We start from the raw sequence: 47,657 nt of genomic DNA on the forward strand, positions 1-47,657 counted from the left end.
ATCACCAGCCACTTCGCGCTGCCGCTGCTGGTGCGGCGACCGGGCGGGCTCGTGGTCGAGATGACCGACGGGACGTCGGAGTACAACGGAGCGCACTACCGCAACTCGTACTTCTACGACCTGGTCAAGAACAGCGTGCTGCGCATGGCGTTCGCGCTCGCCCACGAGCTCGGGCCGCACGGCGGGACGGCGGTGGCGCTCACCCCGGGCTGGATGCGTTCGGAGATGATGCTGGACACGTTCGGCGTCACCGAGGACAACTGGCGCGACGCGCTGGCCACGGTGCCGCACTTCTGCATCTCGGAGACCCCGTCGTACGTCGGGCGCGCGGTCGCGGCGCTGGCCGGCGACACCGACGTCGCGCGCTGGAACGGGCAGTCGCTGTCCAGCGGACAGCTCGCGCGGGAGTACGGCTTCACCGATCTGGACGGCTCGCGCCCGGACTGCTGGCGTTACCTGGTCGAGGTCCAGGACGCCGGCAGGCCGGCGGACGCGACCGGGTACCGGTGACGGACGCCCCGTCGGGCCCGAGCGCCGGTTCTCCCCACGGCCGCTCGGGCACGGCGTGGGCGAGGACGAGTTTGAGCAGCAGCACGGCGGGCATCCAGGCGAACCCGGCGGGAGCCGGCAGCGACGGGGCGACCAGCACACCGGCCAGGACCACGAGCAGCCCGACCGGGCGGGTCAGGTACGGCCGTGTCCGGCGGACCAGCAGGACACCGGCGAGGGCCCAGCCGTACCACAGCGGCCCCCACCACCACGGGCCGCCGAACACCAGCCCGATCACCATGGGCTGGACGTGCACCGCGGCGAACCCGACCCCGTGGTGCAGGAACCGGTTCACCGCCGTCGGGGGCAGGGGCAGCGGTCCGTGGTGGAAGCGCTTGGCGGCGTCCAGGCCGTTGGCGACGACGCCACCGGCGAGGTCGAACACCAGGACGGCCGCGAGAAGCCGCATCCACCACGGCCACGGGAGGTCCCGCGAGGCGACGGCCACCGCCGCGACACCCAGCAGCCCGGCCAGACAGGCCAGGGCCCGCTCCGAGCGGGTGGCGCCGGTGCCGAAGAACCAGCTCGGCCGGGCCGTCATTGGGCGCCTCCCGCCGGGTGCGTCCCCTCGGCGTAGACGGCCAGCGCCTGGGGAACCCAGCGCCCCAGCCCTTCGGCGGACAGCGGGTCCACGCCCAGCACATCGGTCAGATGGGTGCGCAGCAGCAGCACGGCCAGATCGTTGACCAGCAGGAAGGCGGCACGCACGGCCGGGTCGGCGCCGGGGTCGGCGGCCTCCGTCGCGGCCGCCCGGTCCAGGTGCGCCCGAGCGACGTCGTACAGGGCGCGGAACAGCCGCCGCCCGGTCTCGTCGTCGGTCAGCAGCAACCGACGCAGGTACGCCGGGATCGGCGAGCCGGCTGGCAATCGCCGCACGATGCCCTCCACCAGCAGGCCGGTGGGCCCCGGACCGGAGGCGAGCTCGCCGATCACTTCCCCGATCACCCGCGACACATGGCCGTCGACAGCCGCGCGCAGGCCCTCCTTGGAGCCGAAGTGGTGCACGACCAGCCCCGGGGAGACGCCAGCCGCGGCGGCGATCTGCCGCACCGTCACCGCGTCCGGGCCGTGCGCCGCGAACAAGCGCAGCGCCTCGTCCCGGATCACCGCGGGGGTGGACCGCCCATCGATGTTTGAACGCATGTTCAGCATACTAAACGGATGTTCAATCCGGTGCCGAGGCCGCGCCGCGGGCGGCGCCGAGGCCGGGGTGATCGCGCCCGAACCGAGAGTTCACCGCGCGGATCTCTTCCGTACGTCGTCGCCCGCTAGCGTCCCCGCGACCCCGCAGAACCCAGGAGGCCGTGGTGCGGAGCCGATCCCTGTCCGTCGTGTCCCGTCGCTCGCTGCTCGGCGGCGCCGTCGGGCTGTCCGGCGCGCTCGCCCTGTCCGGGGCGGCGGCGGCCCGGCCCGTGGGGCGCTTCGGCGACCCGTTCACCCTGGGCGTGGCCTCCGGCGATCCGCTGCCCGACAGCGTCGTGCTGTGGACCCGGCTGGCCCCCGACCCGCTGGACCCCGGCTCGATGCCGTCCCGGCCGGTGCCCGTGCAGTGGCAGATGGCGCACGACGAGGCGTTCCGCCGGATCGCGGCCTCGGGCACCACGTGGGCGCGGCCCGAACTCGGGCACAGCGTGCACGTGGAGCCGCGAGGGCTGGCCCCCGACCGGTGGTACCACTTCCGGTTCCGCGCCCGCGGGCACGTCAGCCCCGCGGGCCGCACCAGGACCGCTCCGCCGCCCTCGGCGCGGCGCCCGCTCCGGTTCGCCGCCACGAGCTGCCAGTCCTACACGGACGGCCACTACACCGCGTACCGGCACCTGGCCGAGGAGGACATCGACCTGGTGGCCTTCCTCGGCGACTGGATCTACGAGGACCCCGACTCGTGGTTCACCGCCGGGGTGGTGCGGCCGCACGGCGACTTCGAGCCCATGACCCTGGACCAGTACCGGCACCGCCACGCCGTCTACCGGCTCGACGCCGACCTGCAACTGGCGTCGGCGCAGTTCCCGTTCCTGCCCACCTGGGACGACCACGAGGTGGTGAACAACTGGGCGGACATGACCGAACCCGTGGGCCGCCCCACCCCGACCCCGGACTTCGCCGCCCGCCGCGCCGCCGCTTTCCAGGCGTACTACGAGCACCTGCCGGTCCGCCGCGCGCAGATGCCGAAGGGCCCGCACGCGCTGATGTACCGGGGGCTGCGCTGGGGCCGCACCGCCGACCTGCTGCTGCTCGACACCCGGCAGTACCGCGACGACCAGGCGTGCGGCGACTTCAACAAGCCGGTGTGCGACGAGTGGGACGACCCCGGCCGCACCATGCTCGGGCCCGAGCAGGAACGCTGGCTGCTCGGCCGGCTCGCGGCCTCCACCGCCACCTGGAAGGCGATTCCCCAGCAGGTCCCCATGGGCCAGTGGGAGCTGGACAACGACCCCGCCGTCCGCCGCCGCTCCATGGACACCTGGGACGGCTACCCCGAGGCCCGCCGGCGCATCCTCCGGTTCGTGGCCGAACGTGGGATCGCCAACGTGGCCGTGCTCTCCGGCGACGTCCACTGGCACATGGCCCACGACCTCACCCTGGACATGGAGGACCCGGACGCCGCCCCGGTGGCCGCCGACTTCGTCTGCACGTCCATCAGCTCCGGCCGCGACGGCGGCGACGGCCCGTCCGGCACCCTGCCGTCCAACCCGCACCTGCGCTACGCCCTCAACCGCCGCGGCTACCTGCGCTGCGACGTCGACCAGGCGGCCTGGACCACCAGTTACCGGGTCGTCCCGTATGTGACCAGGCCGGGTGCGCCCCTGGAGACCCGGGCCCGATTCGTGGTGGAGGCGGGACGGGCGGGGTTGCAGCGGGCGTGAGGGCCGGGGCGGGGGTCAGTAGTACTGGGAGAGGCAGAATTCGTGGTCCTCGGGGTCGGCCATCACGACGACCACACCCTCGTCGTACTCGTGCCGCTCGCCGGTGAACCGGCCGCCCAGGGCGATGACCTGGGCGATGCCCTCGTCGATGTCGTCGACCGCGACGTCGAGGTGCAGGCGCACCTTGCCCTGCTTCGGCTCGGTCACGGGCTGGAAGACGAGGCGGGGCTGCGGGTCGTGCAGGTCGCCGAGGTAGATCCAGCCGGGCTGCGACGGCCCTTGGCGGCGGTTCAGCAGCGCGCTCCAGAAGCCCGCCACCCGTTCCACGTCCACGCAGTCGACGGTCACTCCGACCCAGCGGTTCGCCATGGTGTCAGCACTCCTGTGTTGTCGCGGTCGCCTGTGCTGCCGGTGCCCGGGGGGCCGGCGGCCGCGCGGTGACGTCGGCCGGGGGTGACTGTGCCACGCGGACCCGCCGCTCGGCGAGCCGCCGAGCCGCCGGCGCGGGCGTGGTGCGGTGGGTGCGGGCCTCGTGGAAGACCTGCCGGAGGGTGGCCGCGATGCCGTGGATGCGCTCGGTGAGCCGTTCCTCGGTCTCGCGGCGGAGTTCGACGCCGGTGGCGTGGATGACTCCTCCGGAGCCGACGACCACGTCCGGCGCCCAGAGGATGCCCCGTTCCGCGAGGAGGCGGGCGGTGGCCGGTTCGTCGAGTTGGTTGTTGGCCGGGCCGGCGACGGCGGCGCACCGCAGCAGCGGCACCGTGCGGGCGGTCAGCAGGCCGCCGAGCGCGGCGGGCACGAGGACGTCGGCCTCGGTGGTGAGGGCGTCGTCCGGGTCCACCCAGGTCGCGCCCAGTTCCTCGGCCGGGCCGCGTGCGCCCGGGTCGACGTCGGTCACGACGAGCCGCGCGCCGACCCGGTCCAGGAGCCGGGCCACATGGGCGCCGACCGCTCCGAGGCCGATCACGCAGAAGGTGCGGCCGGCGAGCTCCGGTGAGCCGAACAGCTCCTCGGCCACCGCGCCCAGTGCCGCGAGGGTGCCGCGCGCGGTGTGGAGGGAGGAGTCGCCGCTGCCTCCGTCCTCGACGGGGCGGCAGCAGACGTGCCGGGTGCGTTCGCCGATCACGGACATGTCGGCCGGGCCGCTGCCCACGTCGGGGCCCGCGATGCAGCGGCCGCCGAGCGACTCGATCACGTCGCCGACGTCGTGCAGCAGCGCGGTGCGCTCGGCGCCGGCCGGCCGGGCCGGGGCCGGGAGGGCGACGACCGTCTTCGCGCCGCCGTGCTCCAGGCCGGCCAGGGCGTTCTTCTCGGTCATCGCCGCCGCCAGCCGCAGCGCGTCGGCGATCGCGTCGGCCGGGTCGGCGTAGTGGGCGATCCGGCACCCGCCGGCCGCCGGGCCGAGGGCGGTCGAGTGGATCGCGACACAGATCGGCAGGCCGCTGCGGCGACCGCGCACGACTTGGACCAGTTCGTGCGAGGGTTCCGGGACGGCGGGCGACAGGGCTTGCGGAAGTACGGCTGTCATGGGGTGAAGCTAGTGCCGTGACCGGGAAGGTTTGCCGGGTTACTGGTCGCGTCGTTGGCGCCAGTGCCAGTCGGATGTGAGCAACAGGCCTGGCGGAACCGCATAACCGTGGTGGCGCGTCGCAGTCATTGTTTCGGGCCGATGATCTGAGTACGGAGGAGGTCGCGCATGGCGAGGGTTCGGTGCGCGCTGGTTGTGCCACATGACGCGAAAGTAGACGCGGAATTGCTCCAGGCCGTGGCTGATGCGTCAGGTAAGGAGTTCTCGGAGTACGCCAGCGGCATGTTCGGCATCGAGGTGTTGGCCACGCTCTACTCCGATGAGACCGGTGACCTGTTGATTGAGGCGCAGGCTGTGGAGGTGCCGGTCAAGGCCGTGTTGGTGCGTACCGCAGTTCCCGAGGACGCCGTCGCGATCCGCCAGGTGGTAGGTGACCGGCTGCACGGGTGGAGCGAGCAGATGATCCGCGCCCAGATCGACGCGGAACCGGACGGCGACTCCCAGCTCATGGTGGCCCTCGCCATGGCGGTTGGTGGCGGCCCGATCGAGCAGGAGAGCCTGGACCTGCTGCAACGCGCCACCATGGTCGATGATGAGAAGGTGCGTGGCCTGGCCGAGTATGCATTGCAGGTCGCGGCCGATCTGGCGGGCCCGCCGATCGTGCGGAAGGTGGAGGAGAGGGAGCTTGCCGACGTGCTCCAGCCCCAGGCACGGGTGGACGACGGCGACGATTGGGTTACGGCACGGCCAGGAGTCAGCGGGCGGCAGATCCCGCGCCCGGTCACCTGGTTGCGCGGGTCGGACGCCTCGAAGGCGATCGCTGCATGTAGTTGGGACGATGATTGGTTCATCGAGGTCGCAGGTGATACCCGTTCCGACTGGTACGAGGACATCTGGATTACCGAGGACGGGCGTACTGCCATCCACAAGATCGAGCACCCGGCCCTGGATGGTGTGCACATCGCTGTCCACGGCATGGATATGACCGCAGTCGTAGCTGCCCTCGGCGAGGCGGGCGACCTCGAAGTCCTCGATGCTCCTCCGGACTGCCTCCCCCGGACGGCTCCTTGACTTGAGCAAATGGGGTGGGCGAAGTGCTTGTGCGGTGACCGGGAAGTTTTGCTGGTTGGTCAGGCTGCGGGTGCGAGGGGTCGGCCACCCCAGCGGATGCCCTTCTCGCTGCGGATGCGGGCGCGTTCCTTGCGCTGGGCGGCGAGTACGTCGGGGTGGCGGGCGTTGGCGTTGCGCCAGCGCAGGTAGGCGTGCAGCTCGCGGGTCTGGATGGTGTGGTTGGGGTGGTGGGAGTTGGCGAGGGTGAACTGCCGCAGCGGTCCGAAGTGCGCCTCGATGGGGTTGGCCCAGGAGGCGTTGGTCGGGGTGAAGCACAGCTCGACCTTGTTCTTCTCCGCCCAGCGGCGGATCTTCGCGCCTTTGTGCGCGGAGGGGTTGTCCAGGATCACGTAGATCGGGGCGCCGTCCGGGCGGCCGGCCCGGATCGACTTCAGCGCCTTGAGAGTGTTGGCCGTGCCCTTGCGGCGGTGGTTGATGCCCCAGAGGGTGTCGTCACCGACGGAGTAGCAGCCGTGGAAATAGGTGACACCGTGCGTGCGTCGGTAGGTCGCCGGGATGCGGTCGGGGCGGCCTCGTTCGGCCCAGCAGGATCCGGCCGTGGGGCGAATGCCCAGCGGGCCGAACTCATCGAAGGCGAACGTGCGGTCGGGGAAGCGCTCGATGACGTGCTCGATGCGGTCCAGCTTGGCGTCGTGGTCAGGGTCGGTGGACTCCTTCCACGTCTTGGTGTGCTGGAAGGTGATCCCGCGGCGGGCGAGCAGTAAGCGCAGGGCCTCGCGGCCGATGCGGATCACCCTGCCGTGGACTGTGCGCAGATAGGCGGCGAGTTTGCGGATGGACCAGCGGGTGAAGGGCTGGCCGAGTTTGCGGGGGCGGGTGGTGGCCGTCTGGATGGCGAAGTTCTCGTCGTCAGGGCTGAGCAGGCGGGGACGACCTCCCGCCCACTGAGGGTCCAAGCAGGCCAGGCCGATCTCGTTGAACTGGTGGATCACATCCCGGACCGTGTCCTCGTCGGCCTGGACCAGCCGGGCAATCACCGGAACGCGGTTCCCGCCGGCTGAGGCCAGCAGCATCATCGCCCGGCGATAGCGCACCGAGCTGGTACTGCCCCGGCGCACGATCTGCTGAAGCCTCTGCCCTTCCTGATCGGTCAGTCTGCGCACCCGCACAGGCTCAGCCACCACACCTCCCAGCGGTCGGAACGGACGTCACCGCCCATCCAACCGCTCCAACCGCCAACCCGGCGAACCTTCCCGGTCAGAGCACTAGCCGTTGCGACGGGTCCCGCGGCCTCCCGCCGAACGAAAATCGGCGTGGGGGGCATACTCGCCGCATGGACGAACTTGATTCGGCGATCGTCCGGCTTTTGCAGCGCGATGCGCGGCAGACCAACCGCGACATCGCCCGCGCCCTCGGCATCGCCCCTTCGACCTGTCTCGAACGCGTCCGCGCGCTGCGTGCCCGAGGGGTGATCACCGGCTACCACGCGGCGATCGACCCGGCCGCCCTGAACCGCCACGTCCAGGCGCTCGTCCACTTCCAGATCCGCCCGCTCAGCCGGGCGGTCATCGAGGGGTTCAAGACCTATGCCGCCGGTCTGCCGGAGGTCAGCACGGTGTATGTCGTCACCGGCGGCGACGACATGATCGTGCACGTCTCCGTGCCCAGCGTGGACTACCTCCACGGCTTCCTCATGGACAAGTTCACCGAGCGCCGTGAAGTCGTCGGGTTCCGCACCTCCGTCATCTACCAGCACACCCACAACCGGGTGCTCCCGCCCCTCACCCCCTGACGGCCCGCCGGGAACGACCGGGGCGCGATCGCCGGTTCGACGTCCCGGACGTCGCGAGCATCTCCGGCACGCGAGCCGTTCGAGGGCGGCTCGGCGGCAGGTGGCTGCGGTACCCCCCATGGGGTGCAGGGCGGCCACCGAAGGACGACGTCGAACGAGGCGGGCTCGAAGGGGTGGGTGCCGCTCCCCACCTTCGTGTGATCATCCAGCCGGAGATGGGGCCCCGGGCACGGCCCTCCGAGCAGGGAAGACGCCCGCGCCCGCACCCCGGGGGCCGGGTGTGCGGACGCGGGGGTCAGCCGTTGGCGGTGTCCTGGGCGCGGCTGTGGGCGACGAGGGCGTTGGCGTGGCCGTGGCCCAGGCCGTGTTCGGTCTTGAGCCAGGCGACCAGTTCGGAGTGGCGGGTCAGCGGGGACGAGCGGATCAGGTCCTGCCAGTGGGCGATGGGGTGGCCGTACTTCTTCTCGATGGAGGGGAAGTAGCCGGCCGGGCCCTTGGGGCGGGCGGGCGACGCGGTCACGGCGGTCTCCTTGCCGGGTGCGGGCGGGCGGTGGGCGGCGGGTTCAGCGGGTGCGGCGCAGCAGGTGCCGGCCCAGTTCGGCGGTGGTGTGGCGGCGGGCGTGGGCGACCCAGCCGAGGATCACGGCGAAGACGAGCGGGGTGTACCAGTAGGTGGTGTCGAGGTAGGCCCACATGAAGATCTCGGCGCCCACCATGAGCCCGGTCAGGGCCAGGGCGGCGAGTCCGGCCAGGCGTGGCAGCACCAGGCCGACGGCGCCGGCCACCTCCAGCCCGCCGACCAGGTACATGAACCAGTCGCCGTAGCCGATGCGGTCGAAGGACTCGGCGGCGGCCGCCACCCCGGCCAGCTTCGGAACGCCGCTGGCGACGGCGAAGAACAGGGCGAGGACGATCTGGGTGGTCCACAGCACGGCCTGGGTCCGGCGGGAGAGCGCCGGGGACGGGGCGGCGCTGGCGGTGGTGGCGGCGGCGGTGGCCATGGGGTTCCTCCGGGGTCGGCGAGCGGTGCGGCGAGCGCGGTCACCTGTATGACGACGGCCGCGGGCGAGATTCATCGCTCCCGGCCGGATTCCCCGCCGCGAGCCGTCACGCGGGTCCCGGACGGGCGGGGCGGGGGTTGGTCGGCGGGTGCGGCGGCGGATTGTTCACGCTGGTGAGGCGGGTTACTGAACAACCGGGCGGCTGCTGGAATCGAAGCCGTGGGTCCCCTGCCGGCCGGCTCGTCCCGAGCGTTCCAGGGGTCTTGGCCCCGGCCGCTCACGGCGGAGGGACTCCCAGCCGACGCTTCCCGACCGAAGGGGAATGACATGAACCGTTTCCGTCGATTCGCCGCCGCCGTCCTCGTGACCACGGCACTCGCGGCCGGCACCACCGCCGCGGCCACCGCCCCGACCGCGGCCAGCACCGGGGCGATCCCCGGCACGGTCTACTGCCGCTACGACGACCGGGAGACCCCGCCCACCATCTCCTACGGCGCGAGGGGCGACACGGTCAAGGAAGCCCAGTGCCTGCTCCAGTTCAAGGGCTTCAACATCGGCTCCTCCGGAGTGGACGGGGTCTTCGGCGCCTCCACCCGCAGCGCGGTCCGCACCGCTCAGGCCGAGTACGGACTCGCCGTCGACGGGATCGTGGGTCCCAGGACCTGGTACTGGCTGCGCTTCTGAGCACCACGCGGGGGGGATGGCCCGACCGCCCGGCCCCGGACGGTCGGGCCGGCCGGCGCTCGCGGCCGCCGGGCGGGCGGCGCCCCGCCGGGGCCGATCGTGCCGCTACCGGGCGGCGGCGAGGGCGAGAGAGCCGATGGCCAGCGCCAGGTAGCCCCCGGGGAAGGCCATGTTGTGGAAGACGCGGCAGCGCACGTGGACCGCGACGGCGCCGAGGAAGAACAGCACGAGCCCGGCGGCGGCGGCCACGCCGACGAGCCGCGCGCCCAGCAGCCCCAGCAGCAGCCCGGCGGCGCCCGCGGCCTTCAGCGCGGCCAGCCATGGGATCCAAGTCGGCGACAGGCCCACTTCGGCGGAGTTGGCGAGGACGAACCTCGCCCGCGAGAAGTCCGCGGCGGCGATACCGGCGTTGGCCGCGATGGTGGCGACGGTGACCACCACATAGGCGAGGAACATGCCCCGGACCCCCTCACCCGAGCAGGCGGTAGTCGCCGACGACGGTGAGCCGCCGGGGTGTCGGGGCAGGGCCCACCGCCCACTTGGCCACGGTCGCCTGGAGCCGCCGCGCCGCGGCGATGCCGGGCAGCGGGTTCTCGACGCCCTCGTCGAGCCCCAGCAGGGCGACGAACTCGTTGCCGCCGGCCCGGCGCAGACAGGCGTACCGGATGCCGTCCGGCCGCTGGGCCGCCACCTCGGCGAAGGCCGCCTCGATCGCCTCGGTGACTTCGGGGACGCCTTCCTCGGCCACGTCGTAGGAGATCATCAGGACAGTCATGGGGGTCCTCCCGTGGATCGGGTGAGGGGGGCGGGCCGTTGCCCGCCCACTGCCCGGAAGCCTCCTGCGAGGGGCGATTGGGCGTCCAATACGTGCTTCCATAACCTGGCGGCATGGATGTGGACACCCGGTTGCTGCGCTACTTCGTGGCCGTGGCGGAGGAGGGCAGCCTGACTCGCGCCGCGGAACGGCTGTTCGTGTCGCAGCCGGCGCTCACCAAGCAGATCAAGCAGCTCGAGACGCTGCTCAACGTGCGGCTGTTCACCCGGTCGCGGGCCGGTATGGCGCTCACCGAGCCCGGCCGGGTCCTGGCGGGCCTCGCGCCCGCCCTCCTGGCCGACTGGGACAGGACCGCGCGGGAGACCAGGAGCGCGGCCGGCCGGGCGGAGCGCGTACTCCGCGTCGGCTACCTGGGCAGCGCCGCCAACGAGGCCACCCAGGCCATCATCGCGGACTTCACCCGCCGCCGGCCCGACTGGCGCGTGGACATGCGGCAGGCCGCATGGTCCGACCCCACCGCCGGGCTCGCCGCGGGAGACGTGGACGCCGCCCTGCTCCGGCTCCCCTTCCCCGGCCAGGACGCCCTGCGGGTGGAGCCCCTGTTCGCCGAGCCCCGCTGGGTCGCGCTCCCCACCGCGCACCCGCTGGCCGAGCGCGAGGTGATCCCCTTCCCTGACCTGTGGGACGAACCGTTCGTCGCGGCCCCCGCCGACACCGGCACCTGGCGGGACCACTGGCTGGCCGCCGACGAACGGGACGGCCGCCCCGTCCGCATCGGCGCCGTCGCCGAACAGCCCGACGACTGGCTGAGCGCGATCGCCAACGGCTACGGCATCGCCCTGGCCCCCGAGTCCGCCGCCCGCTACTACGCCCGCCCCGGCATCACCTACCGCCCCGTCAGCGGGGTCAGCCCCACCGGGACGGGCGTCGCCTGGTCACCGGCCGACGACGCCAACCCCGTCGTCCGGGACTTCGTCCGCTGCTGCGTGCGCACCCGGCGGCGCGACGGCCGGTGACGCGCCGGAGGCCGTCGGGCCCGGTCGCGACGCGGATCGGCGCTCGCCGACTACGGCCTCGCCGGTCCTCGGTCAGCCATGGGCGTCCGGGCCGCCGCGATCGAGTGCCGCGCGGATCCGCCCGAGCCACTCCGCGGCCAGTCGGCGCCCGTCGGGGAGCTGGTCGTCCCGGTCCCAGCGCCACGCTGTGATCATCGCCAGCACGAGGATCCGGCACTCGCGCAGCAGGTCGTGATCGACGCCCGGGCAGTGCGCGGCGACCTCTTCGGGCGCGTGGGCGAGGTCGAACTCGACGGGGCCGCGGCAGCACGTCTCGAGGTCGATGAACAGCGGCCCGCTCGCCGTGGTGAGCAGGTTGCCGGGGTGCGGCTCGCCGTGCAGCAGTTGCTCGGCCGCGCCGCGCTCGCCGATCGCGCGTCCCAGGTTCCGCAGTGTGTCGCCGAGCAGTTCCCGGTCCGCCTCGGCGAGCGCCGGGGTGCGGTCGCGGTCCGCCACGAGTCGTCGGGCCTGCTCGACCCGATCCGTGAAGTGCGGCGTCGGGACGTCGAGCGTGCGCATGCCGGCGTGCAGTTGCGTGAGCGCGTCGGCGTAGTCGGCCGGTGAGACCCCTGCGGGCGCCACGGGTTCGTGGTAGGTCCACAGCGTGACCACGAAGCCGTCACGCTCATGGGCGCGCGGCTCCACCCGGGGGTCGAGAGCGGCCACAGGGCACCCGGCTGCGACGAGCCGCTGAGCGAGCTCCACCTCGAACAGCGCGACCTGCTGCGCCGCGGGTGCCACCCGGGCCAGGACGTCGCAGGGCAGCAGACGAAGGGTGAGCTTGTTGGAGTCGTTCAGAACGATCGCGTCGTCCGCGGCCAGGCCGAGTGACGAGGCGATCGACATGGCCGCGGCCACCGCCCGCGGGACCTCCGCCGTCTGCATCGTCGCCCGGCCCCTCTCCCTCGAATCTCCCTCGAGCGCCGCCCCGGCTCCCCGAGCGGCGCGACCCGCGCACCCTACCAAGTCGTCGATGAGGGGCCCGCGGGACAGGGCGGCCTCCTGTGACGAGCCGAGGGTCGCGGGGACGGGCGGGGCCCGGTTGCCGCGGCCTGCGCGGACGCACCGTTCGCGGGCGTCACCGCCGTGGGACGGGCGGCGGGAAGTGGGTGCGGAAGTGGTCGATCATGTGGTCGCGGAAGTGCCGGGCGGCGGCCGAGAGGTAGGTGTCGGGGCGCCAAGCCACGCTGAGGACGCGGCGGCAGTCCGGTTCGTCGACGTCCAGCCAGGCCACGCTGGCGCGGGTGTCGGCCTGGCGGGCGAAGGCCGGTACGAGCCCGACGCCGAGGCCGGCGCCGATGAGGTCTCCGGTCGCGCCCGGTTCGTCGCCCTCGCAGACCACGCGGAGCTCCAGGCCGGCGTTGGCGAACAGGCGCTCGGCGAGGGTGCGCTGCCAGTAGCCGGGCCGGGTGGTGACGAAGGGCTCGCCGGCCAGCTCGGCGATGCCGACGTGGCGGCGTTCGGCGAGCCGGTGTCCGGCGGGCACGCACAGCAGCACGGGCTCGTCCAGCAGGACGCGGCTGCGGATGTCCGGGCCGGGCAGGGGCTGCGAGGCGACGCACAGGTCGATGTGGCCGTCACGGAGCTGCTCCACCATCCCCGCCGACGACGACTGGAACAGCCGCACGTCCACCAGCGGGTGGTCGGCGACGAAGGACCGGAGCACGTCGGTGAGGGTCAGCAGTGTCTCGCTGGCGACGGCGACGGTGCCGCGGCCCAGGCCGGCGGCGTCGGCGAGTTCCTGCCGGGCGTCGTCGAGTTCGGCCAGCACCCGGTCGACGCGGCGCAGGAACGCGGCGCCGAACCGGTTGAGCCGGATCCGGCGCCCATGCCGGTCGAACAGCGGCACGCCGAGGTCGTTCTCCAGCCGGGCCAGCGTCCGGCTCAGTGACGGCTGGGCGACACGCAACTGGTCCGCGGCCCGGCCGACGTGCTCCAGCCGGGCCACCGTCTGGAAGTACCGGAGCGCCAGGAGATCCACCGCTGATGCCTCACCTGTTATGAACAAATAACGGATCTTGTCTTGGACAGCATAAGACGGCGAAACCTACGGTCGGTCGCGTGAGTGGAACCGTGATTACGCGCAACCGGCGGGTGGACCGGGCGCTGCTGGTGAACCGGGTGCTCGTGAGCGTCCACGCCGTCGCGATCACCGGTCAGCCGGTGTTCGCCGGCGGCTATCTGAGCGGGGACTACGACATGATCTGGCCGCACCGGTGGGGTGCCGACGTGGTGGCGTCCCTGGGGTACGCGCAGGTCCTGGCGGCCCTGGTCCTGTGGCTGGTCCGCGGACCGAGCTGGCTGCTGGGCGTCAGTGTGCTCATCGCCGCCGGAGAGACCGCGCAGTACTTCGCCGGGCTCGCCGGCGCCCTCGACCTGCACATACCGCTCGGGGTCGCGCTCGTCACCGCGATGGCGCTGACCACCGTCGCCGTGTGGCGTCCGCAGACGCGGCGGGTGGGCCGATGAGCGGGCGGAGCCTGCCCAGGCGGACGTTCCTGGGGCTGACCGGAGGCGCCGGCGTCCTCCTCACCGCCGGGCTCGCCGGCCCGCGGCTGGTCCGCGGGGGCGGGCAGGGCACGGGCGAGCTGCTGCGCAGCAAGGTCCCGCTGCCGGAGCCGTTCCGGGTGCCGCTGCCGATCCCGCCGGTGCTCCGCCCGCGCGGGACCGGCGGGGCCGATCACTACACGATCACCCAGCGGGAGGCCACGGCCGAGATCCTCCCCGGCGTCAGGACGCCGATCTGGGGGTACGACGGGATCTTCCCCGGTCCGACCATCGAGTCGCGGCGGGACCGGACGGCGGTGGTCCGCCACCGCAACGAGCTCCCCGTCCCGACCGTGGTGCACCTGCACGGCGGGCGGACGCCCGCGGACTCCGACGGCTACCCGACCGACCTCGTCATGCCGGTGTCGGGGTGGGACGCGGGGCACGCGGGGCACGGGATGCACGATGCCCGGGCCCGGGTCGCGCACGGCTCCCGCGACTACGTCTTCCCGCTGCGGCAGCGCGCGGCGACGCTGTGGTACCACGACCACCGGATGGACTTCACCGGTCCGGCCGTGTACCGGGGCCTGGCCGGTTTCCACCTGGTCCGTGACGACGAGGAGGCGGCGCTGGACCTCCCGGCGGGGGACCGCGAGCTGCCGCTGATGATCGCCGACCGGGCCTTCGACGAGCACGGCGCGTTCGCCTACCCCTCCCTCGACCCGACCCTGCGCACCACGCCGGGCGTGGCGGCGGAGTACGTGGAGGGCGTGTTCGGCGACGTGATCCTCGTCAACGGCGCGCCGTGGCCGGTCCACGAGGTGGCGGCGGCCCGGTACCGGCTCCGCGTCCTCAACGCCTCGAACGCCCGCCGCTACGACCTGGCGCTGGACCCGCCGCCGCCCGGCGGACGCGGGTTCGTCCAGATCGGCAGCGACCAGGGGCTCCTCCGGGCGCCGCGCCGCCACGACCACATCCCGCTCGCCCCGGCGGAGCGGTACGACGTCGTCGTCGACTTCGGCCGCTATCCGGTCGGCACCCGGGTCACGCTCGTGAACCGCCTCGGCACCGGGTCGACCGCGCGCGTCATGCGGTTCGTCGTCGCCCGCCGCGCGCCCGACGCGAGCCGGATCCCACGCAGGCTAGGCGAGATCGAGCCGCTCACCCGCTCCCAGGCCGCCACGACCCGCGAGTTCTCCTTCCACGGCGGCCACGTCCACGGGCACCCGGGTTGGGTGATCGACGGCGAACCGTTCTCACCGGACCGGATGGCGGCCAGGCCGCGACTGGGCGACGTGGAGATCTGGCGGTTCGTCGCCGACCTGCACCACCCGGTCCACCTGCACCTGGTGGGCTTCCACATCCTCTCCCGCCGCGGTCGCCCCCCGGGGCCGTTCGACGGCGGCCTGAAGGACACCGTCGACCTGACCCCGGGCCAGTCGGTGGAGGTCATCGCGCGGTTCGACGGCTACCGCGGGCGCTACGTGTTCCACTGCCACAACGCCGAGCACGAGGACATGGCGATGATGGCCAACTTCGAGGTGGTGTGACCCATGCGGACACCACTGAGGAGCACCGGGACCGGGGCGTCGGCCGGCGTGGTCGTCGTCGGCGCCGGGCCGGCCGGGGTCGGGACGGCCGTCGCGCTGCGCGAGCGCGGGTACCCCTGGCGGATCGTCCTGGCTGGCGAGGAGCGGACGGCGCCGTACGAGCGGTCCGCGCTGTCGAAGGGGTACCTCACCGGCGAGGTGGACGAGGACATGCTGCGGCTGCACTCGTCCGAGTACTACGCGCGGCGGTCGATCCACGTGCTCACCGAGCCCGTCACGGCGATCGACCGGGCGGCCCGCACCGTGCGGCTAGCCGGGGGCGCCGTCCTCGGCTACGACCACCTGGTGCTCGCCACCGGGGCGCGCGCCAGGACCCTCCCGGTGCCCGGGAGCGGCCTGCGCGGCGTGCACACGCTGCGCACCCTGGCGGACGCCCGGGCACTGCGCGCCGGACTGCGGCGGGCCGCCGCCGTGGTCGTGGTCGGCGCGGGCCGCACCGGTCTGGAGGTCGCCGCCGCGGCGCGCGGGCTCGGGTGCGCGGTGACCGTGGTCGAGGCCCTGGACCGTCCCCTGGCGCAGGTCGTCGGGGCGCGCACGGCCGAGCACTTCACCCGGCTGCACCGCGGACGGGGCAACGAGCTGCTGTTCGGCCGGACGGTCTCCGGCTTCCTCGACGGCGGGACGGGAACCGTCGCCGCGGTGGAGCTGTCCGACGGACGCCTGCTCCCGGCGGACCTGGTGCTGGTCGGCGCGGGATCCGAGCCGCGGACGGAGCTGGCCGGGGCCGCCGGGCTGGACGTGGAGGGCGGCGTCGTCGTCGACGACCGGCTCGGGACCCGCGACCCGGCCGTCTCGGCGGTCGGCGACTGCGCGGCGCTCCCCCACCCCGCCGCGGGGCGGCGGGTACGGCCTGCGTCGGCGTACGACGCCGCCGGCCACGCCCGGGTGGTCGCCGAGCGGCTCACCGGCGCCGACCGGCCGCACGCCGACCCGCCCCGCCGCGGCAGCGACCAGTTCACCTCCACCCTGCGGGTCGCCGGTCTCGCCGGTGACGGGGACACGGAGGTCGTCCTCGGGCCGTGGCCGGACGCGTTCTCCGTGCTGCGCTTCCGCGGGGACCGGCTGGTCGCGGTCGAGTCGGTGAACCGGGCGGGCGACCACGCGGCCGCCCTCGCCCTGCTCGCCGAGGGAACGCCGCTGGACCCCGGCACCGCGTCGGGCCGCGGCTTCTCGCTCGAGGAGTACGCCGGGCGACGACGGGGATTCGACGACAGGCCCTAGCCCGCGACGCGGTTCAGCACCAGGGCGGGCGCCGGGCGGCAGGGCCAGCCCAGGGCGGCGCACCGCTGCTCGAAGTCCGGCGGCAGCCACCCGCGGCCCAGCAGCCTCGGGTGGGCGGGGAACGCCGCGAGCGCCGCCATGACGAACAGCAGCGACGCCCAGGGGGTGCGCACCAGGACGGTCAGCTCGCCGCCGCCGTTGGTGTTGTGGAAGCTGGTCTGGAAGATGTCGGGCGCGGCGAGATCGATGGTGCTCAGACCGCTGTAGACGAGGTCGAGCCAGTGCACCGGATGGGCGAGGTAGATCTTCCGCGTGGTGACCGTGACCTCGCCCGCTCCCTCCACCACCCACCGCGGCGCGGCGGCGGACTCGGCGGCCTTGCGGCGGGCCACGTTCCCGAGGGCGTTGCCGACCACGCTGCCGACCACGAACCCCGGGCTGCCGACGGCGACGACGCTGGTGTGCGTGTACCTGCCGTTGCCGATGCCCCGCCAGGTCAGCCGCTCGCCCGGTCCCACGGCGAGCACGCGGTCGCCGGGGTCGATCCGGGCGGAGGTGGGGGTGAGCGGGCGCCGGTCCAGCCGCCCCTCGATCACGTCGGCGACGATGTCGCACGTGTGCCACAGGTGCTCGTCGAGCTGGGACCAGGCCGGTCCCGGCGCTCCGGCGGCAGAAGGCGTACCAGGCTGTTCCACTGCTCCCCCGACATCCCCGCGGCACCACATCGCCGGCCGCCTCGGCCTGGGGCCCACTTTACCGAGGCGGGACCCGCGGGTCACCGGATGACCGGATCCGGGAGGGTGGTCGCGGAGGGTCGAGGGGCCGGCGCGGCGCGGGCCGGCCGGGGCGGTGGCCGTGGTCGGGCCGGATGCTGGCGGCCGTCCGGCCGTCCCACCGCCGCCCGGCGGACGCCGGGAACCCCCCTCGTCTACCCGGCCGCGACCCGGGGCGCGCGGAAGCGCTCCGCGTGCTCGGCCACCCACTGCGTGAACGTGCGCGCCGGGCGGCCGGTCACCTGCTCGACGGTGTCGACGACGGTCGTGGAGTCGTCGGTGGGAGCGGCGTACCAGCCGATGACGTACTCGGCGTCCGCCCGGGACACGCCGGTCGCCATCAGCCTGTCGATGGCCTGTTCGTGCGTGATGGGGAGGAAGGCGATGTCCCGGCCGATCGCCCGGGACAGGATCGCGATCCGCTCGCGCGGGGTCAGCGACTGCGGCCCGGTGAGGTTGTAGGCGCGTCCCGCGTGGCCGTCGTCGAGCAGTGCGACCGCCGCCACCGCGCCGATGTCGGCCTCGTGGACGAGCGCGCTGGGGAAGTCGTACGGCTCGCGCACGACGCCCTCGGCCCTGATCGACTCGGCCCAGGTGAGCGTGTTGCACATGAATTCCTGCGGCTCCAGGCGCGTCCACTCCACGCCCGAGTCCGCCACGGCCTGCTCGACCGGCCCCACCCAGCCGCCCCACACCACGGTGATGCGCCGCACGCCCGCGCCGACCGCCCGGCGCACCAGTTCGGGCCCGACCTCGGCGAGGCCCGCCGTCACGGTGATGTGCAGGCGGCCGACGCCGGCGAGGGCGGCGTCCAGCGTCTCGGGGGCCGTGTGGGTGCCGGCCACCAGCTCCACCCCGGCCGGGAGCCTCCCCTCGGCGGCGGCCGGATCCCGCGTCAGCGCCCGGACCCGCTCGCCCCGGCGGACCAGCTCCGCCACCACGTGCCGGCCGGTGTTCCCGGTGGCACCCGTAACCAGTGTCGTCACAGTCGTCTCCCTCTCGTCGCCGACGACGCTAGGAACTCAACCGGACTTGAGGTCAAGCCGCCCGCGCTCAGGCCGCGACGGCGGGCACCAGGACGTCCCGGCACCACTGGCGGAAGCCGGTGGGCGCCGACCCGGGGGTGCTGGGCTGGGCGGCGCCGTAGAAGTCCTGGACGGCCAGGGCGTCCATCATGTCGGCGTGGGCCCGGGCCCAGGACTCGCTCGCCCCGGCGCGCAGCAGCACCGCCCGGTGGTCCTCGACGCCGGACCGCCGGACGCGCACCGGACGGTGCAGCACCTCGGAGAGGACCTGCGCCATGCCCTCGGGCGACAGGTCGTCGGGGCCGACCAGCGGCACGTCGTTCCGGCCGGTCCACGACGCGTCGAGCAGCAGCCGGGCCGCCGTGGCGGCGATGTCGCGGGTGGCGCAGGTGCGCAGCACCCGCTCCGGGGGCAGCGCCAGGTGGAACACGCCCGCGTCGCGGATCGACTCGGCCTGGCCCAGCAGGTTCTCCATCAGGAAGGGCGGGCACAGGGCCCGGTAGTGCACACCGGTGGCCGCGATCTCCTCGTCCATGGCGAGTGACGCCGATATCAGCCCGGCGTCCTTCGCGATGCCGCGGCCCAGGGTGGACACGCCGACGACCCGCTCGACGCCCCCGCGTCCGATCACCTCGCACAACGACTCGGTGAAGGCGCGGAAGTGACCCTCGGCGCTGTCGGCCCGGGGCGCCGGGGGGACGAGCCAGAACACGCGGTCGGCGTCCGCGCACGCCTTCCCCAGCACGTCGGGGTCGGCGTGCGATCCCCGGACGACCTCGACGCGTGAGCGCACCGGCGGCGAGAGGCGGGAGGGGTCACGGGCGATCACCCGGATCCCCGTGGGGGTGTCGGGGGCGCCGGGGGCGTCCAGGAGGCGGTCGAGGACCTGCCGGCCGATCCGGCCGGTCGGGGTGGTGACAACGATCATGGCAACTCCTCAGGAGACGCTGCGGGGAACGCCGTCGAGCCTGCCGCCCGGCGGGGCCGAACTGAAGGACCGATCCGCTCCCGCTCGTTACCCTCAGGGCAATACCGATCGGAGGGGGAGATCGTGGAGTCCCGCCCGCTGCGCTACTTCGTCGCCGTCGCGGAGGAGCGCAACTTCGCCCGCGCCGCCGAGCGGCTGGGCATCTCCCCGCCGCCCCTGTCCCGCGCGATCCGCCGATTGGAGGCGGAGCTGGGCGTCACCCTCTTCGAGCGGACCACCCGCAGCGTGGCGCTTACCCCCGCCGGGACGGTGCTCCTGGCGGAGGCGAGGATCGCCCTGGACGCCCTGCACGCCGCCGGGCGGCGGGCGCAGCGCGCGGCGGCCCCGGACCGGAAGCTGGTCCTGGCCGTCAAGGCCGACGGGGACGCGGGGCTGCTGGAGGCGATCCTGTCGCGCCACGCGTCCGAGCCGGCGGCGGTACCGGTCGCCGTCCGCCTGTGCGGGTGGCAGGAGCAGCCGCGGCTGCTGCGCCTGGGTGAGGCCGACGCGGCCCTGGTCCACGAGCCGTTCGACGGCACCGGCCTGGACACCGAGACGCTGGCCACCGAACCCCGTGTCGCCGCCCTCGCCGCCGCCCACCCGCTCGCCGCCCGGGACCGGGTGGCCCTCGCCGACCTCAACCTGCGCCCCGGCGACCTGCACGGGTACCTCGAGGAGACCCACCGCAGGGCCCGCGACCTGGCGCAGTTGCTCACCCTCGTCGCGCTGGGCGAGCTGGTCCCGCTGCTGCCCGCCTCCGTCGCCGCCCGCTATCCGCGCCCGGGGGTGGTCTACCGGCCGGTCCCGGACGCACCCGCGGCGGTTCTCGTCATCGCCTGGCCGCAGTACTCCCGCTCGATGGCCACGGCGGCGCTCGTCCGCGCCGCCACGGCCGCGGCCGACGCCGCGCGCGGACGGCGGGCGGGCTGACGGCCCGCGCGGCGGCGGGGTCCGCCCGCGCCGCGGCCGGCGCTCCCACCAGCGGCGGTCACCGATTCCGCCCCGGTGTGCCCGGCGCCGCCGGCATGCCGGTGAACTCGACATGACCGCCTCAAAATTCACCGGAATGAATTACTCCATTCTACTTTCAAGTACATACTGGCGAAATCGTTGGCCACAGGCTATGGTTCGAGGAAGATGGATCGCGGATTCTCCCGATTCAAAAAGCGGTAGTCGACACATGGGGGATTTATGTCCGGAGCCGCTGAAGTAGAAGCTGTGTATTCAGCCGTCGAGGAATCGACTCGACTGCTGGACATCGCCTGCTCGCGCGACGAGGTCCAGCCGGTTGTGAACGTGTACCGGGACGCACTCCCGGAGGCCGTTATCGTGTTCAGCGTGGCGACCGACGAGCGCCACGCCGGAGAGCTCGACTACACCATCACGGTGCCCGCGGGGGGCGACGACCCGTACGCCCTCGCCCTGTCGAACGGCCTCGTCGCGGAGACGGACCATCCCGTCGGCGCCCTGCTCTCGGACGTCCAGGAACGATGCGCCATCGGCGGTTACGCCGTGGACTGCGGAGTCGTCGGCGGATTCAAGAAGATATACACGTTCTTTCCCCACGACGACCTCCAGGTGCTGTCGAAGCTCGCCGACATCCCGTCCATGCCGCGCAGCGTGGCCGAGAACGTGGGTCTGTTCGCGCGCCACGGTCTCGACGACAGAGTCACGATGCTCGGCATCGACTACCAGCAGAGAACCGTCAACGTGTACTTCGGCAAGCTCCCCGCCGAATGCCTGGAGCCCAAGGCCATCCTGTCGATGCTCGACGAGATCGGGCTGCCGGAGCCGAATGAGCAGATGCTGGCATTCGCGCGGAAATCGTTCGCGATCTACGCCACCCTCAACTGGGATTCCGCGAAGGTCGAGCGGATCTGCTTCGCCGTGCCGCCCGGCCGCGACCTGATAACGCTGGACCCGTCGGCGCTTCCCGCCCCGATCGAGCCGAGGGTCGAGAAATTCGCGAGAAACGCTCCGTACGCGTACTCCGGCGAGCGCATGCTCGTCTACGGCGTCACGTGGTCGCCCGACGGGGAGTACTACAAGATCGGCTCCTACTACCAGCTTCCGCCGCAGACGCGGAAACTGCTGGTGGCTTTCGACGACGTCGAAGAGCTATGACGTCGGCCACCGCCGTTCGGCGTGTTCCCTGACGGTCAGTTGCCCCAGCGCCCGGCGTCGGCGTTGGTCTCCAGCCACGTCGTGTGGGGCGGCGTGGACCTCTCCCGCAGCAGCTCGGCGGCGATGGAGAAGCGGGGCGCCTTCTCCGGGCGGCGGCGCGCCTGGGCGACGATCTCGTCGGTGAGGGTGGTCGCCATGGACAGCCGCGGATAGGCGGCGTGGATCGCGGCGCCGGTCGCGTCGTCGACGAAGTCCGTGCCGATCCCGAAGTCCATGGCGGTTCCCGTCTGCACCAGCGTGCACAGTGTGCCGCGGCGCTCGGCGATGCCCGGCGAGGTGTGCAGGGCGATGGCCTCCCACACGGCGTCCACGTCGGCCGTGGGCAGGCCCTGCCCGGTGAGGAACTCGGCGGCCAGGTCCGCGCCGTCCACCTCGAAGCGCTGGCGGCGGTCGCCCGCCTCGCTCAGACCGATGTCGTGCAGGACGCCGGCCAGGAACAGCAGTTCGGGGTCGTAGTCCCGGCCGGGGACGGCGCCCCGGTGATCGGCGCACAGGCGGGCGAAAAGGGCGGCGCGGACGCTGTGGTTCGCGGTCGCCACGGACTCCGTCTCACGCACCAGCGCGAGGGCGCGGCGGGCGACGGGGGTGTCGGGGATCGGCGGGACGCCGGTGGTCATCGCGTCGTTCATGATCTCCATGCTCGGCGGCGGCGTCCACGCGTGACAGTGGCAGAATTGCCGGGATGCGAGAGGAAACTGCCCCCGCCGCCGGTGGTGACGCCGGCGGCGCGCCGCACCGGGTGGCGGTGCTGGCGCTGGACGGTGTGCTGCCCCTGGACCTGGGCATTCCCGCCCAGGTCTTCACCGCGCTGCCGGGCTGGCCGTACGAGATGACGCTGTGCGGGCGGTCGGCGGGACCGGTGCCGACGGCGGCGGGGTTCGCGGTGACGGTGGCGGCGGGGCTCGAGGCGGTGCGGAGCGCGGACACCGTGGTGGTCCCGGGCTACACGCCGCATCTGCGGGAGGTGCCCGCGGCCGTGCTCGACGCCCTGGCCGACGCCCACGCCCGGGGCCGGCGGCTGGTGTCCGTCTGCACCGGCGCGTTCGCGCTGGCCGCCGCCGGCGTCCTGGACGGGTGCACGGCCACCACCCACTGGCTGTACGCCGACGACCTGGCGGCGCGGCATCCGCGGGTGACGGTGGATCCGCGGGTGCTGTACGTGGACGAGGGGCGGGTGCTGACCTCGGCCGGTGTCGCGGCGGGCATCGACCTGTGCCTGCACCTGGTGCGGCGCGACCTGGGGGCGAGGACGGCCAATCAGGTGGCGCGCGCCCTGGTCGCCGCGCCCCACCGCGACGGCGGGCAGGCGCAGTACATCAGGCGCCCGCTGGCCGCCGCCACCGACGGCGCCTCACTCGCCGCCACCCGCGCGTGGGCGCTGGCGCGCCTGCACGAGCCGCTGACGGTCCGCCGGCTCGCCGTGCACGCGCACATGGCGCCGCGGACCTTCGCCCGGCGCTTCCTCGCCGAGACCGGCACCACGCCGCTGCAATGGCTGCTCGCGGCCCGCCTCGACCGGGCCCGGGAACTCCTGGAGGGCACCGGGCTCACCGTCGACCAGGTGGCCGAGCGGTGCGGCCTGGGCAGCCCCTCCAATCTGCGGCTGCACTTCCGCCGGGCCCTGGGGACCTCCCCCACCGCCTACCGTTCGGCCTTCGCCGCCCCGGAGGTCCGGGGCGGCGGAGCGGCTCAGGACCGCGCGGCCGCCTTCGCCTCCCCGTCGAGCCGGTCGCCGTAGCCGGCCGCCGTCCACACGTGGTGGCGGTACTGCTCCGGCGTCACCACTCCGGGCCACGGGTGCCCCGAGGGGTGGAACACGCCCCGGCAGGTGCAGCAGTAGCGCGCCTGCGCGGTGAGGGCGGCCGCCTGGGCGGCTCCGGCGCGGACCCGCCGCGCGTCCCGGGCCTCACCGCGGACGATGGCGACCGTGGCCACCGCGATGAGCACGCCGACGAAGACGCCGACGGCCGTGAGCCACGGCAGGTCCCGGTCGTCGGCGAGGTACTTCCCCCCGGCTCCGGCCATGACGGCGAAGACCATGCCCTCGCAGAAGTGCATGAGGCCCAAGCCGGTGTCCTCCGGAGCCGACGCCAGCCTGGTCTCCAGCTTGTCGCGCCGTCCCCGCTTGTCCCGACGCGCCTCGGCGACCGGCACGTTCTCCCACGTCCGGCAGCCGGGGCACGCCACCGGGCCGTTCGCATCCCCGTTCGTCATCCCCCCATGATCACACCGTACGGAGAGCGGCCGTCAGCGGGGTTCGAAGTTGCTGCCCGCCGCGGTGAAGGCGAGGGTGGCGGTGCGGTCGTAGGCCAGACCGATGGCGCGGCCCAGGGCGAAGGTGCCGAACCCCCGGGGAATCTCCAGCCGCCATGACCGGGTGGCGTGCCGGTAGTTCTCCAGCAGCACGACCCTGTCGCCGAGAACCGGAAGGACGGCCACCCCGGGGGCCTCGGTGGCGTTCAGGAGTCGCACATAGGCGCCCACGCGCCCGTCGGGGAACCGCACCGGGTCGCGGACCACGCGGATCCAGGCGTCGCTGTAGACCACACCCAGGGGTTCCGAAGGGTCGGCGGCGCCTGGCGGCTCGAGGATGTCGATCCCGCCGCTCTCCTCGTCGTTGCGGAACAGCTCGGGGCGCTCGCGCCGCAGCAACTCGTACGCGGCCAGGGCGGAGTCACGCGGCGAGGCGGTCATGGGGACGATTATGGCCGGGGGCGCCCTTCCGTGAACCGTGTTCCGCGCGGTGGCTCCCGCCCAGGCCGGCAGGGCGCCGCCGGGGCGGGATGCCAGAATGGCGGGCGTTTCCCGCTGCTCAGGCCGCGTTGGCGGGGTGCGCTCGTGCGGTGGGCGCCTCGGGTCGCCGCCGTCGGCCGCCATCCCGGAGGTGTGTCGCGCATGCCCGCAACGCCCAGCACCGTCACCAATCCCGTGCTGCCCGGATTCCACCCCGATCCGAGTGTCTGCCGGGTGGGGTCGGACTACTACCTCGCGTGCTCCAGCTTCGAGTACTTCCCCGGCGTGCCCGTCTTCCACAGCCGGGACCTGGTGCACTGGACGCAGATCGGCAACGCCCTGGAACGGCCGAGCCAGTTGCGCCTGCCGCCCGGGACGCCGTCGTCCGGCGGGGTCTACGCGCCCACGCTGCGCCACCACGACGGCCGGTTCTGGCTGATCACCACGAACGTGCACGACGGCGGCCACCTGCTGAGCACCGCCACCGACCCGGCCGGCCCCTGGTCCGACCCGGTCCGGCTGTCCGGGGTCCCCGGCGTCGATCCGGATCTCGCCTGGGACGACGAGGGGAACTGCTGGTGCACCTACTCCGGGATCGAGCAGATCCGGATCGATCCCCTGACCGGGCGGTCCTTCGGTCCGCCGCGCCGCCTCTGGTCCGGTTCGCCCGGCGCCAAGGCCCCGGAGGCGCCGCACCTGTACCGGATCGGCGACCACTGGTACCTGCTCATCGCCGAGGGCGGCACCGAGCGGGGCCACGGCATATCCGTCGCCCGGGCCCGCACGCCCGACGGCCCGTTCGAGCCGTGCCCGCACAACCCGATCCTGACGCACCGCGGCACCGACCACCCCGTGCAGAACACCGGCCACGCGGACCTGGTGCAGGCGCCCGACGACTCGTGGTGGATGGTGCTGCTCGGGGTGCGCCCGCTCGGGGGCACCCCCGGCTGGCATGTGCTCGGCCGCGAGACCTTCCTGACGCCGGTGCGCTGGGTGGACGGCTGGCCGGTCGTCGACGGGCTGTCGCTGGAGATGCCGGCGCCGCCGTGGCCGCTGCGGCCGGGCGCCGCCGCCCCGGTCCGGGACGACTTCGACCGCGGTGGGCTCGCCGCGCACTGGATCTCGCCGCGCCTGCGCTCCGCGGAGACCTGCACCACCGGGGACCGGCCCGGCTGGCTGACGCTGCACGCCCGCGGGGGATCGCTCGACGATCCGGACGTGACGTTCGTCGGCCGGCGCCAGCAGCACCTGTCCTGCCGGGTGCGGGCCCTGCTCGACCCGGCGGAGGGGAGCGGCGGCCTCGCCGTCCGTCTGGACGAGCGGCACCACTACGACGTCGAGGTGGCGGCCGGCGAGGTGCGCGTGCTCGCCCGCGTCGGCCCGCTGCGCACCGTGGTGGCGTCCCGGGCGGTGCCCGCCGGGCCCGTGGTGCTCAGGATCGAGGTGGCCGCCACCGGGGAGGTGGGCGACCCCCGTACCGGCCCCGACACCCTCTCCCTCGGCTTCGAGGAGCCGGACGGCGGGTTCGCCGAACTCGCCGCGCTCGACGGCCGGTACCTGTCCACCGAGGTGGCCGGCGGCTTCACCGGCCGGGTGGTCGGGATGTACGCCGCGGCCGGCACCGTCCACGTCGACTGGTTCGACTACGAGCCGCTCGGCCACTGAGCGGCGGGCCCGGCGCCGCGCCGCGGCCCCCGCACCCGCGCGCCTGCCGCGCGGGTGCGGGGGCCGTCGGTCAGCCGGCCGAGAAGGTGTGGAGCGTGGTGGAGCGGTAGGTCTGGCCGGGGCGCAGGACGGTGCTGGGGAAGGAGGGCTGGTTCGGCGAGTCGGGGAAGTGCTGGGTCTCCAGGCACAGGGCGTCGCCCTGGCGGTAGGTGCTGCCCGAGGTGCCCGTCAGGGTGCCGTCGAGGAAGTTGCCGCTGTAGAACTGGAGGCCCGGCTCGGTGGTGGCGATCTCCATGACGCGGCCCGAGGCGGGGTCGCGCAGGACGGCCGCGCGCCGCGGGGTGGCGGTCTTGCCCTTGTCGAGGGCGAAGTTGTGGTCGTAGCCCTGGCCGTAAATGAGCTGGGGGTGGCTCTTGCGCAGGCCGGCGCCGATCCGCTGGGACCGCCGGAAGTCGAACGGGGTGCCGCCGACCCGGGCGAGCTCCCCGGTGGGGATGAGCGTGCTGTCGACGGGGGTGTAGCGGGAGGCGGCGACGGCCAGCTCGTGGTCCTCGATGGTGCCGCTGCCCTCGCCCGCAAGGTTGAAGTAGATGTGGCTGGTGAGGTTGACGACCGTGGGGGCGTCGGTGGTGGCGTGGTAGTCGATGCGGAAGTCGCCGGCCTCGGTGAGGGTGTAGGTGACGGTGACGGCCAGCGTGCCGGGGTAGCCCATCTCGCCCGCGGGGCTGGTGTACCGCAGGGTCAGGGTGGCCGGGCCGGACGGGGTGACGTCCCACACGCGCTTGTCGAAGCCGGTGTCGCCGCCGTGCAGGCTGTTGGGGCCGTCGTTGACCGGCAGTTGGTGGGTGGTGCCGTCGAGGGTGAAGCGGCCCTTGGCGATGCGGTTGCCGTACCGGCCGATCAGGGCGCCGAAGTAGGGCGAGTCCGTCAGGTAGGGATCGAGGGTGCCGAAGCCGAGGGAGACGTTCGCGTACCGGCCGTGGCGGTCGGGCAGCTCCAGGCACTGGACGATGCCGCCGTAGCTGAGGACCTTCATCCGGGTGCCGCCGCGCGCCAGCGTCCAGCGGTCCACCCGGGTTCCGTCGGGCAGTTGCCCGAACGGCTCGCGCCGCGGGGTGCGGGTGTCGCCGGAGTGCCCGCCGTGTGCGGCGGAGCCGGCCGGCTCCGCGTGGGCGGTGGCGGCGGTGGTGGCGGCGATGCCCGCCACGGCGGAGGCGATGACGGTTCGTCTGCGCATGCTCATCGGTTGCGGCTCCTTCGGAAGAGAGTGCTGGGGAAGGTCTGCGCGGTCGCTGCCGTCGGCGTCCCGGGCGGTGGTCCGGACGCCGGGAGAGGGGCACGGCCGCGGGGCGCCCGACCTGTCGTCGCGGCTGCCCGTCCATGGCGCGGGCGATCGGACAGGTGGTCAGGGCCGGCCGGACACCGCCGTGCGGGGCGGCGGTGCGGGGCTGGGGGGCGGCGCCCGGTCTTGTGGAGGGCGCGGTGCCGCGTCAGCCGGTGGGGCGGAGGGGGGTGCGGGGGGCACGGGCTGTTGGCGGAACGGTTCCCTCCTGGTGAGGATCGTCATGAGGCGCACGGCGGCGTGGAGTCGGAGGTCTGCGGCGTTCGAAATGTCGGACGATGTCTGGGATGTTGCGGCGAACTTAGGGTGCGGTATCCGCCCTGTCAATCCCTCGGCAGCCCTCGCCGGATCTTCGGGAGCGGACGGGGTTCGAGCCGTCCCACGACTGCGGTGCGGCGTTCCCGCGCGGGTCCGGCGGGCGGGGGACGGGCGGACGCGAGCAGGACCCGGGCCGCGGCCCGGGCCCGCGGACGATCACCGGGTGCGCTCCTCTAGGCGGGAGGGGGCGGCCCGTCCTAGGATCCCGAGTGAGCTGGTCGAACGGCGTTCGGTATATCGGGCACGGCGGGGGGTGGGAGTGCTGCGGGCGGGGGCCGGGGGCGTCCGGCGCGAGGGCCGGTGGGGGTCAGCCGGGGCGGCGGACGCGCAGGACGTCCTGCTCGTGGGTCATGGTGAAGCCCCCGGCGTCGTCGGCGAAGTGCCGCCGGATGTAGTCGCGCAGGGCCTCCCGGGTGGGGGGCGAGGCGTCGTGGAACGGCACGCTGACGTGGAAGCCGGCCACGGCGGTGAACTCCTCCAGGTCGTCGGTGCGGTAGCGCGCGGGAACGGTGTCCAGGCTCAGGTCGCCCACGAGGTGGGCCGGGCCCGCGGCGAGTTCGTCGGCCAGCCCGCCCAGGTCGAAGCTGACGCCGGTGAAGTGCCGCACCATGCGCATGCAGGCGTTGCCGGGGTTCTGGAGCAGGATCAGCAGCAGGCCGCCGGGCGCCGTCCACTCCAGGATGCGCAGCGCCGCCGCCCTCCACTGCGGGCGGGGGACGTGGTACAGCACGTGGGAGCACAGGGCGAGGTCGGCGGTCACGCCGGGCCGGGCCCGCAGCACGGGGTCGGCCAGGATCAGCGCGTCGGGGCAGGCGACGGCCAGGGCCCGCCGCATGGGCTCGCTGGGCTCGATGCACACCGTGCGCTCGAAGTGCGGGCCGAGGTGGCGTGTGGTGGTGCCGTCGGCGGGGCCGACGTCGAGGAGCACCCGGCGGGCGGGGAGCTCGGACACCACCCGGTCGAGGTAGGCGTGGGTGACGGCCTTCTCGTCGGTGCCGGCGAGGAATCGGCGCAGGGCGTCCCGGTACGCCGTCTCCTCCGTCCGCGGGGCCCCGGTGGAAGCGGTTCGTCGTGACGACACGCGTGCGTGTCCCCTCTCTGCCGGTACGGCCCTGCCGGTACGGCGGGCGGCGGTGCGCGCCGCGAGCAGCGGTGAGCGCGGACAGGACCACGCTGGCACAGCGCGGCGCCGGTCGGCGGCAGGCGGCGCCCGGCCGGTGTCCGCGGCGGGAGGCACACGGGAGCGCGGGGAGAGCGAACCCCGCACCGAGTGCGCCGGGCCGGGGGCGCCCGCCGGCCGCGGGGTCGCCTCCGCCGTGCGGCCCCGCGGCGGGGCACGGGTGTCCCCGCGTCAGCAGAACCAGCCGTCCTGCACCCAGCCGTGCCGGTTGACGTCACCGTAGGCGAAGCCGTACGCCCAGCCGCCCGAGACGCGTTCCACCAGGAAGGTCTGCGGGTGGTGGAGCGTGCCCATCCAGGCGCCCCCGGGCTCGGTGCGCACGTACAGGCTGTCCGCGCAGACCGTCTCCCGGACCCCGGGGGTGCCGCCGTCGGCCCGGGCCGGCGCGACCGTCCACAGGGACCAGGCCGCCGCGGCGGCCAGCACGGCGGTCAGGGCACGGGCCGGGCGCCGCGTCACCACGAGCCCCACCCGCCCAGGCACTCGTAGCGGACGTAACCCCAGTCGTTCGGGCCGAAGTCGAACGTCGCGGCCCAGCCGTTGTACACGGGGTGGGCGCCTCGGGTGTGCCCCACCTTGTCGCCGTAACCGAGCACCCGCTTGAGGCCGACCGGCCCGGAGGCGCTGTCGTAGTTGGCGTAGAAGCTCGCGCTCTGGCAGACGATGATCGCGTGATCCGGGACCACGGGGTCGGCGTGGGCGGGTCCGGCGAGGGCCAGGACGGGCAGCGCCGCGGCGGTGGCGGCGGCGAGACGGACACGAGCGGCCATGGTGTCCTTTCCGGTGCGGGGCGTGGCGGTCGGTGCATCCTCGTCCGGTCTCCATCCTGCTCCGGCGCGGGCCGGGCGGCGACGGTGCCGGCGGGAGATTTTGCCGAACGGTCGACCACCGGCGCGCCGCCGTGCCGTAGCGTCGCCGCATCCCTTGATCACGACGCGGGCGTTCTCCGACGGTTCGTCACGACCCCCGGTGCGACGGCCCGCCAGGAGGTGTGCCATGAGCCTTGTCGACCTGCGCGGTACGGCCGCGGAGCTGCCCGACGCCTGGAGTTCACGCCCGCTGGGGCGGCTCGGGGGCGTCGAGGTGAAGGTGCTGCGGATGGACGGGCGTCCCCTGGCGGCGGAGACCCATGGGGCGGCGGAGGCGCTGCTGGTGCTGGACGGCACGCTGCGGTTGCTGGTCGGCGACGCCGAGGTGGAGGTGGGCCCGGGGCAGATGTACGTCGTCGGGGCGGGGGTGCGGCACGCCGTCCGCCCCGGCAGCCACGGCACGCTGGTCATCGTCGAGCACGCGGCGAGCGGGGGCTGAGTGCCGCGGTCGCTCGGGGCGGTGGAGCCGCCGCCCGTGTCCCCGCACGCTCCCCCACCGCGGCCCCCGTCCCGGGCGGTACGGTTCCCGGGCGGTACGGTTCCCGGGCGGCGGCGGACCGGGGTCCGCCGGGTCAGGCGAGGCGCGGCGGCTCGGGCCGCGGGGCCTTCCGGCCGTCCCCGGCCGCCGGGACGCCGCGCACGACCCCGCCGCGACGCAGGACAGGAGCGCCCCACCGTGCCGACCCCACCCGCCCCGGCCGCCGGCTCCGGGACCGGCCCGCCGTCCGGGCGGTCCGTCCTGCGCGACCCCGCGTTCCTGCGGCTGTGGTCGGGCACCACGGCGTCGGGTCTCGCCACCTGGGCGCTGCCGTTCGTGCTCGGTCTGGCGGTGCTCGACCGCACGCTCACCGCGGCCGACCTCGGCCTGCTGCTCGCCGCCCGCACCGTGGCGTTCCTCGCCGCGGTGCCGGTCGGCGGGGTGCTGGCCGACCGGCACTCCCGCCGGGCCGTCGTGCTGTGGGCCGGGCTGGCCGCCGCGGCGGCGGCGCCGCTGCTCGCCGCGGGGCTCGGGAACTCCCTGCCGCTCACCGCCGCTGCCGCCGCCCTCGCGGGAGCCGGGCAGGGCGGCTGCCGGCCGGCGTTCCAGGCGCTGACCGCCGAGGTGGTGGACGCCGGCCGCAGGCAGCAGGCCAACGCGGCCATGACGCTCGCGGTGCGGGTCACCACCCTGGCGGGTCCCGCGCTGACGGCCCTGCTCGCCGCGTTCCTCGACACCCGGGCGCTGCTGCTGGGCATCGGGCTGCTCTGGCTCGCCGCCGCCCTGGTCCCGGGGCGCGGTCCCGGCGGCGCGCCCGCCACCGGGACCGCCGGGCGCGCCGGGCGGCCCGGGTTCCTCGCCGAGTTCGCCGACGGTGTGCGCGAGGCGCGGCGGCACCCCTGGTTCATGGCCGGGCTCGCCGCCCTGACCACCGTCATAGCCACCGGCTACTCCGCGACCGGAGTGGCCCTCCCGCTGATCAGCCGGGACCGGTACGGCACCGAGGTGGTGCTCGCCGGGGCGATGACCGCCTACACCGCCGGCGCCCTGGCCGGGGCCCTGCTCATCTCCCGCCGGCGCCCGCGCTCCCAGGGCTGGGCCGCGCTGGCCGGGCTCGCCGCCTACGGCCTGGCGCCGCTGAGCCTGGTGTTTCCCGTGCACCCCGCCGTGGTCGTCGCCGCCTACGCCGTCGCGGGGCTCGGCATAGAGCTGTTCAACGTCCCGTGGTTCACCGCCACCCAGCGCGAGGTCGCCCCCGACAAGCTGGCCCGCGTCTCCTCCCTGGACTTCCTGCTGTCCTACGGCCTCGCGCCCGCCGGCCTGGTCCTCATCGCCCCGGCCATCGACGCGTTCGGCGTCCGCCCCGTCCTCGCCGCCTGCGCCCTGGCCTGCTTCGCCGCCCCGGCGGCGGCCGCCCTGGTGCCGAGCGCCCGCCACTTCTCCCGCGGCCGGGCGAGCGCCGCGGCCGGCGACGCGTGAGGGCCGTTCGGGTTCCGCGGGCCGGCCGTCCTCGCGGGCACGAGGCGACGCCCCGGCCCACCTCACGCTCAGTCACGGGAGTGGGCGCCCGACAGGTGGGGCCTCCCAGGCGCGGAGCCCAGCGGGGTCCGGGCCGAATTGCCGGTCGATCAGCCGCGTTTCCCTGGGCGTTCACGATGCCTTGGCCACGGCTACACCCTCCGGTCGGCTGAGGGCCCCTCAGCCGGAACGGAACAGCGCCATCCGGAAATACTACCGCCCGTCATGTGACGAAGGCCACTGAGCGCCAGTCTCCGGCGAGTTGACCCCTGCCGTCCCGTAAGCCGCCTTCACCCTCTTGCGTCCCTGGCTACTTTGCGAGTCGATCACCGCTCCTTCACAGACGTCCACGGACGCTCTGCACACACACGGGGGTACCACTGTGAGACCTGCCCAAGCCCCACCCTCTCCGGAGGAGAGAGGGCGAACCTGGCGCATGGAGAGCAGATCACTGCGCTGGACGGCGGGCGCGCTCGCCGTGCTGATGTCCGTCACCCTGCTGGAGGGCACGGCCGCGGCCGCCCCGGACGACGGCGCCGGACAAGCGGCGCCGAAGGCCGCGGCCGCGGTGACGACCGCGGCCGACATACCCTCGGCGAAGGCGGCCGCGCGCCTTGCCGGGCGCCGCGTCGAGGCCCTCTCGGAGCGCACCGAGACCTCCACCACCTGGGTGAACAAGGACGGCAGCCTGACCACCGAGCTCACCTCGGGACCCGTCCGCTTCCGGCGCGGCGACGCCTGGGTGGACGTGGACGTGGACCTGCGCGCCACCGACGGCGGCGTCGCGCCGGTCGCCCACCCCAAGGGGCTCCGCCTGGCGGGCCGGACCGGCACGCCCGCGCGGTCCCTCGCCGACGCGCGGCACCGGCAGGCCGTCGACCTGGTGACCCTCGGCGAGGGCGAGCAGCAGATCACCTTGCAGTGGCGCGGCGGCCTGCCGCAGCCGAGGCTCGACGGCACCCGGGCGGAGTACCCCGACGCCGTGCCCGGCGCCGATGTCGTGGTCGAGGCCACGCGCACCGGCTTCGAGCAGTTCGTCGAGATCAACGAGCGGCCCGCGGACGGCGCCTACACCTACACGCTGCCGCTGAAGGCCAAGGGCCTGAAGGTCGAGCAGCTCAAGGACGGCGGCCTGCTGTTCACCGACAGGAAGGACAACGGAAAACGGGCTGTCATGCCCGCGCCAATAATGTGGGACTCCACCACCGACCGGCGCTCCGGTGAGCACACCCGCACCGCCCCGGTCGGGATGAAGGTGGTGCGCAAGGGCTCGGCGGTGGACCTCGTCATCACCCCAGACCCGGAGTTCCTGGCGGACCCGGCCACCAGGTACCCGGTGACCGTCGACCCCTCGACCTCGTCGCTGAGCAGCGTCTTCGACACCTACGTCCAGCAGGGCGAGAGCACCGACAAGTCCACCGAGACGGAACTGGACCTCGGCCACCCCGGGACCACCAACCCCGACGGGACCCGGCGCACCGCCCGCTCGTTCATCTCCTGGAACACCACCCCGATCCGCGACGCGCTGGTGCTGAACGCCAGGCTCAGCCTGTGGAACTTCCACTCCGGGAACTCCGCGGACTGCAAGGCGTACCCGTGGGAGGTGTGGTCCACCGGCGCCGCGTCCACGTCCTCGCGCTGGCCGGACGCCCAGCAGCCGTCCTGGATCGCGAAGAAGGCCACGTCCACCGAGACCAGGGGCAACTCCGCCTGCACCGCCGACGGGTGGATCAACGCCGACGTCACCACGCTCGCCCAGGAGTGGGCCGGCGCCAAGGTCACTCGCGGGCACATGGGGCTGCGCGCCTCCAGCGAGACCACGGTGGCGCAGTGGAAGCGGGTGAACTCCGCCGACGCCGCGGCCAACCCGCCGAAGCTGACCGTCACCTACAACTTCCGCCCGAAGACGGGCACCCGCCAGGAGGCCGGCCCGCCGTTCTTCTCCTACAGCGGCGCCTACCTGGTCAACACCACCACCCCGACGCTGCGCGACACCTTCGTCGACGCCGACGGCGACAAGGTCAACGGCACCTTCCAGATCTACGACTCGGCGTCCAACACGCAGGTCGGCGACGTGCTGGTGTCGAAGTACGTACCCAGCGGGCAGGCCGCGTCGGTGACCGTGCCGTCCGGGCTGCTGGCCAACGGCAGGACGTACAGGTTCCGCACCTCGCCGTACGACGGCACCCACTACAACCAGGGCTGGTCGGCGTGGAAGACCTTCACGGTCGACACCTCCGCCCCGTCCGCCCCGGCGAGGATCGCCTCGACGGACTACCCGACGGACAAGTGGGTCAAGGGCGAGGGCCAGCCCGGCACGTTCAGCGTCACCCCGCCGGCCGCCGACCACAACTGGCTCGAATGGTCGCTCGACGGCGTGACCTGGCAGAAGGTGGCCACCGGCGGCTCCACCGCCGCCAAGGCCATCACCGTCACCCCGCCGCGCAACGGCACCCACACCCTCCAGGTGCGCGCCGTGGACAAGGCCGACAACAAGTCGGAGGCGCTGGAGTACGTCTTCCACGCGGGCTCCGGCGGCTTCGTCCAGCCCGCCGAGGGCGAGCGCACCGCGCGGCGGCTGCCGCTGGTGGCGGAGGCCGAGGCGGGCACGTACAACGCCGTGGCGTTCTCCTGGCGCCGCTCCGAGGCGGACGCCTGGACGCGCATCCCGGCCGGTGACGTCACCTCGGGCGGGAACCCGCTCACGGCCTGGCCGGTGCCGCTGGCGGACGGCAGGAACGCGCCGCTGGTGTGGAACACCACCAGCACCGTGGACCCCGACGGCAGCGTGCAGGTGAAGGCCGACTTCACCGGCCCCGGCGGCGCCGCGAGCAGCACCGCCCCGCTGACGGTGGTGGTGGACAGGACCGCCGACGGCGCCGCGTCCACCGAGGTCGGGCCGGGCTCGCTGAACCTGCTCACCGGCGACTACACCCTCTCCAGCATCGACGCCTCCTTCTTCGGCATGACGGTCACCCGCACCGCCTCCTCCCGCACCCCCGACCAGGGCGCCAGGCAGGAGGGCCAGGCCGCGATCTTCGGCCGGGAGTGGGTGGCCGGAACCGTCGCGGAGGACACCGAGTCCGAGTACAGCCACATCCGCCAGGTCTCCGCCACCGCCGTGGACGTGGTGCTGGAGGAGGGCGACGCCGTCCACTTCACCGCCGACGCGGGCAGGACCGGCTGGATCCCCGAGCCCGGCTCCGAGGACCTCACCCTGAAGGGCTCCGTCACCGGCTCGTTCACCCTGTCCGACACCGAGGGCACGGTGACCACGTTCGCCAGGCCCGACCCCGCCGCCACCACCTGGCAGGTGACCAGCACCCTCTACGACGGCCTGGCGAACACCACCACCAAGGTGATCTCCGAGGCCGTGACCGTGGACGGGAAGAAGCTGGCCCGCCCCAAGCGGATCATCGCCCCCACCTCGGCCGCGACCGCCGCCGCCTGCGAGACCTCCCCGGCGACGAAGGGCTGCCGGGTGCTGGAGTTCGTCTACGCGACGGCCACCACGGCCACCGGCGTCACCACCGACGCCGAGTTCGGCGACTTCGCCGGGCAGGTGAAGGAGATCCGGCTGTGGGCCACCGCGCCGGGCGCCACCACCGCGACCGCGACGGCCGTGGCCGGGTACCGGTACGACAACCGGGGCCGGCTGCGCCAGTCCTGGGACCCGCGCGTCGGCCGCCAGGCCCAGACCCAGTACTCCTACGACGGCAGCCGGCTGTTCCGGCTGTACCCGGCGGGCGAGCTGCCGTACACGTTCACCTACGGCAACGCGGGCAGCGGCGGCGCCCCGGGCGACGGCATGCTGCTGAAGGTGTCCCGCCCCGCGCTGAAGCAGGGCACCGTGGACACCGTCGAGGGCGAGGCCGTCACCAGCGTCGTCTACGGCGTGCCGCTGACCGGGGCGAGGGCGCCGCACGCGATGGGCGCCTCCGACGTGGCCGCCTGGGGCCAGCTCGACGTCCCGACCGACGCCACCGCCGTCCTCCCCGCGGACTCCGTCCCGGTGTCCGGCTCCGGCGCCGACCTGACCGCGGCCGACTACCGCCGCGCCACCGTGCACTACCTGAACGCCTCCGGGCGCGAGGTGAACACCGCGGAGCCCGGCGGCCACATCAGCACCACCGAGTACGACCGGTTCGGCAACACCGTCCGCGAGCTCACCCCCGCCAACCGGGCGCTCGCCCTCGGCGCCACCGACGAGCGGCGGGCCGTGCTGACGGACCTGGGCATCGTCTCCCGCCCGTCCGCGGAGCGCGCCCACCTGCTGTCCACCACCTCCCTGTACGACGCCACCGGCACCCGGGAGCTGGAGGAGTTCGGGCCGATCCGCCGCGTGGACCTCACCGAGGACCTCAAGGACGGCACCACCACCCTGGTCGCGGCCGGGACGTCCGTGCCGGCGCGGGCGTGGACCGTCAAGGAGTACGACGAGGGCCGCCCGACCGACGGCACCGCGGCCGTCAAGGACCAGGTCACCCTGGAGATCACCGGCGCCCGGGTGCGGGACTGGTACGCGGTGATGGGCGAGAAGCGGGTCAGCGAGACCCAGTACGACTGGGCCAAGGGCCTGGCCACGCTCACCATCGAGGACTCCGGCGGGCTGAACCTGACCACGTCCACCGGCTACGACGCCCAGGGGCGCATCGTCTCCCAGTCGCTGCCCGGCAGCACCGGCGACGACGCCGCCACACGGATCACCGAGTACTGGTCGGCGGACGGCACCGGCTGGTGCAAGGGCCGCCCCGAGTGGGCCGACCAGGTGTGCTGGACCGGCCCGGCGGGCGACATCACCGGCGGCGGGTCCAACCCGGCCCAGCTTCCGGACAGCACCACCGAGTACGGCCTGTACGGCCAGGCCACCGTGATCACCGACACCGCGGGCGGGCACACCCGCACCACCACCACGTCCCACGACGACGCGGGGCGGCCCGTGACCACCACCGTCACCGGGGGCCTGGGCAAGGCGGTGCCGCAGACCACCACCGAGTACGACCCGGTGACCGGCCAGGTCACGAGGACCACCTCACCGACCGCGGGCACGATCACCAAGGCGTACGACAAGCTCGGCCGACTGGTGTCGTACACCGACGCCGACGGTGGGCGGACCACCACCGAGTACGACCTGCTCGACCGGCCGGTGAAGGCGAGCGACACCGCTCCGTCCACGGTGACGTTCACCTACGACCACGCCGCGGAGCCGCGCGGCCTGGCCACGCGGACCACCGACTCCGTCGCCGGGGCGTTCTCGGCCACCTATGACGCCGACGGCTCCGTCGCCACCGAGCGGCTCCCCGGCGGCTACACCCTCACCGTCACCGAGGACACCACCGGCGCCACGCTCTCCCGGGTCTACACCCGCGACAGCGACGGCACCACCGTCTACGCCGACACCGTCAGCGAGTCCGTGCACGGCCAGGTCACCAGCCACCAGGGCTGGTCGGCCCAGCGCCACCACTACGACCGGGCCGGCCGCCTGAGCGCCGTGGAGGACACCGTCGGCGAGGTCTGCACCCGGCGCGCCTACGGCTTCGACAAGCGCACCAACCGCACCACCCTCACCACGGCCACCGGCGAACCCGGCGGCGCCTGCCCCGCCACCGGAGGCACCACGACCACGCACACCTACGACAGCGCCGACCGGCTCGTGGACTCCGGCTACGGCTACGACGCCTTCGGCCGCACCACGGCCCTGCCGGGCAGCACCCTCGCCTACTACGCCAACGACCTGGTGCACCAGCAGACCGCGGGCGGCAAGCGGCAGACCTGGCAGCTCGACGCCGCCATGCGGCAGCGCTCGTGGACCGTGGAGAGCGGCGGCGGGAGCACCTGGACCGTCACCGCGTCCAAGCTCAACCACTACGACGGCGACGGCGACAACCCGCGCTGGATCGTGGAGGACACCGCCACCGGGGCGCTGACCCGCAACGTGGACTCCGCCTCCGGCGATCTGGCCGCCGTCACCGGGAAGACGGGCGACACCGTCCTCCAGCTCACCACCGTCCACGGAGACGTCGCCCTCCAGCTCCCGCTGGACGCGGGCCGCGCCCCCACCGCCCTGGACAGCGACGAGTACGGCAACCCGCGCCCCGGGCAGGCGGCGGTCCGCTACAACTGGCTCGGCGGCAAGCAGCGGTCGAGCGAGACCCTGACCGGCCTGATGCTCATGGGCGTGCGCCTGTACAACCCCGGCACCGGCCGGTTCCTGTCCATGGACCCGGTCTACGGCGGCAACCTCAACGCCTACGAGTACGCCCACGCCGACCCGCTCAACCGGTACGACCTCAACGGCAAGTGGAGCTTCCGCAAGTGGGCCAAGCGCAAGTGGCGGTCCGTCAAGCGCAGCCGCTTCGTGCGGTGGCGCGGCTGGCGGACGACCTGGCGGTTCGCGTCCTACGGCGTGGGCTTCGCCGCCGCGGTCGGCTGCGGCGTGTCCATCGTGTGCGCGGTGGGCGCGGGCGCGGCGGTCGGCGCCATGACGTACTGGGCCGGCGGCGGCCGCATGAGCTGGCGCGGAACGGCCAGGGCCGCGGGCTGGGGGGCGCTGGGCGGCTACCTCACGCGGACCCTGCCGAACGCCTACAAGGTCGGCAGGGCCGGCAAGTGGTCCAACAAGAGGTACCGGAGGGTGCGGGTGTACAGCGGCTGGCGCTTCTGGCGGAACCAGCGGCTGTGGCGGCGCATGACGTGACCGCGCACCCCGCGGCCCGCACCGCGAAGCACGACGCCCCGCCGACCCTCTCTGTGGGGACCGGAAATGAGAGGACCGGAATGAGAGGACCGGAATGAGCAGACCCCTCGTCGCCGGCGAGGCGCTCGCGGGCCTCGGCCTGCTCGCCTCCACCGCCGCGGGCACCCTGGGCACCGTGGCGGCCACCATGGCGGTGCTCGCCGGCACCGGCCTCCTGGCGGACGCGTTCCGGCGGGTCCGCGGCCGGGGCTGAGCTGCCCTCCCCCGCCCCCGTGGGACACCGGTCCCGCGGGGGCGGGGCGCCTGCCGGGTGTGTCCGGCTCAGCCGACGCCCGCCGTGCCGTTCGGCACGTACCCGAGGTCCACCGGGGCCGCCGGCGGGCCGTCCCGGCGCACCCCGGCGAGCAGTTCCGGCAGTTGCGGCGGCCACAGCGGCTCGGTGCCGGCGGACAGCTCGTCCGGCGGCCACCAGCGCCAGCGGAGGATGCCGTCCGCCGCATGGGCGGCGGTGAGGTCACCGGCGGGGTCCCGGCGGGGGCCGTGCGCGAGGAAGATGTGCTCGTGCTGCCGCACGGGGACGCCGGCCCTGGTGAAGTCGTGCTCCCACAGGCACAGCACGGCGCCGTCGAGCTCGATGTCGGTCCACCCGGTCTCCTCGCGCAACTCGCGCTCGGCCGCCTGCCGCGGCGTCTCGCCCGGGTCCATGCCACCGCCCGGCATGGCCCAGTGGACGCCGACCTCCTCGTTGTCGTACCGGAGCAGGAAGACCGACCCGGCCGGGTCCAGCACGGCGACTCTGGCCGCCTGTCTCGGGATGCGCATCGGCTCACCCTGGCAGAGCGGGAACACCGTTGTCGATCAAGAAACGGCGCGGGCGTCCGGGCACCGGGGGTGTCGGCCGTCGGGGCATCCGTCCGGCGAGGGTCGCGCCGCGGGGCCCGCGGCCCGGGCGCGGGCCCCGCGCGTATGCTGCCGGGCATGGTGACGCTGGAGCGGCTCGGGGCCGGGCACGCGGAGGCCTTGCTGGCGTTCGAGCGGGAGAACCGGGAGTACTTCGCGCGGTCCGTACCGGATCGCGGGGACGGGTACTTCGCCGGGTTCGCCGCCCGCCACCGCGCGCTCCTCGCCGAGCAGGACGCCGGCCTGTGCCACTTCCATGTCGTCGTGGACGACCGGGGGAACCTGATCGGCCGGGTCAACCTCGTGGACGTCGAGGGCGGGACCGCCGAGCTCGGCTACCGGATCGGCGAGCGCGCCGCGGGCCGGGGCGTCGCCACGGCCGCGGTCCGGGAGGTGTGCCGTCTGGCCGCCGCGGTGTACCGGCTGTCCGCGCTGACCGCGGTCACCACCCTCGACAACGCGGCGTCCATGACGGTGCTCGCCCGCAACGGATTCACCGCCGTGGAGGACATCGTCGTCGACCGACGCCCCGGTGTGCGGTACGAGCGGGGACTCGCCGCCGGGCGGTGAGCCCCCGCGCGGGGCGCGGGCGCCTACCGGGCGGTGAGGATCGCGGCGATCTCGGCCACCTGCTCGGGGCGCAGCGGGCCGTGGGCCATCGCCCCGGCGTTCTCCTCGGCCTGGGCGACGGTGCGGAAGCCGGGGATCGGGACGGTGTGCGGGCTGCGCGCCCACAGCCAGGCGAGGGCACCCTGGGCCAGGGTGCGGCCGCCGCTGGTGAGCACCTCGCGCACGGACTCGATGCGGGCGACCCAGTCGCGGTCGGCCCCCTCCTCGGTGAAGTAGGGCATCCACTCCGGGGGCGTGGCGCGGATGTCGCCCTGGCCGGGGCGGACCGAGTTCTGGTACTTCCCCGTCAGCAGGCCCATGGCCAGCGGGCCGCGGTTGATGCCGGCCAGGTCCAGCTCGTCGCACAGCGCGAGGAGCTCCGGGGCGTCCTCCATGACGTTGCACTGGAACTGCACCGCCGCGCAGTGCGGGCCCTTCGCGAACAGCCGGGCGCGGTCGGGGTCGTCCGTGGACCAGGCGTAGGCGCGGATGAGCCCCTCGCGGACGAGGTCCTCGCAGACCTCGCGCAGTTGCTCGGCGGCCTCGGGGGCGGCGTCGTTGATGTGCAACTGGTACAGGTCGACGTGGTCGGTGCCGAGGCGGCCGAGCGAGGCGGTGAGGGCGGTGCGCACGTACTCCGGGGAGGTGTCGGCCCCGGTGAGGGTGCCGCTCGCCTCGTCGTAGGTGTTGCCCCACTTCGTGGCGATGACGACCTCGTCGCGGCGCCCCGCGACGGCCCGGCCCAGCACCCGCTCGCTGTGCCCGGTGCCGTACACGTCGGCGGTGTCGAAGAAGGTCACGCCGAGCTCCATGGCCCGCCGGATCGCCCGCACCGACTCCTCGTCGTCGACCTTCCCCCAGCCCAGCGGGTTGCCCTGGGCGTCCTGCCACTCGCCGCCGATCGCCCAGCACCCGAACCCGAGGGCGCTCACCTCGATGCCGCTGCGGCCCAACACGCGCTTCATCATCGTTCGCTCCAGCTTCCGTAGATCTCGCCGCGACCTTAGGAATTGGAGTGCGCTCCAAGTCAACCCCGGGCCTGTCGTCGGATTCCCGTCGTCGCCCGGAGGGCGGCCCCACGGCGACAGGCCCCGGGGCCCGCGGGAGGTCGCCGCGGGCCGGGCGGCCGGGGGCGGCGGGCCGCCCGGGGCGGTCACTGCCTGTTCGCCTCCACCTCCAGGGTGATGGTGATGGCGTCGCCGATCACCGCGCCGGCCGGTCCGGCGGTGACGCCGAAGTCGGAGCGGCTGACGGTGGTGGTGGCGCTGGCGCCCAGGGCGGGCTTGCCGTCGAAGCCGGTGCCGATGCCGTTGACCTCCAGAGCGAGGGTGACGGGGCGGGTGACGCCGCGGATGGTCAGGTCGCCGTCGACGAGGAAGCCGTCCTGGGCCGGCCGCACTGCGGCGGAGGTGAAGGTCATCTCGGGGAACGCCTCGGTGTGCAGGAAGTCCTCGGCCCGGATGTGGGCGTCGCGCTGGCCGTTGCCGGTGGAGACGGAGGCGGTGCGGATGGTGGCGGTGACCGTGGAGCGCAGGGGGTCCTCGGCGGTGGTGATGCGTCCTTCGAAGTCGTCGAACCGGCCGCGGACCTTGGCGATGCCCAGGTGCTTGACGGTGAAGGCGACCTCGGAGTGGGTGGCGTCGATGATCCAGGTACCGGCGGTGTACCCGGGCGGGACGGGGGTGGTGGAGGCGGGGAGGGTGGTGGCCATGGCGACGGTCCCTTTCAAGAATGTTATTGAGAGCTCATTTCCTGAGCGCTCAATAAAGTTACCACGTCACTGTTGAGCTCTCAAGCACCTGTACGCTGACCCCCATGACCTCCCGCCCCGACCACCCGGACGACCGCGCCGGGACCCGCTGGCTGACCGACCGCGAACAGCGCCTCTGGCGCACCTTCATGTCCGCCACGCTGGAGTTGCAGAACCGCCTCGACCAGCAGCTCAGGGCCGCCACGGGCATGCCCGTGGCGTACTACGAGATCCTGGTGATCCTCTCCGAGAGCCCCGGCCGCGAGCTGCGGATGAGCCGGCTGGCGGAGTACACCAACTCCTCCGCCAGCCGCCTGTCCCACGCCATGAACGCGATGGAGAAGGCCGGGTGGGTCACCCGCTGCTCGGTCGAGGGCGACCGGCGCGGCACGCTCGCGCGGCTCACCGACGCGGGGTGGGCCGCGCTGGAGGAGGCCGCCCCCGGCCATGTCGCCGAGGTGCGCGCGGTCCTCTTCGACGCGCTCACGCCCCGGCAGCTCGACGCCCTGGAGGAGATCAGCCGGGCGCTGAAGGACAGCCTGGAGCGCCGCGTCTCCCGCTGAGGAGCGCGCGGCAGCAGCTCAGCCGGCCGGGGCCGCGGCGATCGCGGCGGCGATCCGGTCGACGTCGCCGCGTTCCGCGGCGGGCAGGGGCGCGCCGAGCCGTTCGCGGGTGGCGGCTGCCGCGGCGAGCAGCCGGGCCGCGCCCCGGCGCCGCCCGGCCAGGGCCCGCGCGCCCGCCAGCCCCTCCAGGGCCAGGGCCAGGGCGCGGGGGTCGCCGGTGCGGCGGGCGGCGGCCAGGCCCTGGCGGTGCAGGGCGAGCGCGGTGGGCGCGTCACCGCGCAGTTCGGCGATGAAGCCCAGTTCGGCCAGGATCAGCGCGGTCCCGTGCTCGCTGTCCAGGCGGCGGTTCCACTCCAGCCAGCCGGTCAGGTGCGCCTCGGCCTCGTCGAGCCGGCCCTGCCTCCTGGCCAGCAGGCCGAGCCCGACCTCGGCGATCTCCCGGCCCGGACGGTCGCCGTGGCGCACCGCGAGGGCGCGGGCCCGCTCGTGGCGCAGTCGCGCCTGCTCGTGGTCGCCCGCCAGCAGGGCGATCCTGCCCAGTTCGACCAGGCGGCGGACGGCCTCCGCCCACAGCCCGAGCTCCTCGCTCAGCCGCAGCCCCGCGCGGTGGTGCCGGGTGGCCCGCGGGTAGTCCCCGGCGATCTCCGCGAGGGTGCCGAGCACGGCCGACGCCTGCACCTGGCCCCACCCGTCGCCCAGCTCCCGGAAGACGCGCAGCGCCTCCTCGCTGTCGGCCCGGGCCGCGGCCAGGTCGCCGCGCACATGGCGGAGCACGCCCCGGGTGCCGAGCGCCGCGGCGGTGACCCAGCGGTCGGTGAGCTCCCGCGCCCCCGTCAGCGCGCGGCCGATGAGCCGGTCGGCGTCGGCGGGATCGCCGATGCGGCAGGCGGCGAAGCCGAGGAACCACAGGGCCCGCACCCGCTCCCCCGGGTCGTCGATCGCGTCCGCGACCGCGTCGAACCGCGCGCCGGACTCCCGCTCCCCGGCCAGCATGGTGAAGGCGGCGAGCCACGCCTCGGCGGCGGCGCGCGCGGCCGGCCGCGCGGCGGGCGCCGCCGGGAGGGCGAGGGCGGCGGTCAGGGAGCGGACGGCCTCACCGGTCCGGCCGCGCAGGAACCAGTACCAGGACAGCGCGTCCGCGAGCCGCAGCGCCTCGCCCGGCGCCGTGTGCCGCAGGCCCAGGTCCAGGGCCTCGCGGAAATTGGCCGCTTCGGCGTCCAGCCGGCACAGCAGGCGGCGCTGGTCCGCGCTCCGCAGCCCGTGCCGGGAGGACTCGGCGAGCTCCGTGTAGTACCGGCCGTGGGCGAGCCGCACGGCCGCGGTCTCGCCGGCCTCGTCGAGCTTGTGGAGGCAGTACGCGGCCACCGATTCCAGCAGGCGGTACCGCGGGCCGTCCTCGCCGTGGGCGACGGCGACCAGGGAGCGGTCCACCAGCCGGGCAAGCAGGCCGGCGACCTCCGCGGGCTTCACCCCGCCCCCGGGGCACACCGCCTCCGCGGCCTCCAGGGTGCAGCCCCCGGCGTGCACGGCCAGCCTGCGGAGCACGATCCGCTCGGCCGCCGTCAGCAGCTCCCAGCTCCAGTCGATCATCGCGCGCAGGGTCTGCTGGCGGGGCGGCGCGCCGCGGCGTCCCGCGGTGAGCAGGTGGAACCGGTCGTCCAGCCGCCGCGCCAGTTGCCCGGCGCCCAGTGCCCGGATGCGGGTGGCCGCCAGTTCCAGGGCCAGGGGGATGCCGTCCAGGCGCCGGCAGATGGAGGTGACGGCCGGGAGGTTGTCGCCGGTCAGGGCGAAGCCGGGGGACGCGTCGGCGGCCCTGGCCGCGAAGAGCCGGACGGCGTCGGCCTCGGCCAGGGGTTCCACCGTCCGCAGCTTCTCGCCCGCGATGCCCAGCGGCTCCCGGCTGGTCGCCAGCACGGCGACGCCGGGGGCCGTCCGCAGCAGCGTCTCGGCGAGCCGGGCGGCGGGTTCGAGGACGTGCTCGCAGTTGTCCAGGACCAGCAGGAGCCGCTTGTCGCGCAGGGCGTCCACCAGCCGCTCGGTGGCGCCCGCGCCGGGGGTGCCGGTGTCGTCGCGGATGCCCAGGGCCGCGGAGGCCGCCTCGGCCAGCTCGTCCACCGTGCACCGCGCCCCGGGTTCCTCGGCCCGGCCGCGGGCGGCCAGCTCCACCAGCCAGGACCCGTCGGGCCGGTCCGCGGCGACGCGTCCCGCGGTCTCCAGGGCCAGCCGGGTCTTGCCGACGCCGCCGGGCCCGGTCAGGGTCACCAGTCTGCCGGTGGACAGCAGCTCCGCGGTCCCGGCGACCTCCTCCTCCCGGCCGACCAGCGCGGTGGCGGGCAGGGGGAGGTTCGTCCGCGGGCGGGGGGCCGCCGCGGGCCCGCCGCTCCCCGGCGGGGCGTGGACGGGAACCGCGGCGCCCCGGGTGGGCGGGGGCGGTTCGTGCCGCAGGATCTCCTCGTACAGGGCGACCAGCGCGGGCCCCGGGTCCAGGCCGAGCTCGTCGGCGAGCAGCCGGCGCAGCTCGTGGTAGGACTCCACCGCCTCGCCGGCCCGGCCCGCCCCGTACAGGGCGCGCATGTGGGCCGCGCGCAGCCGCTCGCGCAGCGGGTGGCGTCCCACCGGGCCGGCCAGCTCGGCCGCCACCGCGCTGTGCTCCCCCAGTTCCAGGCGGGCCTCCGCGTGCTCCTCGAGCGCGTCCAGCCACTGCTCGTCGAGGCGGGCGACGGCTTCCCGGACGAACGGCTCGTCGCGGAAGTCGGCGAACGCCGGCCCCCGCCACAGGCCCAGCGCCTCGGCGAGCAGCGCGGCCCGGGGGCGCGGCTCCCGGGTGGACCCGGCCCGGGCGGTCAGGGCCGCGAACCGGGCCGCGTCCACCGCCTCCTCGCCCTGCGGGCGCAGCACATAGCCGGGCGCCCGGTACGCCACCAGGTCCCGGCCGCCGCCGCCCGCCGCCAGCGCGCGGCGCAGCCGGGAGACACGGGTCTGCACCGCGCCCACCGGGTCGGCGGGCGGACGGCCGCCCCACAGGTCCTCCAGCAGGGTGTCCGCGGGCACCACGCGTCCCGGTTCGGCGAGGAGCGCGGCCAGCAGGGCCCGCACCTTCCGCTCCGGCACCGGCACCGGCTCGCCGTCGTCCGTCCACACGGTGAGCGGCCCCAGCACTCCGAAACGCATGGGGGCGAGCCTAACCCGGCACACGGCCCGCGGGCGGACCGGCGGAACCCCGCGGGAGACCGCTCCGGAGGCCTTCAGCGGACCGTCAGCGGACCGGCAGAGGACCTCCAGGGCCCGCGTCCATCGTGGTTCCCGTCCACCGGGAACCACACGGAGAGCGAGGCACGGATCATGAACGCGTACACGGGCAGGAAGGCCGTCATCACCGGCGGCACGCACGGCATGGGGCTGGCGATCGCGGAGGCGCTGCTCGACGGGGGCGCCGAGGTCGTCCTCACCGGGCGCAACGAGAGGACCCTGGAGGAGGCGAGGACGAAGCTGGCGTCCCGGCCGGTGCACGTGGTGCGCTCCGACGCCGCCAGCCTGGCCGACATCGACGCGCTGGGCGCGCTCGTCGAGGAGCGGCTGGGCCGCGTCGACGCCCTGTTCGTCAACCACGGGACGGCGGAGTTCCAGACGCTGGAGGAGGCCACCGAGGAGTCCTTCGACCGGCAGTTCACCGTCAACACCAAGGGGGCGTTCTTCACGGTGAAGCGGCTCGCCCCGCTGCTCCGGGACGGGGGCGCACTGGTGTTCACCACCGTCGCCAACGACGTCATCTTCCCCGGGCTGAGCGCCTACTCGGGGTCCAAGGAGGCGCTGCGGGCCATCGCCCAGGTGCTCGCCGCGGAGCTGCTGCCCCGGGGCATCCGGGTGAACGCGCTGGCGCCCGGCTTCATCGAGACCCCGACCATGGGGGTGGTGGGCCTGACCGAGGAGCAGCGGGCCGCCTTCCTGAAGCAGGGCGAGACGAGCACTCCGCTGCGGCGCAACGGCACCGTCGAGGAGGTCGCCAGGGCCGCCCTGTTCCTGGCCTTCGACGCGACGTTCACCACCGGCATCGAACTGCCCGTCGACGGCGGCTGGGGGCAGGGCCTGGTCGCGGCCGCCCATGAGGAGGCGCCGGCGGAGCCCACGGCCTGAGGCGGCCGGCGCGGGGCGGGGGCGGGGCGTCGTCGAGGGCCGGGGAGCGCCGAGGGTCCGGGAGCCGCACGGTCCCGGACCCTCGGCCGTGCCGCACGGCGGTCGCTCCGGGGCCGCGCGGGCCCGGCGCCCCCGGCTCCGTCCCGCGCTCATGCCGGAAGCGCATGGACCATGCCACTTCGGGCTTGGACCTGAGGGTCGGTCACCTGGTTGCGTGGCCGCCGTCGAGTCCCCTCACGTTCGGAGTGACGATGACCCGAGCTCGTTCCTTTTCCCGTCGTTCCCTTCTGGCCGCCGGTGTCACGGTGTCCGCGGCGGGCCTGCTCACCTCGGCCCGGCCCGCTACCGCCTCCGCGCCCGCCCCCGCCGCCGACGCCTCACGGGCCGTCGAGCGCGAGCTGCTCGACCTGGAGCAGCGGTACCGGGCCAGGCTCGGGGTGTACGCCGTCAACACCCGCACCGGGCGGACCGTGGCCCACCGCGCCGACGAGCGGTTCGCCTTCTGCTCCACCTTCAAGGGGATCGCGGTCGCCGCCGTGCTGCGCGACCACGCGCGGTGCGCGCCGCTCGACCGGGTGGTCCACTACCCGCCGGCCGACGTGCTGCGGAACTCCCCCATCACCGCCAAGCACGTGGACAGCGGCATGACGGTGGGCGAGCTGGCCGCCGCCGCGATCCAGTACAGCGACGCCGCGGCCGCCAACCTGCTGCTGCGCCAGATCGGCGGCCCCGCGGGCCTGACCGAGTTCTGCCGCTCGATCGGCGACACGACCACCCGCTCCGACCGGTGGGAGCCCGAGCTCACCACCGCCGTCCCGGGCGACCCGAGGGACACCACGACACCGCGGGCCCTCGGCCGCACCTACCAGCGCCTCACCCTGGGCCGCGCGCTCTCCCCGCGGGACCGCGCCCGGCTGGTCACCTGGCTGAAGGGGAACACCACCAGCGTCAAGCGGTTCCGGGCCGGGCTCCCGGACACCTGGGTCCTCGGCGACAAGACGGGGACGGGCGACTACGCGACCGCCAACGACGTGGGCGTCGCGTGGACGACCAAGGGGACGCCGCTGCTGCTGACCGTCATGTCGAGCAAGGACACCAAGGACGCCCCCATCGACAACGCCCTGGTCGCGGACGCGGCCCGGGTGCTCGCCGGGGCCCTGGCACCGGGCGAGTAGCCCTCTCCCGGCCCCGCCGCCGACGGTGTGACACGGGCGGCGGCGGGGCTTCGGGGGGCTTGGGGGGGGTGGTTTTCGGTCATGTCGGGGGTGGGCTGCTCGGCGGGGTGGCGCGTGCGGTCGCCGGGTGGGTGAAGGGG

Annotated in this window: 46 protein-coding genes (1 of these 46 cut by a window edge); 21 read left to right on the forward strand and 25 right to left on the reverse strand. The window is 74.4% G+C overall.

All coding sequences use genetic code 11. The features are described from left to right. Positions 1–510, forward strand: the 3' portion of a protein-coding gene (locus tag ACYVO2_RS13410; protein WP_461007966.1) for an SDR family oxidoreductase. 426 nt of this gene lie to the left of the window's left edge; only the last 510 of its 936 coding nucleotides appear in the window; its start codon lies beyond the left edge, outside the window; it ends in the stop codon at positions 508–510. On the opposite strand, the gene ACYVO2_RS13415 is transcribed toward ACYVO2_RS13410, so the two are convergent. Both ACYVO2_RS13415 and ACYVO2_RS13420 read right to left on the reverse strand, forming a co-directional pair. Further along, positions 416–1,090, reverse strand: coding sequence for a hypothetical protein (locus ACYVO2_RS13415; RefSeq protein ID WP_461007967.1), 675 nt, complete (start codon positions 1,088–1,090; stop codon positions 416–418). The genes ACYVO2_RS13410 and ACYVO2_RS13415 overlap by 95 nt on opposite strands. Then, entirely contained in the window at positions 1,087–1,692 is a 606-nt protein-coding gene (locus tag ACYVO2_RS13420) for a TetR/AcrR family transcriptional regulator (protein ID WP_461007968.1), read from the reverse strand. Before ACYVO2_RS13420 ends, ACYVO2_RS13415 begins: the two co-directional genes overlap by 4 nt. A 164-nt stretch (positions 1,693–1,856) precedes the next feature. Between ACYVO2_RS13420 and ACYVO2_RS13425 the strand changes: the two genes are divergently transcribed. Beyond that, on the forward strand, positions 1,857–3,413 hold the full coding sequence (locus ACYVO2_RS13425) for an alkaline phosphatase D family protein (protein WP_461007969.1): 1,557 nt from the start codon (positions 1,857–1,859) through the stop codon (positions 3,411–3,413). A gap of 15 nt (positions 3,414–3,428) precedes the next feature. On the opposite strand, the gene ACYVO2_RS13430 is transcribed toward ACYVO2_RS13425, so the two are convergent. Next, the gene (locus ACYVO2_RS13430) at positions 3,429–3,782 is read right to left on the reverse strand and encodes a VOC family protein (protein WP_461007970.1); all 354 of its coding nucleotides are present in this window, start codon (positions 3,780–3,782) and stop codon (positions 3,429–3,431) included. A 4-nt stretch (positions 3,783–3,786) separates the two neighbouring features. Then, positions 3,787–4,941 carry a Glu/Leu/Phe/Val dehydrogenase family protein gene (locus ACYVO2_RS13435; protein ID WP_461007971.1) on the reverse strand — a complete coding sequence of 385 codons (1,155 nt, stop codon included), beginning with the start codon at positions 4,939–4,941 and terminating at the stop codon, positions 3,787–3,789. A gap of 282 nt (positions 4,942–5,223) precedes the next feature. On the opposite strand from ACYVO2_RS13435, the gene ACYVO2_RS13440 reads away from it, so the two are divergent. After that, a complete protein-coding gene (locus tag ACYVO2_RS13440) occupies positions 5,224–6,012 on the forward strand; it encodes a hypothetical protein (RefSeq protein WP_461007972.1) in 789 nt (262 codons plus the stop codon). Positions 6,013–6,071: 59 nt separating this feature from the next. Here the strand turns inward: ACYVO2_RS13440 and ACYVO2_RS13445 are convergent, their stop codons facing one another. After that, complete coding sequence (locus ACYVO2_RS13445) at positions 6,072–7,193, reverse strand: IS630 family transposase (protein ID WP_461007973.1); 1,122 nt, start codon at positions 7,191–7,193, stop codon at positions 6,072–6,074. A gap of 152 nt (positions 7,194–7,345) precedes the next feature. Between ACYVO2_RS13445 and ACYVO2_RS13450 the strand changes: the two genes are divergently transcribed. After that, the gene (locus tag ACYVO2_RS13450) at positions 7,346–7,804 is read left to right on the forward strand and encodes an Lrp/AsnC family transcriptional regulator (protein ID WP_461007974.1); all 459 of its coding nucleotides are present in this window, start codon (positions 7,346–7,348) and stop codon (positions 7,802–7,804) included. Between the two features lie 295 nt (positions 7,805–8,099). Here the strand turns inward: ACYVO2_RS13450 and ACYVO2_RS13455 are convergent, their stop codons facing one another. Together ACYVO2_RS13455 and ACYVO2_RS13460 are read right to left on the reverse strand one after the other, a co-directional pair. Beyond that, entirely contained in the window at positions 8,100–8,324 is a 225-nt protein-coding gene (locus ACYVO2_RS13455) for a DUF4287 domain-containing protein (protein ID WP_461007975.1), read from the reverse strand. A gap of 43 nt (positions 8,325–8,367) precedes the next feature. Then, complete coding sequence (locus ACYVO2_RS13460; RefSeq protein WP_461007976.1) at positions 8,368–8,805, reverse strand: DoxX family protein; 438 nt, start codon at positions 8,803–8,805, stop codon at positions 8,368–8,370. Positions 8,806–9,132: 327 nt separating this feature from the next. Here ACYVO2_RS13460 and ACYVO2_RS13465 point away from each other — a divergent pair, with 327 nt between their 5' ends. After that, positions 9,133–9,489, forward strand: coding sequence for a peptidoglycan-binding domain-containing protein (locus ACYVO2_RS13465; protein ID WP_461007977.1), 357 nt, complete (start codon positions 9,133–9,135; stop codon positions 9,487–9,489). A gap of 105 nt (positions 9,490–9,594) precedes the next feature. Here ACYVO2_RS13465 and ACYVO2_RS13470 read toward each other — a convergent pair whose 3' ends face one another. Together ACYVO2_RS13470 and ACYVO2_RS13475 are read right to left on the reverse strand one after the other, a co-directional pair. Then, complete coding sequence (locus ACYVO2_RS13470) at positions 9,595–9,945, reverse strand: DoxX family protein (protein ID WP_461007978.1); 351 nt, start codon at positions 9,943–9,945, stop codon at positions 9,595–9,597. A gap of 13 nt (positions 9,946–9,958) precedes the next feature. Further along, on the reverse strand, positions 9,959–10,264 hold the full coding sequence (locus ACYVO2_RS13475; protein WP_461007979.1) for a hypothetical protein: 306 nt from the start codon (positions 10,262–10,264) through the stop codon (positions 9,959–9,961). Between the two features lie 113 nt (positions 10,265–10,377). On the opposite strand from ACYVO2_RS13475, the gene ACYVO2_RS13480 reads away from it, so the two are divergent. Continuing rightward, positions 10,378–11,280, forward strand: coding sequence for a LysR family transcriptional regulator (locus tag ACYVO2_RS13480; protein WP_461007980.1), 903 nt, complete (start codon positions 10,378–10,380; stop codon positions 11,278–11,280). A gap of 72 nt (positions 11,281–11,352) precedes the next feature. Here the strand turns inward: ACYVO2_RS13480 and ACYVO2_RS13485 are convergent, their stop codons facing one another. After that, entirely contained in the window at positions 11,353–12,204 is an 852-nt protein-coding gene (locus ACYVO2_RS13485; protein WP_461007981.1) for a phosphotransferase, read from the reverse strand. Between the two features lie 193 nt (positions 12,205–12,397). Continuing rightward, the gene (locus ACYVO2_RS13490; RefSeq protein WP_461007982.1) at positions 12,398–13,300 is read right to left on the reverse strand and encodes a LysR family transcriptional regulator; all 903 of its coding nucleotides are present in this window, start codon (positions 13,298–13,300) and stop codon (positions 12,398–12,400) included. Positions 13,301–13,380: 80 nt separating this feature from the next. On the opposite strand from ACYVO2_RS13490, the gene ACYVO2_RS13495 reads away from it, so the two are divergent. Genes ACYVO2_RS13495 through ACYVO2_RS13505 form a run of 3 tightly spaced genes read left to right on the forward strand, consistent with a single transcriptional unit; the run spans position 13,381 to position 16,637 of the window. After that, positions 13,381–13,788 carry a hypothetical protein gene (locus ACYVO2_RS13495; RefSeq protein ID WP_461007983.1) on the forward strand — a complete coding sequence of 136 codons (408 nt, stop codon included), beginning with the start codon at positions 13,381–13,383 and terminating at the stop codon, positions 13,786–13,788. Continuing rightward, entirely contained in the window at positions 13,785–15,356 is a 1,572-nt protein-coding gene (locus ACYVO2_RS13500; protein WP_461007984.1) for a multicopper oxidase family protein, read from the forward strand. The genes ACYVO2_RS13495 and ACYVO2_RS13500 overlap by 4 nt, the downstream gene beginning before the upstream one ends. Before the next feature lie 3 nt (positions 15,357–15,359). Continuing rightward, positions 15,360–16,637 (forward strand): NAD(P)/FAD-dependent oxidoreductase, encoded by a 1,278-nt coding sequence (locus ACYVO2_RS13505; protein WP_461007985.1) that lies wholly within the window; start codon positions 15,360–15,362, stop codon positions 16,635–16,637. Here ACYVO2_RS13505 and ACYVO2_RS13510 read toward each other — a convergent pair. The 3 genes from ACYVO2_RS13510 to ACYVO2_RS13520 form a co-directional block, all read right to left on the reverse strand. Then, on the reverse strand, positions 16,634–17,332 hold the full coding sequence (locus ACYVO2_RS13510; protein WP_461007986.1) for a hypothetical protein: 699 nt from the start codon (positions 17,330–17,332) through the stop codon (positions 16,634–16,636). The genes ACYVO2_RS13505 and ACYVO2_RS13510 overlap by 4 nt on opposite strands. A 233-nt stretch (positions 17,333–17,565) precedes the next feature. Continuing rightward, a complete protein-coding gene (locus ACYVO2_RS13515) occupies positions 17,566–18,396 on the reverse strand; it encodes an NmrA family NAD(P)-binding protein (protein ID WP_461007987.1) in 831 nt (276 codons plus the stop codon). Between the two features lie 67 nt (positions 18,397–18,463). Then, positions 18,464–19,363, reverse strand: a complete 900-nt coding sequence (locus ACYVO2_RS13520; protein ID WP_461007988.1) for an NAD(P)H-binding protein — start codon at positions 19,361–19,363, stop codon at positions 18,464–18,466. 123 nt (positions 19,364–19,486) lie between these two features. Here ACYVO2_RS13520 and ACYVO2_RS13525 point away from each other — a divergent pair, with 123 nt between their 5' ends. Further along, a complete protein-coding gene (locus tag ACYVO2_RS13525; protein WP_461007989.1) occupies positions 19,487–20,332 on the forward strand; it encodes a LysR family transcriptional regulator in 846 nt (281 codons plus the stop codon). 288 nt (positions 20,333–20,620) lie between these two features. Beyond that, a complete protein-coding gene (locus ACYVO2_RS13530) occupies positions 20,621–21,526 on the forward strand; it encodes an aromatic prenyltransferase (protein ID WP_461007990.1) in 906 nt (301 codons plus the stop codon). A 35-nt stretch (positions 21,527–21,561) separates the two neighbouring features. On the opposite strand, the gene ACYVO2_RS13535 is transcribed toward ACYVO2_RS13530, so the two are convergent. Further along, entirely contained in the window at positions 21,562–22,215 is a 654-nt protein-coding gene (locus ACYVO2_RS13535) for an HD domain-containing protein (RefSeq protein WP_461007991.1), read from the reverse strand. Between the two features lie 53 nt (positions 22,216–22,268). On the opposite strand from ACYVO2_RS13535, the gene ACYVO2_RS13540 reads away from it, so the two are divergent. Beyond that, a complete protein-coding gene (locus ACYVO2_RS13540; protein ID WP_461007992.1) occupies positions 22,269–23,324 on the forward strand; it encodes a GlxA family transcriptional regulator in 1,056 nt (351 codons plus the stop codon). Here ACYVO2_RS13540 and ACYVO2_RS13545 read toward each other — a convergent pair. Beyond that, positions 23,276–23,800 (reverse strand): hypothetical protein, encoded by a 525-nt coding sequence (locus tag ACYVO2_RS13545; RefSeq protein ID WP_461007993.1) that lies wholly within the window; start codon positions 23,798–23,800, stop codon positions 23,276–23,278. The two genes, ACYVO2_RS13540 and ACYVO2_RS13545, sit on opposite strands and share 49 nt — an antisense overlap. A 33-nt stretch (positions 23,801–23,833) precedes the next feature. After that, positions 23,834–24,280: an NUDIX hydrolase gene (locus ACYVO2_RS13550; protein WP_461008013.1), complete on the reverse strand. Its 447-nt coding sequence runs from the start codon at positions 24,278–24,280 to the stop codon at positions 23,834–23,836. 201 nt (positions 24,281–24,481) lie between these two features. Here ACYVO2_RS13550 and ACYVO2_RS13555 point away from each other — a divergent pair, with 201 nt between their 5' ends. Continuing rightward, positions 24,482–25,984 (forward strand): glycoside hydrolase family 43 protein, encoded by a 1,503-nt coding sequence (locus tag ACYVO2_RS13555; RefSeq protein ID WP_461007994.1) that lies wholly within the window; start codon positions 24,482–24,484, stop codon positions 25,982–25,984. Positions 25,985–26,054: 70 nt separating this feature from the next. Here the strand turns inward: ACYVO2_RS13555 and ACYVO2_RS13560 are convergent, their stop codons facing one another. The 4 genes from ACYVO2_RS13560 to ACYVO2_RS13575 all read right to left on the reverse strand — a co-directional run bounded on the left by ACYVO2_RS13560 (position 26,055) and on the right by ACYVO2_RS13575 (position 29,594). Further along, a complete protein-coding gene (locus ACYVO2_RS13560) occupies positions 26,055–27,227 on the reverse strand; it encodes an aldose epimerase family protein (RefSeq protein ID WP_461007995.1) in 1,173 nt (390 codons plus the stop codon). A 724-nt stretch (positions 27,228–27,951) separates the two neighbouring features. Continuing rightward, positions 27,952–28,725: a class I SAM-dependent methyltransferase gene (locus ACYVO2_RS13565; RefSeq protein WP_461007996.1), complete on the reverse strand. Its 774-nt coding sequence runs from the start codon at positions 28,723–28,725 to the stop codon at positions 27,952–27,954. Between the two features lie 270 nt (positions 28,726–28,995). Then, positions 28,996–29,286, reverse strand: a complete 291-nt coding sequence (locus tag ACYVO2_RS13570; RefSeq protein WP_461007997.1) for a hypothetical protein — start codon at positions 29,284–29,286, stop codon at positions 28,996–28,998. Continuing rightward, positions 29,280–29,594 (reverse strand): hypothetical protein, encoded by a 315-nt coding sequence (locus ACYVO2_RS13575; protein ID WP_461007998.1) that lies wholly within the window; start codon positions 29,592–29,594, stop codon positions 29,280–29,282. Before ACYVO2_RS13575 ends, ACYVO2_RS13570 begins: the two co-directional genes overlap by 7 nt. A 226-nt stretch (positions 29,595–29,820) precedes the next feature. Here ACYVO2_RS13575 and ACYVO2_RS13580 point away from each other — a divergent pair, with 226 nt between their 5' ends. From ACYVO2_RS13580 to ACYVO2_RS13595, 4 genes are all read left to right on the forward strand, one after another. Continuing rightward, on the forward strand, positions 29,821–30,132 hold the full coding sequence (locus ACYVO2_RS13580; RefSeq protein WP_461007999.1) for a cupin domain-containing protein: 312 nt from the start codon (positions 29,821–29,823) through the stop codon (positions 30,130–30,132). 237 nt (positions 30,133–30,369) lie between these two features. Continuing rightward, on the forward strand, positions 30,370–31,650 hold the full coding sequence (locus tag ACYVO2_RS13585; protein ID WP_461008000.1) for an MFS transporter: 1,281 nt from the start codon (positions 30,370–30,372) through the stop codon (positions 31,648–31,650). 523 nt (positions 31,651–32,173) lie between these two features. After that, positions 32,174–38,386 (forward strand): DNRLRE domain-containing protein, encoded by a 6,213-nt coding sequence (locus ACYVO2_RS13590; protein WP_461008012.1) that lies wholly within the window; start codon positions 32,174–32,176, stop codon positions 38,384–38,386. 94 nt (positions 38,387–38,480) lie between these two features. Then, a complete protein-coding gene (locus tag ACYVO2_RS13595) occupies positions 38,481–38,639 on the forward strand; it encodes a hypothetical protein (protein ID WP_461008001.1) in 159 nt (52 codons plus the stop codon). A gap of 68 nt (positions 38,640–38,707) precedes the next feature. On the opposite strand, the gene ACYVO2_RS13600 is transcribed toward ACYVO2_RS13595, so the two are convergent. After that, a complete protein-coding gene (locus ACYVO2_RS13600) occupies positions 38,708–39,208 on the reverse strand; it encodes an NUDIX hydrolase (protein WP_461008002.1) in 501 nt (166 codons plus the stop codon). A 156-nt stretch (positions 39,209–39,364) separates the two neighbouring features. Between ACYVO2_RS13600 and ACYVO2_RS13605 the strand changes: the two genes are divergently transcribed. Then, entirely contained in the window at positions 39,365–39,856 is a 492-nt protein-coding gene (locus ACYVO2_RS13605; RefSeq protein ID WP_461008003.1) for a GNAT family N-acetyltransferase, read from the forward strand. A 23-nt stretch (positions 39,857–39,879) separates the two neighbouring features. On the opposite strand, the gene ACYVO2_RS13610 is transcribed toward ACYVO2_RS13605, so the two are convergent. Together ACYVO2_RS13610 and ACYVO2_RS13615 are read right to left on the reverse strand one after the other, a co-directional pair. Beyond that, positions 39,880–40,863, reverse strand: a complete 984-nt coding sequence (locus ACYVO2_RS13610) for an aldo/keto reductase (RefSeq protein ID WP_461008004.1) — start codon at positions 40,861–40,863, stop codon at positions 39,880–39,882. A gap of 185 nt (positions 40,864–41,048) precedes the next feature. After that, on the reverse strand, positions 41,049–41,606 hold the full coding sequence (locus ACYVO2_RS13615; RefSeq protein ID WP_461008005.1) for a YceI family protein: 558 nt from the start codon (positions 41,604–41,606) through the stop codon (positions 41,049–41,051). A 104-nt stretch (positions 41,607–41,710) separates the two neighbouring features. Between ACYVO2_RS13615 and ACYVO2_RS13620 the strand changes: the two genes are divergently transcribed. Next, entirely contained in the window at positions 41,711–42,208 is a 498-nt protein-coding gene (locus tag ACYVO2_RS13620; protein ID WP_461008006.1) for a MarR family winged helix-turn-helix transcriptional regulator, read from the forward strand. An 18-nt stretch (positions 42,209–42,226) separates the two neighbouring features. Here ACYVO2_RS13620 and ACYVO2_RS13625 read toward each other — a convergent pair whose 3' ends face one another. Beyond that, positions 42,227–45,379, reverse strand: coding sequence for an AfsR/SARP family transcriptional regulator (locus tag ACYVO2_RS13625; protein WP_461008007.1), 3,153 nt, complete (start codon positions 45,377–45,379; stop codon positions 42,227–42,229). 171 nt (positions 45,380–45,550) lie between these two features. Here ACYVO2_RS13625 and ACYVO2_RS13630 point away from each other — a divergent pair, with 171 nt between their 5' ends. Both ACYVO2_RS13630 and bla read left to right on the forward strand, forming a co-directional pair. After that, the gene (locus tag ACYVO2_RS13630) at positions 45,551–46,342 is read left to right on the forward strand and encodes an SDR family oxidoreductase (RefSeq protein ID WP_461008008.1); all 792 of its coding nucleotides are present in this window, start codon (positions 45,551–45,553) and stop codon (positions 46,340–46,342) included. A gap of 251 nt (positions 46,343–46,593) precedes the next feature. After that, positions 46,594–47,517: a class A beta-lactamase gene (bla, locus tag ACYVO2_RS13635; protein ID WP_461008009.1), complete on the forward strand. Its 924-nt coding sequence runs from the start codon at positions 46,594–46,596 to the stop codon at positions 47,515–47,517. Positions 47,518–47,657: the final 140 nt, after the last annotated feature.

The sequence above is a fragment of the Streptomyces capparidis genome, from assembly GCF_054782095.1.

What these genes read in the sequence shown, in the direction of transcription:
- ACYVO2_RS13415 (WP_461007967.1), bottom strand. Translation starts at nt 1,090, where the DNA reads ATGACGGCCCGGCCGAGCTGGTTCTTCGGCACCGGCGCCACCCGCTCG.
- ACYVO2_RS13420 (WP_461007968.1), bottom strand. Translation starts at nt 1,692, where the DNA reads ATGCGTTCAAACATCGATGGGCGGTCCACCCCCGCGGTGATCCGGGAC.
- ACYVO2_RS13430 (WP_461007970.1), bottom strand. Translation starts at nt 3,782, where the DNA reads ATGGCGAACCGCTGGGTCGGAGTGACCGTCGACTGCGTGGACGTGGAA.
- ACYVO2_RS13435 (WP_461007971.1), bottom strand. Translation starts at nt 4,941, where the DNA reads ATGACAGCCGTACTTCCGCAAGCCCTGTCGCCCGCCGTCCCGGAACCC.
- ACYVO2_RS13440 (WP_461007972.1), top strand. Translation starts at nt 5,224, where the DNA reads ATGTTCGGCATCGAGGTGTTGGCCACGCTCTACTCCGATGAGACCGGT.
- ACYVO2_RS13450 (WP_461007974.1), top strand. Translation starts at nt 7,346, where the DNA reads ATGGACGAACTTGATTCGGCGATCGTCCGGCTTTTGCAGCGCGATGCG.
- ACYVO2_RS13460 (WP_461007976.1), bottom strand. Translation starts at nt 8,805, where the DNA reads ATGGCCACCGCCGCCGCCACCACCGCCAGCGCCGCCCCGTCCCCGGCG.
- ACYVO2_RS13465 (WP_461007977.1), top strand. Translation starts at nt 9,133, where the DNA reads ATGAACCGTTTCCGTCGATTCGCCGCCGCCGTCCTCGTGACCACGGCA.
- ACYVO2_RS13470 (WP_461007978.1), bottom strand. Translation starts at nt 9,945, where the DNA reads ATGTTCCTCGCCTATGTGGTGGTCACCGTCGCCACCATCGCGGCCAAC.
- ACYVO2_RS13475 (WP_461007979.1), bottom strand. Translation starts at nt 10,264, where the DNA reads ATGACTGTCCTGATGATCTCCTACGACGTGGCCGAGGAAGGCGTCCCC.
- ACYVO2_RS13480 (WP_461007980.1), top strand. Translation starts at nt 10,378, where the DNA reads ATGGATGTGGACACCCGGTTGCTGCGCTACTTCGTGGCCGTGGCGGAG.
- ACYVO2_RS13485 (WP_461007981.1), bottom strand. Translation starts at nt 12,204, where the DNA reads ATGCAGACGGCGGAGGTCCCGCGGGCGGTGGCCGCGGCCATGTCGATC.
- ACYVO2_RS13500 (WP_461007984.1), top strand. Translation starts at nt 13,785, where the DNA reads ATGAGCGGGCGGAGCCTGCCCAGGCGGACGTTCCTGGGGCTGACCGGA.
- ACYVO2_RS13505 (WP_461007985.1), top strand. Translation starts at nt 15,360, where the DNA reads ATGCGGACACCACTGAGGAGCACCGGGACCGGGGCGTCGGCCGGCGTG.
- ACYVO2_RS13520 (WP_461007988.1), bottom strand. Translation starts at nt 19,363, where the DNA reads ATGATCGTTGTCACCACCCCGACCGGCCGGATCGGCCGGCAGGTCCTC.
- ACYVO2_RS13535 (WP_461007991.1), bottom strand. Translation starts at nt 22,215, where the DNA reads ATGAACGACGCGATGACCACCGGCGTCCCGCCGATCCCCGACACCCCC.
- ACYVO2_RS13540 (WP_461007992.1), top strand. Translation starts at nt 22,269, where the DNA reads ATGCGAGAGGAAACTGCCCCCGCCGCCGGTGGTGACGCCGGCGGCGCG.
- ACYVO2_RS13545 (WP_461007993.1), bottom strand. Translation starts at nt 23,800, where the DNA reads ATGACGAACGGGGATGCGAACGGCCCGGTGGCGTGCCCCGGCTGCCGG.
- ACYVO2_RS13550 (WP_461008013.1), bottom strand. Translation starts at nt 24,280, where the DNA reads ATGACCGCCTCGCCGCGTGACTCCGCCCTGGCCGCGTACGAGTTGCTG.
- ACYVO2_RS13555 (WP_461007994.1), top strand. Translation starts at nt 24,482, where the DNA reads ATGCCCGCAACGCCCAGCACCGTCACCAATCCCGTGCTGCCCGGATTC.
- ACYVO2_RS13560 (WP_461007995.1), bottom strand. Translation starts at nt 27,227, where the DNA reads ATGAGCATGCGCAGACGAACCGTCATCGCCTCCGCCGTGGCGGGCATC.
- ACYVO2_RS13575 (WP_461007998.1), bottom strand. Translation starts at nt 29,594, where the DNA reads ATGGCCGCTCGTGTCCGTCTCGCCGCCGCCACCGCCGCGGCGCTGCCC.
- ACYVO2_RS13580 (WP_461007999.1), top strand. Translation starts at nt 29,821, where the DNA reads ATGAGCCTTGTCGACCTGCGCGGTACGGCCGCGGAGCTGCCCGACGCC.
- ACYVO2_RS13590 (WP_461008012.1), top strand. Translation starts at nt 32,174, where the DNA reads ATGTCCGTCACCCTGCTGGAGGGCACGGCCGCGGCCGCCCCGGACGAC.
- ACYVO2_RS13595 (WP_461008001.1), top strand. Translation starts at nt 38,481, where the DNA reads ATGAGCAGACCCCTCGTCGCCGGCGAGGCGCTCGCGGGCCTCGGCCTG.
- ACYVO2_RS13600 (WP_461008002.1), bottom strand. Translation starts at nt 39,208, where the DNA reads ATGCGCATCCCGAGACAGGCGGCCAGAGTCGCCGTGCTGGACCCGGCC.
- ACYVO2_RS13605 (WP_461008003.1), top strand. Translation starts at nt 39,365, where the DNA reads ATGGTGACGCTGGAGCGGCTCGGGGCCGGGCACGCGGAGGCCTTGCTG.
- ACYVO2_RS13610 (WP_461008004.1), bottom strand. Translation starts at nt 40,863, where the DNA reads ATGATGAAGCGCGTGTTGGGCCGCAGCGGCATCGAGGTGAGCGCCCTC.
- ACYVO2_RS13615 (WP_461008005.1), bottom strand. Translation starts at nt 41,606, where the DNA reads ATGGCCACCACCCTCCCCGCCTCCACCACCCCCGTCCCGCCCGGGTAC.
- ACYVO2_RS13620 (WP_461008006.1), top strand. Translation starts at nt 41,711, where the DNA reads ATGACCTCCCGCCCCGACCACCCGGACGACCGCGCCGGGACCCGCTGG.
- ACYVO2_RS13625 (WP_461008007.1), bottom strand. Translation starts at nt 45,379, where the DNA reads ATGCGTTTCGGAGTGCTGGGGCCGCTCACCGTGTGGACGGACGACGGC.
- ACYVO2_RS13630 (WP_461008008.1), top strand. Translation starts at nt 45,551, where the DNA reads ATGAACGCGTACACGGGCAGGAAGGCCGTCATCACCGGCGGCACGCAC.
- bla (WP_461008009.1), top strand. Translation starts at nt 46,594, where the DNA reads ATGACCCGAGCTCGTTCCTTTTCCCGTCGTTCCCTTCTGGCCGCCGGT.